The 57,671-nt window shown below is 42.4% G+C and carries 47 protein-coding genes and 3 pseudogenes (2 of these 50 cut by a window edge); 29 read left to right on the forward strand and 21 right to left on the reverse strand.

The window, feature by feature from the left end; all coding sequences use genetic code 11:
* The 4 genes and pseudogenes from AC1DOK_RS02910 to AC1DOK_RS02925 all read right to left on the reverse strand — a co-directional run.
* Positions 1-498: the 5' end (the start) of a sensor histidine kinase gene (locus tag AC1DOK_RS02910; RefSeq protein WP_477552736.1), read on the reverse strand. Its footprint begins 879 nt before the window's first position; the window shows 498 of its 1,377 coding nt (coding positions 1-498); the start codon lies at positions 496-498; its stop codon lies off the left edge, out of view.
* Between the two features lie 26 nt (positions 499-524).
* A complete protein-coding gene (locus tag AC1DOK_RS02915; RefSeq protein WP_477553087.1) occupies positions 525-827 on the reverse strand; it encodes a winged helix-turn-helix domain-containing protein in 303 nt (100 codons plus the stop codon).
* A gap of 26 nt (positions 828-853) precedes the next feature.
* Positions 854-956: pseudogene (locus AC1DOK_RS02920) on the reverse strand (DNA-binding response regulator); the annotation flags it as partial.
* Positions 933-1,214: pseudogene (locus tag AC1DOK_RS02925) on the reverse strand (response regulator); the annotation flags it as partial. The pseudogenes AC1DOK_RS02920 and AC1DOK_RS02925, both read right to left, overlap by 24 nt.
* A gap of 199 nt (positions 1,215-1,413) precedes the next feature.
* On the opposite strand from AC1DOK_RS02925, the pseudogene AC1DOK_RS02930 reads away from it, so the two are divergent.
* Positions 1,414-1,676 (forward strand): annotated as a pseudogene (locus AC1DOK_RS02930) (DJ-1/PfpI family protein); the annotation flags it as partial.
* A 190-nt stretch (positions 1,677-1,866) separates the two neighbouring features.
* Here AC1DOK_RS02930 and AC1DOK_RS02935 read toward each other — a convergent pair.
* Positions 1,867-2,625, reverse strand: a complete 759-nt coding sequence (locus tag AC1DOK_RS02935) for an SDR family NAD(P)-dependent oxidoreductase (protein ID WP_477552737.1) — start codon at positions 2,623-2,625, stop codon at positions 1,867-1,869.
* Positions 2,626-2,763: 138 nt separating this feature from the next.
* Here AC1DOK_RS02935 and AC1DOK_RS02940 point away from each other — a divergent pair, with 138 nt between their 5' ends.
* The 7 genes from AC1DOK_RS02940 (at position 2,764) to AC1DOK_RS02970 (ending at position 9,965) form a co-directional block, all read left to right on the forward strand.
* On the forward strand, positions 2,764-3,135 hold the full coding sequence (locus tag AC1DOK_RS02940; RefSeq protein ID WP_477552738.1) for a MerR family transcriptional regulator: 372 nt from the start codon (positions 2,764-2,766) through the stop codon (positions 3,133-3,135).
* A 356-nt stretch (positions 3,136-3,491) separates the two neighbouring features.
* Positions 3,492-3,998 carry a MerR family transcriptional regulator gene (locus AC1DOK_RS02945; RefSeq protein WP_477552739.1) on the forward strand — a complete coding sequence of 169 codons (507 nt, stop codon included), beginning with the start codon at positions 3,492-3,494 and terminating at the stop codon, positions 3,996-3,998.
* Positions 3,995-4,438, forward strand: a complete 444-nt coding sequence (locus AC1DOK_RS02950; protein WP_477552740.1) for an SRPBCC family protein — start codon at positions 3,995-3,997, stop codon at positions 4,436-4,438. Before AC1DOK_RS02945 ends, AC1DOK_RS02950 begins: the two co-directional genes overlap by 4 nt.
* Positions 4,439-4,440: 2 nt before the next feature.
* Positions 4,441-4,881, forward strand: coding sequence for an SRPBCC family protein (locus AC1DOK_RS02955; RefSeq protein ID WP_477552741.1), 441 nt, complete (start codon positions 4,441-4,443; stop codon positions 4,879-4,881).
* Positions 4,882-5,114: 233 nt separating this feature from the next.
* Positions 5,115-8,237, forward strand: a complete 3,123-nt coding sequence (locus AC1DOK_RS02960) for an S-layer homology domain-containing protein (protein ID WP_477552742.1) — start codon at positions 5,115-5,117, stop codon at positions 8,235-8,237.
* 377 nt (positions 8,238-8,614) lie between these two features.
* Positions 8,615-9,322, forward strand: a complete 708-nt coding sequence (locus AC1DOK_RS02965; protein ID WP_477552743.1) for a DNA alkylation repair protein — start codon at positions 8,615-8,617, stop codon at positions 9,320-9,322.
* Positions 9,323-9,371: 49 nt separating this feature from the next.
* Entirely contained in the window at positions 9,372-9,965 is a 594-nt protein-coding gene (locus AC1DOK_RS02970; protein ID WP_477552744.1) for a YdeI/OmpD-associated family protein, read from the forward strand.
* Between the two features lie 156 nt (positions 9,966-10,121).
* Here AC1DOK_RS02970 and AC1DOK_RS02975 read toward each other — a convergent pair whose 3' ends face one another.
* Complete coding sequence (locus AC1DOK_RS02975) at positions 10,122-10,997, reverse strand: LysR family transcriptional regulator (protein ID WP_477552745.1); 876 nt, start codon at positions 10,995-10,997, stop codon at positions 10,122-10,124.
* A gap of 118 nt (positions 10,998-11,115) precedes the next feature.
* Between AC1DOK_RS02975 and AC1DOK_RS02980 the strand changes: the two genes are divergently transcribed.
* Entirely contained in the window at positions 11,116-12,144 is a 1,029-nt protein-coding gene (locus AC1DOK_RS02980) for a YeiH family protein (protein ID WP_477552746.1), read from the forward strand.
* A gap of 129 nt (positions 12,145-12,273) precedes the next feature.
* Entirely contained in the window at positions 12,274-13,824 is a 1,551-nt protein-coding gene (locus tag AC1DOK_RS02985) for an SAM-dependent methyltransferase (RefSeq protein WP_477552747.1), read from the forward strand.
* A gap of 137 nt (positions 13,825-13,961) precedes the next feature.
* Here AC1DOK_RS02985 and AC1DOK_RS02990 read toward each other — a convergent pair whose 3' ends face one another.
* From AC1DOK_RS02990 to AC1DOK_RS03000, 3 genes are all read right to left on the reverse strand, one after another.
* On the reverse strand, positions 13,962-15,350 hold the full coding sequence (locus AC1DOK_RS02990; RefSeq protein ID WP_477552748.1) for an MFS transporter: 1,389 nt from the start codon (positions 15,348-15,350) through the stop codon (positions 13,962-13,964).
* Positions 15,351-15,588: 238 nt separating this feature from the next.
* Positions 15,589-16,329, reverse strand: a complete 741-nt coding sequence (locus AC1DOK_RS02995) for a GntR family transcriptional regulator (protein ID WP_477552749.1) — start codon at positions 16,327-16,329, stop codon at positions 15,589-15,591.
* Between the two features lie 171 nt (positions 16,330-16,500).
* The gene (locus AC1DOK_RS03000; RefSeq protein ID WP_477552750.1) at positions 16,501-17,010 is read right to left on the reverse strand and encodes a metallophosphoesterase; all 510 of its coding nucleotides are present in this window, start codon (positions 17,008-17,010) and stop codon (positions 16,501-16,503) included.
* A gap of 133 nt (positions 17,011-17,143) precedes the next feature.
* On the opposite strand from AC1DOK_RS03000, the gene mqo reads away from it, so the two are divergent.
* Both mqo and AC1DOK_RS03010 read left to right on the forward strand, forming a co-directional pair.
* Positions 17,144-18,640 (forward strand): malate dehydrogenase (quinone), encoded by a 1,497-nt coding sequence (gene mqo, locus AC1DOK_RS03005; RefSeq protein ID WP_477552751.1) that lies wholly within the window; start codon positions 17,144-17,146, stop codon positions 18,638-18,640.
* 95 nt (positions 18,641-18,735) lie between these two features.
* Positions 18,736-19,320: a Crp/Fnr family transcriptional regulator gene (locus AC1DOK_RS03010; protein WP_477552752.1), complete on the forward strand. Its 585-nt coding sequence runs from the start codon at positions 18,736-18,738 to the stop codon at positions 19,318-19,320.
* A gap of 7 nt (positions 19,321-19,327) precedes the next feature.
* Here the strand turns inward: AC1DOK_RS03010 and AC1DOK_RS03015 are convergent, their stop codons facing one another.
* Positions 19,328-20,047 carry a DUF4386 domain-containing protein gene (locus AC1DOK_RS03015; RefSeq protein WP_477552753.1) on the reverse strand — a complete coding sequence of 240 codons (720 nt, stop codon included), beginning with the start codon at positions 20,045-20,047 and terminating at the stop codon, positions 19,328-19,330.
* 153 nt (positions 20,048-20,200) lie between these two features.
* Positions 20,201-21,955: a copper amine oxidase N-terminal domain-containing protein gene (locus AC1DOK_RS03020; RefSeq protein WP_477552754.1), complete on the reverse strand. Its 1,755-nt coding sequence runs from the start codon at positions 21,953-21,955 to the stop codon at positions 20,201-20,203.
* 293 nt (positions 21,956-22,248) lie between these two features.
* Here AC1DOK_RS03020 and AC1DOK_RS03025 point away from each other — a divergent pair, with 293 nt between their 5' ends.
* The 5 genes from AC1DOK_RS03025 to AC1DOK_RS03045 all read left to right on the forward strand — a co-directional run bounded on the left by AC1DOK_RS03025 (position 22,249) and on the right by AC1DOK_RS03045 (position 30,881).
* Positions 22,249-24,198 (forward strand): FAD-dependent oxidoreductase, encoded by a 1,950-nt coding sequence (locus AC1DOK_RS03025; protein WP_477552755.1) that lies wholly within the window; start codon positions 22,249-22,251, stop codon positions 24,196-24,198.
* A gap of 215 nt (positions 24,199-24,413) precedes the next feature.
* On the forward strand, positions 24,414-25,214 hold the full coding sequence (locus AC1DOK_RS03030) for a MurR/RpiR family transcriptional regulator (RefSeq protein ID WP_477552756.1): 801 nt from the start codon (positions 24,414-24,416) through the stop codon (positions 25,212-25,214).
* Positions 25,215-25,494: 280 nt separating this feature from the next.
* Positions 25,495-26,583: an S-layer homology domain-containing protein gene (locus AC1DOK_RS03035; protein WP_477552757.1), complete on the forward strand. Its 1,089-nt coding sequence runs from the start codon at positions 25,495-25,497 to the stop codon at positions 26,581-26,583.
* Between the two features lie 92 nt (positions 26,584-26,675).
* Positions 26,676-27,140 carry an SRPBCC family protein gene (locus tag AC1DOK_RS03040; protein WP_477552758.1) on the forward strand — a complete coding sequence of 155 codons (465 nt, stop codon included), beginning with the start codon at positions 26,676-26,678 and terminating at the stop codon, positions 27,138-27,140.
* 555 nt (positions 27,141-27,695) lie between these two features.
* A complete protein-coding gene (locus tag AC1DOK_RS03045; RefSeq protein ID WP_477552759.1) occupies positions 27,696-30,881 on the forward strand; it encodes an S-layer homology domain-containing protein in 3,186 nt (1,061 codons plus the stop codon).
* Positions 30,882-31,095: 214 nt separating this feature from the next.
* Here AC1DOK_RS03045 and AC1DOK_RS03050 read toward each other — a convergent pair whose 3' ends face one another.
* Positions 31,096-32,556, reverse strand: coding sequence for an MFS transporter (locus tag AC1DOK_RS03050; RefSeq protein ID WP_477552760.1), 1,461 nt, complete (start codon positions 32,554-32,556; stop codon positions 31,096-31,098).
* A 51-nt stretch (positions 32,557-32,607) separates the two neighbouring features.
* Positions 32,608-32,751, reverse strand: a complete 144-nt coding sequence (locus AC1DOK_RS03055; protein ID WP_477552761.1) for a hypothetical protein — start codon at positions 32,749-32,751, stop codon at positions 32,608-32,610.
* Positions 32,752-32,840: 89 nt separating this feature from the next.
* On the opposite strand from AC1DOK_RS03055, the gene AC1DOK_RS03060 reads away from it, so the two are divergent.
* The 11 genes from AC1DOK_RS03060 to AC1DOK_RS03110 all read left to right on the forward strand — a co-directional run bounded on the left by AC1DOK_RS03060 (position 32,841) and on the right by AC1DOK_RS03110 (position 48,561).
* The gene (locus AC1DOK_RS03060; protein ID WP_477552762.1) at positions 32,841-33,680 is read left to right on the forward strand and encodes an amidohydrolase family protein; all 840 of its coding nucleotides are present in this window, start codon (positions 32,841-32,843) and stop codon (positions 33,678-33,680) included.
* Between the two features lie 9 nt (positions 33,681-33,689).
* Entirely contained in the window at positions 33,690-35,999 is a 2,310-nt protein-coding gene (locus AC1DOK_RS03065; protein ID WP_477552763.1) for a helix-turn-helix transcriptional regulator, read from the forward strand.
* A 225-nt stretch (positions 36,000-36,224) separates the two neighbouring features.
* Complete coding sequence (locus tag AC1DOK_RS03070; RefSeq protein WP_477552764.1) at positions 36,225-37,139, forward strand: ABC transporter permease; 915 nt, start codon at positions 36,225-36,227, stop codon at positions 37,137-37,139.
* 13 nt (positions 37,140-37,152) lie between these two features.
* On the forward strand, positions 37,153-38,085 hold the full coding sequence (locus AC1DOK_RS03075; RefSeq protein WP_477552765.1) for a carbohydrate ABC transporter permease: 933 nt from the start codon (positions 37,153-37,155) through the stop codon (positions 38,083-38,085).
* 117 nt (positions 38,086-38,202) lie between these two features.
* Complete coding sequence (locus AC1DOK_RS03080) at positions 38,203-39,693, forward strand: ABC transporter substrate-binding protein (protein ID WP_477552766.1); 1,491 nt, start codon at positions 38,203-38,205, stop codon at positions 39,691-39,693.
* 35 nt (positions 39,694-39,728) lie between these two features.
* Positions 39,729-41,651 carry a heparinase II/III family protein gene (locus AC1DOK_RS03085; RefSeq protein WP_477552767.1) on the forward strand — a complete coding sequence of 641 codons (1,923 nt, stop codon included), beginning with the start codon at positions 39,729-39,731 and terminating at the stop codon, positions 41,649-41,651.
* Positions 41,652-41,692: 41 nt separating this feature from the next.
* On the forward strand, positions 41,693-42,595 hold the full coding sequence (locus tag AC1DOK_RS03090) for an aldo/keto reductase (RefSeq protein ID WP_477552768.1): 903 nt from the start codon (positions 41,693-41,695) through the stop codon (positions 42,593-42,595).
* Between the two features lie 24 nt (positions 42,596-42,619).
* Entirely contained in the window at positions 42,620-44,551 is a 1,932-nt protein-coding gene (locus AC1DOK_RS03095; RefSeq protein WP_477552769.1) for a DUF8034 domain-containing protein, read from the forward strand.
* 44 nt (positions 44,552-44,595) lie between these two features.
* Positions 44,596-46,665 (forward strand): hypothetical protein, encoded by a 2,070-nt coding sequence (locus AC1DOK_RS03100; RefSeq protein WP_477552770.1) that lies wholly within the window; start codon positions 44,596-44,598, stop codon positions 46,663-46,665.
* Between the two features lie 57 nt (positions 46,666-46,722).
* Positions 46,723-47,862 carry a glycoside hydrolase family 88 protein gene (locus AC1DOK_RS03105; RefSeq protein ID WP_477552771.1) on the forward strand — a complete coding sequence of 380 codons (1,140 nt, stop codon included), beginning with the start codon at positions 46,723-46,725 and terminating at the stop codon, positions 47,860-47,862.
* Between the two features lie 24 nt (positions 47,863-47,886).
* The gene (locus AC1DOK_RS03110) at positions 47,887-48,561 is read left to right on the forward strand and encodes a hypothetical protein (protein WP_477552772.1); all 675 of its coding nucleotides are present in this window, start codon (positions 47,887-47,889) and stop codon (positions 48,559-48,561) included.
* A gap of 234 nt (positions 48,562-48,795) precedes the next feature.
* Here the strand turns inward: AC1DOK_RS03110 and AC1DOK_RS03115 are convergent, their stop codons facing one another.
* Positions 48,796-52,128, reverse strand: coding sequence for a tetratricopeptide repeat protein (locus AC1DOK_RS03115; RefSeq protein WP_477552773.1), 3,333 nt, complete (start codon positions 52,126-52,128; stop codon positions 48,796-48,798).
* Between the two features lie 170 nt (positions 52,129-52,298).
* Between AC1DOK_RS03115 and AC1DOK_RS03120 the strand changes: the two genes are divergently transcribed.
* The gene (locus AC1DOK_RS03120; RefSeq protein WP_477552774.1) at positions 52,299-53,183 is read left to right on the forward strand and encodes a helix-turn-helix transcriptional regulator; all 885 of its coding nucleotides are present in this window, start codon (positions 52,299-52,301) and stop codon (positions 53,181-53,183) included.
* Positions 53,184-53,211: 28 nt separating this feature from the next.
* On the opposite strand, the gene mnhG is transcribed toward AC1DOK_RS03120, so the two are convergent.
* The 7 genes in view from mnhG to AC1DOK_RS03155 are tightly spaced (at most 25 nt apart) and all read right to left on the reverse strand, a layout consistent with a single transcriptional unit that may run on beyond the window.
* Positions 53,212-53,583 carry a monovalent cation/H(+) antiporter subunit G gene (gene mnhG, locus AC1DOK_RS03125; protein ID WP_477552775.1) on the reverse strand — a complete coding sequence of 124 codons (372 nt, stop codon included), beginning with the start codon at positions 53,581-53,583 and terminating at the stop codon, positions 53,212-53,214.
* Positions 53,561-53,845 (reverse strand): Na(+)/H(+) antiporter subunit F1, encoded by a 285-nt coding sequence (locus AC1DOK_RS03130; RefSeq protein ID WP_477552776.1) that lies wholly within the window; start codon positions 53,843-53,845, stop codon positions 53,561-53,563. The genes mnhG and AC1DOK_RS03130 overlap by 23 nt, the downstream gene beginning before the upstream one ends.
* The gene (locus tag AC1DOK_RS03135) at positions 53,845-54,330 is read right to left on the reverse strand and encodes a Na+/H+ antiporter subunit E (protein ID WP_477552777.1); all 486 of its coding nucleotides are present in this window, start codon (positions 54,328-54,330) and stop codon (positions 53,845-53,847) included. The genes AC1DOK_RS03130 and AC1DOK_RS03135 overlap by 1 nt, the downstream gene beginning before the upstream one ends.
* 25 nt (positions 54,331-54,355) lie before the next feature.
* Entirely contained in the window at positions 54,356-55,840 is a 1,485-nt protein-coding gene (locus AC1DOK_RS03140) for a Na+/H+ antiporter subunit D (RefSeq protein ID WP_477552778.1), read from the reverse strand.
* On the reverse strand, positions 55,833-56,171 hold the full coding sequence (locus tag AC1DOK_RS03145) for a Na(+)/H(+) antiporter subunit C (RefSeq protein ID WP_477552779.1): 339 nt from the start codon (positions 56,169-56,171) through the stop codon (positions 55,833-55,835). The genes AC1DOK_RS03140 and AC1DOK_RS03145 overlap by 8 nt, the downstream gene beginning before the upstream one ends.
* Complete coding sequence (locus AC1DOK_RS03150) at positions 56,171-56,596, reverse strand: Na(+)/H(+) antiporter subunit B (protein ID WP_477552780.1); 426 nt, start codon at positions 56,594-56,596, stop codon at positions 56,171-56,173. Before AC1DOK_RS03150 ends, AC1DOK_RS03145 begins: the two co-directional genes overlap by 1 nt.
* Positions 56,593-57,671, reverse strand: partial view of a Na+/H+ antiporter subunit A gene (locus AC1DOK_RS03155; RefSeq protein WP_477553088.1) — the end only. The gene runs 1,315 nt beyond the window's last position; the window shows 1,079 of its 2,394 coding nt (coding positions 1,316-2,394); its start codon lies off the right edge, out of view; it ends in the stop codon at positions 56,593-56,595. The genes AC1DOK_RS03150 and AC1DOK_RS03155 overlap by 4 nt, the downstream gene beginning before the upstream one ends.

Below are 57,671 nucleotides of genomic sequence, written 5' to 3' on the forward strand. Positions count from 1 at the left end.
GGGCACAAAGAAAGATAACAGCAACGGCAGAGCCCAGGAATATAGTGCTTTAAATGTTCGCACAAAGAAGTACATCTGTCCTTGTTTCATTGCATCGCTAGATAAACTTAGTAATAAGTAATAAGGCTGTCCGTTCTTATTCGCTGAATAGGCAAGCGTAATCGGTTTATCTTCGCCCCAGAGGTTGTTTGGCATATTAATAATGCGATCCGCCAACTGCTCAAAGCTATAATTATGCGTCTCACCATAAGTATCATAGAGCGTTGTTCCGTCCGAAGAAATCCATTCAAATCGAAGAGCAGGATGGTGGATGTGAAACTGATCCATTATCGGTTGGACTTCATTCTTATCGTATGTGTTTTGTTGTTCAGTAGCACTCAGTATCTCTTGCGAGATGGCATTCAACTCATTTAAATCATAACCCTTATTCCATAATTTACCCGAAAGTGTCGAAAGCCAGACAAACAAACTCAAGCTGATAACGATGCTTATTAGCATGATGAGCCATATCCTAGTGAGATTCTTCATCGTCTATCTCCCGAAAAGCGATATCCGACGCCACGAACGGTATAAAGGTAATACTGAGAGCCAGAAGAGCTTTCGAGTACTTTGCGGAGCCGACTAATAAATACGCTCAAGTTGTTATCATCGTAGTTTTCATGCTGCCAAATGTGTTTGTAAATTTCCCTTTTGGTCAGGGCGTGATCGGGGTTTTGCATAAAGAATTTCAGAAGCTCGCATTCAACCGGAGTTAAATCACAGGGTTTCCCATCATTATGCAGAACTAAATTATCTACATCGAGAACCAGATGGTTTAATCGGATGATTTCAGATTGATGGGTTGCATGGCGACGTTGCCTTCTTAATTGAGCTTGAACCCGAGCAAGTAACTCCAATGGACTAAATGGCTTTGTCACATAATCAACGGCTCCTAGACTGAGGGTAGCAATCTTGTCCTGCACTTCTCTTCTAGCGCTAAGTGCAATAACGATAGTTTGCAAATTATTATCTTGTAAATAACGAAGTACCTTAATGCCATCCCCGTCATCCATCATCAAGTCCAATATCATGAGCTCGATATTATGCTCTTGTATCTGTTCAATCGCTTTCCGTCCCGATTCCGCTTCAATAACTTGGAAGCCTGCCCGTTCCATATGGATGCGAATTAACGTACGAATCTCGGGTTCGTCATCGATAATTAGGATATGACCCATACATGCACGACCACCATTCTTTCCAAAAATATGAATCTATTAAAAGAATACTATAAAATTTGAATATTTAATAATAATGATTCATGATGAGTGTGGATTTTGATCATCCATTAAGATTTCACTAAGATACGGTCAAAAAACGATAATATGCTGGCGATTCTATGGATGTTGATTTCGGGCACATTATGTGTTTGACACGATGACAGACTGGGATATAGGTTATTTAACTGGGAAGATATTATAAAAAGGGGTTGGCCCCATCAAAAGTAGTTACTGTGGGTATTGAAAAGACTCCAGTAACGACAATGGGCGGGTTGAAAATACTGCCCGACATCAAACTAGATGAGTGCAACATTGAATGATAGCTCCGATACATTGATTTTACCTGGTGGAAATACATGGACAGAAGCCATTCACCAACCTAACTTAAAAATCACTGAGCGGTATCCAGAGGAAGAGGTGAATGGACTTGATGAAAAAATGCCGTAGCTGATTACGATATGTCGGGAAAATAGGGGGGAGATTCGGTGGCTTGATCTTGCTAGACATGATCAGATTGGTTGGTGAACGCCCTACAGACCATATCATTGTCTATGCATGGCCATCCGTTGAAGGATGGCCATGTTTCGTAACTTGCCATTACGAGATGAGCCTATCGCGTGCTCGCCACATAATTATAAATTGTATCTCTCAACTCGAACTCGTACGTCAAACCATTCACAATCCCCACAACGCGATCGTTGTCATACAGGTCAAGCATGAATCCAGCCATTTCCTTCGCGGTATGGAACTTCGGCACAGTCCCGTGATATTCGAATTCGGAGACATCGAAAGAACGCTTCGCGAATTCTGTTTCTGTTGCGGCAGGTGCTAACACTTTAGCCTGCATAAGTGCACCCTGACTGTTCAACTCATGAGAGAGTCCTTCAGTAAAGGCACTCACATAGAACTTAGTTGCGCAGTACGTAATGGCATTTCCCACAATCGTATAGCCGCCACCGGATGATACGTTGATTAATTGTGTCCCTTCAACATTGGAGTAGTCACGAACGAAAAGAGAGGAAAGTATCGTCAACGATTCAATGTTCAGATGCAGCATTGCAGATACTTTATCTAAATCTTGCTGGGCCACTGAAGCAAAGTTGCCAAATCCCGCATTGTTGATCCAAGTTTCAATTTGGAACCCTTGTAGACCTTCATAAAGCTTATAAGCATTCTCGGAAACGGATAAGTCAGTCGCTCGAATGACGACATCTACATCGGGGTAGATACGAGTGATTTCAGACTTTAATTCCTCCAGCTGTTCTTTTCTGCGGGCTGCAACAATTAAGTTTTTGCCGCGAGCTGCAAAAGCTAGAGCAGTTTCATAACCTATACCTGAACTGGCGCCTGTAACTACAGTATATTTCATGTGACTTCCTCCCGTTTTCTACAAGAATGTATGGTGAACCAACAACGATTTAATTATACAGGTTAGAGTTTACTCTAAGTCAAATGTTTTTTATAATTATGGGGGACTCTTAAAATTAACATAGATTCGGGGGCTTGTATGTATACGATCAGCGATGTAGCCAAATTATTGGGGATAACCGCACATACACTGAGATATTATGAAAAGGAAGAGATTATTGCTCCGATACGTAATGCGAATGGAGAAAGAGTATATGATGACTCCAATCTTGCTTGGCTGCGATTTGTGATGAGGTTGAAACAAACCCAAATGCCGATCTCACAAATCAGAGAATATGCGCAGTTATATTTAGAAGGAGAGCATACGACCCAAGCCCGCTTGAACCTTCTCGAAGATCATAGAAACTCTGTTCAGAGTCAAATAAGAGACTTAACAGCCACAGAGAAGGTGCTGAAAGACAAAATTGCAGCCTACAAAAATTTCATTACTAAAGGGACAGGCATTCGCTAAGCAGACGACACAAAGAGTGATCCATGTAATCTTGATGCATTCGAGGTGATTCAGAACACGTGAGGAACGGAGGACGAGGAACTGTCGTATCTCATGGAATATTTGGAATTCAACGGCGAAATTTTCAAAAATACTCGAATATACGCTTGGAGATTCCAAGTGTATATTTCTTATAATATGGCATTAACGAGCGCCGTGGCGGAGTTTTCGCCGTTAGACACAATAGCTTGTGTTCAAAATCAGTGGCGTAAAAAAATTCCGGTAGAACGTCATGATTTCACTTGCACCTTACGTAACGTAATGTTTTACAATAGAGCTACCGGTACATAGCTAGCGCCAAAGAGTGGAGATGGTTAATGGAGAGACATTGGAAGGTCGGGGACCTCGCCAAGCTGACGGGGCTTACCGTAAGAACCCTACGCTTTTATGATCAAATCGGTTTGTTATCTCCATCCAGCCAGACGGAATCGGGTCACAGGCTATATAGTGAAGTCAACTTGTCACGCTTGCACCAGATTTTATCGCTTAAGGAGTTGGGCTTATCTCTCGAAGAGGTTAAGTCGGCCTTAAGTGGCGGGCAGATCAGTCCGCTTGAGATCGTAAACCTGCAGATAGACCAAATCAAAGAACAGATCAAACTGCAGCAGAAACTATTGGAGCAGCTCAGACATGTATCCAAGCTTATGCAAGGCAAGGCGGAATTAACGGTTGAAGATTTCACGAGCCTTCTGCAAGCGATGAAGATGGGATTTGAGAAACCGGTCATTGAGCGGCAAACGAGTTGGGAGCGACATTTGGACCTGTTAGGAGACTTTCTTGCCGAGGAGAGCGGAATTCCAAAACATAAGGAGGAAAATCAATGAACGAACGATTTGTGAAGCATGGAACCTTCGTTGTCGAGCGGACTTATGCCGCTTCGCCGGAGCGGGTTTATCACGCCTGGGCCGACCCGATTGCCAAAGCCAAGTGGTTTTCGAAGTCAGACCTCTTCGATTTCCAGGTTGGCGGGCGCGAGTACAGCAGCGGCGGGCCGCCGGATGGGCCGATCTTTACCTTCGACGCCAACTACCAAGAGCTTGTTCCAGAGCAGCGCATTGTTTATACGTACACCCTGGATTCGGGCGGCATACGCATCTCCGTCTCGATCACAACGGTCGAGCTTATCAAGGTGGAGGGCGGCACGAAGCTGATTTTCACGGAGCAAGGTGCGTTCTTTGACGGGCACGATACGCCGGAAGTACGGGAACACGGTACAAACGTCATGTTGGACGCACTGGGCAAGGTATTAGAAGGGGAGGTATGAACATGACAATAGGTGAAAATGAACTTATTGCTACGCGTGAGTACGATGTCCCGCGGGAGCTTGTGTTTAGGGCATGGACAACCCCTGAATTGTTAGCCCAATGGTGGGGACCTCAAGGCTTCATGAATACGTTTCATGAGTGCGATATGAGGCCGGGAGGCACGTGGAAGTTCACCATGCATGGACCGGATGGCGTGGATTATCCTAACCATAACGTCTTTGTTGAGATCGTGCCGCTGGAGCGGATCGTGCTTGATCATCTATCCTTCCACGAATTTCGGGTAACGGCTACCTTCGAGAGCTTCGAAGGCCGCTCTAGGGTCACCTTCCGTCAACTTTTCAAGGAAAAAGAGGAGTTTGAACAAGCTAAGCCGATCTGCATAGAAGCTAATGAACAGCAACTTGACCGGCTTGGCAAGGTGCTGGCGGATTTGGCCTACTAGCTTTGCAAAGTTATATCGGCTTTTACCTGAAAGAACTGTTACTTACGTGATGACTCTAAAATTGTCGCCGTTCACGATCCCTGTCGGGAATCGGACGGCGATTTTTATTTTGAAATATGATCAAAAATGTAATTTGAATTACAATTCGGACTCGTCCTTATGTTTATTATAGGAGATGGCATTGGAAATCAGACGATCTATTGCAATGAACATTTGAGGAAGAGGGGAATGAATTGTACAAGCAGATTAAGAATAAGTACGCCAATATGTTAGCTGTAATACTAAGCATTGCTATTGTATTCGGCTCATTTAGCTTTCCGTTAGTTCCGATAGCATCGGCAGCTAACCCTTTGCCAGCTCCGCAGAATGTACAGGTTACTGGTGCTACACATAAGTCAATAACGTTGGAATGGGACGCGGTAGAAGGAGTCGACCAGGATAGTGGATATCAGGTGTGGTATTCTAACGGAGTTTGGGCTGCTTGGGTTGGTAATCCGACAGCAACGATTGGAGGTCTGAATTCGAACACGACCTACTCGTTCTATGTAACGGCAATTACTGCAGCAAACGATAGAAGTGATGTTGTAACGGCAATAACGAATGATACATCGTATACGCCACCTATAGCAACGCTATCCAGTTCAGTCGTCAGTAATATCAACGCTGCATTTCCGATCACCATTACCTTTAACAAAGAGGTAAGTGGATTTGCGGATGTAGACCTTGTAGTAGACAATGGAACTGCATCCGATGTTAAGGCTCTGAGTGCAACGACTTTCACCGCTATCATTACTCCGACGACAAGCGGTCAGATTGTGACCGTTAAAGTTGCAGCTGGTGCAGTAACTGATACAGCAGGAAACAACAATGCCGTCTCAAACACGATTAGCTTTATGTTTGAAAAAAGTTCATCGAAGGAGTTTCTTTCTTTTTCCGTAGAAGGGAATCACGGCATCATCGATAACGGGGACCATACGATCAAAGTCGTCGTTCCTTTCCGTTCCGCAGTCTATAATATGCTTGAAACCTTTACGGTTTCCGAAGGTGCGTCCGTTCTTAATCATACCAGTGAGGTTACGTGCACTAATTATACGAGTCCCGTACCATTAACCATCGTTGCCGAGGACGGCAGTACGCAAGTTTATACGGTTACGGTAACTATCGGGCCTAGCAGCTTAAAGTCTATTCTATCATTTAACTTGTCCACTCCAGTAGTGACGGGTTTTATCGACGACGAGGCATTTGCGATCTTTCTCACCGTTCCGCAAGGTACGGATGTGACTGCGTTGAAGCCTACGTTTACAACAGATAAAATCGCACCAGATGAAATCCCGGCTAAAGTTAAGGTGAATGATGTTGTTCAAGTCAGCGGAACCAGCGTCCAGGATTTTACGAAGCCATTGATATACACGGTTGAAGCCTTGGATGGCAGCACACGAAACTATACGGTTACCGTTAGTTTCCAAAGAGAGCTCAGTACGGCCAAAGAAATCACTTATTTCGGGCTGGCTTCGCTTTCTTCCATCGGAATCATCGATGAGACGAACCATAAGATAGCTCTTACAGTTCCCTTCGGTACGAACTTGACCTCCTTAGTGCCGGCGTTTACGTCTACGGGTACCAGGGTCTATGCAAATGGAGCTCAGCAAATTAGCGGTGAAGCCGTCATAGATTTCACAGCGCCTGTTGAATATGTCGTTCATGATGAAGCCGGCGACACTCAAGCCTATACCGTGACCGTACATGTTGCAGCTGAAGAGGCAAGCTCAACGAAAGAAATGCTGACATTTGCCGTTGCGGGTGTAAAGGGTACCGTGAATGAAGCTGCGCATACGATATCCGTTGTGTTGCCTACTGGAGGTTCACGGCTCAAACAAATCGCTACGTTCACGACAAATGGTCAAACTGTAAAAATAGGAAATCAGGCCCAATATTCCGGGCAGACGGTTAACGATTATACAAGTCCATTGACGTACACTGTAATTGCAGAGAACGGGTTGACGCAAAATTATATGGTCACAGTGGTCATGGCTAATCAACTAATTACTTACGACCTTATCTCTCCCGTACATGCAACAGGAGTGATTGATTCAGTCCAACATACGATTACGCTTGATGTCCCGTATGGAACGGATCTAAGCGCAGCTAAGGCTAACTTCGTGACGACGGGAGATCATCTAGAAATCAATGGTATTGTTCAACAATTGGGCATTACGGAATCGGATTTAAGATTGTCTCCAACCATTCATGCGGTAGACTCTGAGAATTCGGTTGTCCCGTATACGCTGATTGTTAATACGGGCTTGAATCCTGCAAAGGAGCTTACCTCTTTCAAATTAACGAGCCCGGAAAGTATTGGAATCGTGGATCAGACGAACTATACGGTATCGATAACGGTACCTTACGGTACTAACGTGACCCAGTTAGCTCCTGCTTTTACGAGTACAGGCGTAGATGTGAAGGTTGGACTTCAGGATCAAGTTAGCGGCGTTACGACGCAAGACTTTACGAATCCGGTAACGTATTCGGTTTACGCTGCCGATGGTACCAAGCAAGACCACTTAGTGACGGTTACGGTAGCGGGAAGAACGCCTGACGGTGGGGGTAATCCGTCTCCTTCGCCAACCCCTTCTCCGTCCCCGTCCCCGACTACGCCAACCGAACCGATGACAACTTCACCGACGCCTTCGCCGTCTCCTTCACCGCTTCCGGCTTCTTTTTTCAAGTCGGCAGTAGATCAAGCTAGAATCGAAGCGTATTTGAAAGGCAAAGTGGAGCAAGCGCAGACGGGGCCGGTTAGCGGCGTATTCCCTGATGTTAACGAGCATTGGAGTAAACCGAATATCGATCTTTTCGTCAAATTGGGTTTTATTACTGGATATCAAGACGGAACCTTCCGTCCAGATGAGTCTATTACACATGCCGAGCTAGCTGCAATAATAGCTAGAGTGTTCCACATCGAACCTGCGGGCAGCTCCGGGGAACTGAAAGACGTGAAGGATCATTGGGCGAGTCATGCAATTGAAGCGCTAATATCGAGCGGAATTATCACGGGTTATGGGGACGATACGTTCAGACCGAATCGAGCTATTTCCCGTGCTGAAATCATTGCCATCATAAGTCGTATCGTAGATTTGAAGGCTGTTGACAAGCGTCAAACGGCGTCCTTCAACGACATTGCCGGTGTTTGGAATTCTGGTGAGATTCAGATAGCGGCATCTGCTGGCATTATTGAAGGCCGTGATGAGGGCATCTTCGCTCCGAACGAGCCTTTGACTAGAGCGGAAGCTGTTAGCATTATTCTGCGCGTGCTGAATTTAAATCCGGAGATAAAAGCTTTGCTTGATCAGCTATAATCCTAGTATTTGAAGGAAACTATTAGAAGAGATCATTCCTTGCGAAAATGCGGTTCACACCTCCATTTTCCAAAGAATGATCTTTTTTTGAAGGGCTTGGCACTCGGTCACAAATATGGATTATGTCCGAAAGGTTGCTTAGCCTAACACGCTAAATGTAGGGGGGAGGGTAGACATGGGGTAATATAGTAGACATAGGGTAATATATATGCCGTGTGGAAAAGTAGGGAGCGGCAAAAGCACCTATGCCACGAATTTAAAAAAACTCCATCGATCTACTCTTGGTCCTGATTTCATTGGATTAAGGCCATTTTATGATATATTCAATTAAAGACGGCTTATCTCTAAGGACAAACCATCCAAAAGGAGTGCAAATAATGAATCTAGAATCGGTCATGCAAGAACTTGAAGCTCTCGGTAAGGAACGGACCAAGAAGATATACCAATCGAATGGCGCGCAGGAACCGCTTTTTGGTGTGGCCACAGGCGAGATGAAGCCTATGTTCAGGAAAATCAAGCTCAATCAACCATTGGCCGAGCAGCTTTATGCCACAGGGAATTATGACGCCATGTACTTTGCAGGGATGATCGCCGATCCGAAAGCAATGTCTGAGGCGGATTTTGAACGATGGATGGATGGAGCTTATTTTTATATGCTATCGGATTTTGTGGTAGCAGTAACTTTGGCAGAAACGGATATTGCGCAAGAAGTGTCCGATAAATGGATAGCAAGCGGGGAAGAGCTGAAAATGTCGGCGGGCTGGAGCTGTTATTGCTGGCTGCTCGGTAATCGTCCGGACAGTGAATTTTCCGAAGAGAAAATCGCTGATATGTTTGAACTTATCAAAAGTACAATTCATGATGCCCCCGAACGCACGAAATACGCGATGAACTATTTCATATATACTGTGGCGGTATCCTATCTGCCACTTCATGATAAGGCGGTCGAAGTCGCCACGGAAGTAGGTCCGGTAGAAGTTAATCCGGGTACTGCAAAAAGCAAGCTCTTGAACGCTTCCGTTAATATAAAAAAGATGGTAGAAAAAGGGAAGGTCGGTTTCAAACGCAAACATGTAAGGTGTTGAACGGCTTATTTTGAAAAGACAATATGATGTTGAAGAGGGGTGTTCCTTAATGTCAGATAGTAAAATGAATCCTAAGGTTGATGAATATTTAAGTAAGTCCAAAAAGTGGAAGAAAGAATATGAGAAGTTGAGAGATATCGTCCTTGACTGTGAACTGACCGAAGAATTTAAATGGATGCATCCTTGTTACACGTTTGAGAATAAGAACATCGTTTTAATACATGGATTTAAAGAATATTGTGCGCTTCTGTTTCACAAAGGTGCCTTGTTACAGGATACCCATGGAATTCTAATCCAACAAACGGAGAATGTACAGGCGGCACGCCAGATTCGGTTCACCAATCTTCAAGAAATCGTTGAAATGGAAAGCATCTTGAAAGACTATATCTATGAAGCCATTGAAGTTGAAAAAGCTGGTTTGGAAGTGAATTATAAAGAGCATACAGAATATGTAATTCCTGAAGAATTCCAAAATAAACTCGATGAGAATCCTGCCTTGAAAACTGCTTTTGAAGCATTGACGCCTGGACGGCAAAGAGCGTACATACTCTATTTTTCTGAACCTAAACAATCCAAAACCCGAGAGTCAAGGGTTGAAAAATATATGCAACAAATCCTGGATGGAAAGGGATTAAAGGATTAGGACGCGAATGTCGGCCGAGAAAATTTAACGACAAGATACTCAAGAATGCCCTATGACTATGTAATCTAGTTATAGGGCATTTTTCCGGTGTCACACAGGTCAGCTCGCAGCAAAAGATGCTATACGGAACGCTGGCCACCCAGCATTCTAATTAGGCTATTTAGAACGAATTAAATTAATGAAAGCCTCAACACTTCTTTTATTTTTCATGACGGGAGAAAATATATAGGAAAAAGCTCGAGTAAAAGATTGGTTCTCTAACCGAACGATTGATAGGTCTCCATGGTTTAATTCCCTCTTTATAGCACTACGGGAGAGGAGAGATATTCCCATCCCTTGCATAACACTTTCCTTTATCCCTTGATTACTGCTTATAGTGAGAAGTGATTTTACTTTTAATCCATTCGAACGAATAATGTGATTTAAATATTCACGTGTACCAGACCCTTCCTCTCTTGTTATCCACGTATGATTCTGAAGGTCATTCCATGTAATGTCTCCCTTTAAACTTGAGTTACTAGGAGAAGAAATAATAAACAGTTCATCTTGCATAAAAGAATGGATAGACAATTCCTTTTCATTCGTTTGACCTTCAATTAAACCAATGTCTACCTGAAACAAACGAACATTTTGAACAATTTCTTCTGTATTCCCAATTACTACTTTAAGTTCAAGTTCTGGAAAATCTCTTTGAAGTTTAAATAGAAAGGATGGCAATATATACTCGCCAATTGTAAAACTTGTTCCAATTATTAATTCTCCTTGTACGGAATTATGATGTTCTAGAATATCTTCTCTTGTATTTTCGTAAATGGAGATCATTTGTTTTGCGCGATTGTACAAGATACTTCCGGTAGGCGTAATTTGAACATGTCTGGGAGAACGAATAAATAATTCCGTTTGAAATTCCTTTTCTAAATTCTTAATATGTAAACTTACACTGGGCTGCGAAATATGAAGTACTTCAGAAGCCTTAGTGAAATTTTTCAATTCTGCAAGTGTAACAAAAGTTTTTAAAGCATCATAGTACAACAAGATCGCCACCTTATCATTAATAATACTAATAGTAATAATTATTTATATATATTTTACTAATGATTACATTATTTATAAAGTATGAATAACAGCAAAAGATAAGGAAGTGACATCAATGATTACAGCAATTGAAAGTCAGTCAAAAAAACTACTAACAAAACCCTTTATGAAAGGGATTGGTATTACATTACTTATAGCAATAGTTGCAAAATACTTATCTGGATTTCCATTCTTGTCAATTATGGGGCAGCTAGTTATAGCCATTGTAATAGGAATGATTTGGAGATTCGTATTTGGTCTTCGGGAGAATACCCATCTTGGTGTGTCCTTTTCGAGTAAAAAACTGCTTAGAGCAGGAATTATCCTTTTGGGTATGAGGCTAAATTTAGCAGATATTTATCACGCTGGATCAAGTGTATTTATAATTGCTGTCATTAATATTGTATTTGCACTTATAGTAGTCTATGGATTGACTCGTTTGTTTGGTGTAGAGAAGAAACTTGGTATCCTTACTGCATGTGGTACAGCAATTTGTGGGGCTGCTGCCGTAGTTGCAATTGCTCCTCAAATAAAGGCGAAAGAAGAAGAAACAGCTGTAGGGGCGGCAACGGTTGCTATATTAGGAACGATATTCACATTGGTCTATACAGGATTATATCCTATTATGAACTTAACTGAAAAAGGATATGGTGTATTTGCTGGTGGAACATTACATGAAATAGCACATGTAATAGCTGCAGCTGCGGCTGGTGGGAATACCGCAGTTGATATAGCAGTTATAGTTAAACTAACACGTGTTGCCCTATTGGTACCAGTAGCCCTTATTATTGGATATATAGCCCAAAGACAAGACAAAGAAAGCAATGAGAAGAAAATATCCTTATCTATTATTCCTTGGTTCATTTTAGGGTTCATTGCAATGAGTGGATTTAATACTTTAGGTATTGTTTCTGAAACAGTGGCTAACGCTATTGTAAATATTGCATATCTATTAATTGCAATGGCTATGGCTGGGCTTGGGTTAAGTGTCGAAATCAAGACCTTTAGAAAACTTGGGATGAAAGCATTTGCTGCAGGATTTATTGGCTCGGTGCTCTTATCAATTTTGGGCTATTTTTTAGTCATAATATTTCATCTTAATTAGGGGCATCTTTCAGTCCCATTCTGGCAGAATAGAATTAGGGATTGAACGTAAAATAGGTTATGATTGCAGGCAAGAAGACTAATGTGATTTACATGTAGTCAATAACTAGCAGAAGCAGGATAAGAGTGAATGAGAGATAATAAAGAACAACGTTACCGCTTTAGCGAAGCGCCAATTTGGGATCTGCAGCGGACTTATTATGAAGAAGAAGGAATGAAGGCTTGGAATAATGGCCAAGTTCCTCAATATATAACGAGTAATCCGATGATCGCGACTTCCTATGCAGAAATGATATTTGGATTTCTTCAAGATCGGGCTAGTCAGGAATATCGATCAGAGCCTGTTTGGATTGTGGAGCTTGGAGCAGGAGCGGGACGTCTGGCTTACCACGTGTTACTTGAGTTGTGTCGGTTGAGAGATTATGTGGGGATAGCACTACCTCCGTTCCGTTACATTATGACCGATTTGGCAATGAACAATGTGTTAGCTTGGAAGGAGCATCCCGCTTTACAGTCTTTTATTGCCGAAGGATTACTTGATTTTGCGCGATTTGATGCTCTTCATGATACAGCTCTGGACCTGGTTATAGCTGACACAACCATTAGTGAAGGGGATTTAAAACAGCCCTTAATCATTGTTGCGAATTACTTCTTTGATAGTATTCCACAAGAGTTGATTTATGTCGGGAATGGTCAAATTTACGAAGTGGATGTTATTGTCGATAGTCCTGAGCAAATGGATTCACTTCAACCGTCAGAAGCATTAAATCAAATATCTTTACATTATGAGCATCGACGGGCACCTGAGTATGAACAAGAGAACTATCCTTATCGTGATGTCATTGCCATGTATCAGGAAGAATTAGAAGACTCGCATATTTTATTTCCTGTCGCGGGATTGATTTGTTTGGAACGTTTGAATCGGTTGTCTCAGACGGGATTTCTATTAATAACAGCTGATAAAGGGGATCACTTGCTTGATAATTGGAGATTCTCAGAACCGCCAGAGTTGGTTCTACACGGAAGTTTTTCTTTAACAGCAAACTACCATGCCATTCAGTATTATTATGAACAAAGAGGAGCTACGGCTTTATTTCCCCCGCATCACTATAAGAACATAAATGTGGGTTGTGTTCTCAATTTGGATATGCCGAAGGATTATGCGAATACAAGATTAGCTTATCGTCGATTTATTGAACGCTTTGGGCCGGACGATTTTTTTAGTATGAAGGAATGGGTAGATCGCAATATAGATAGCATGCAACTACAGCAAATATTAAGTTTTTGGCGTTTAGGTGGATATGATGCGGAATTTTTGATTCAGAGTAAGAAGCAGATCTATAGTCTGCTGCCAGATGCAAACGATGAAGAAATGTTGGATATATTAAGAGGCATTCAGATCATGTGGTCATCGTATTACGTCATGGAGCAGCGCTATGACTTAGCACTTGATGCTGGATTGATCCTGTTTGAGATGGAAAAGTACGAAGATTCTAAGCGGTTTTTAGAAATATCGATGCATTCGGACCAGGATCAGATCGCATCAACCGTATTTTATTGTCTGGCCATTTGTTGTATCGAGTTACAATTAGACGAAGAGGCATTGCAGTACACGCGAAAGTTATTAGAACTTGAGCCTGACCATGAAGAGGCACTGGCGTTGATAAGCCAATTTGAATAAATTGTGGATCAAAAAAGCGAACACTCTTAGGAAAGAGCGTTCGCTTTTTAGGTTTATTATTTTAGCTGAGCAGCTCGATCATGGCTTCTTCTTCCCTTGCTCTTGCAATATCCAGTGGGGTTTGTCCGAAACGTAATCTATTTAGTCGCTTTTCGTCCTACGAATACCCAGTACAGAGCTAAACTCAAAAGGGTAATGAGTGCGAGAATGAATAGGGTATTACTAAACATGGAAGCATCCGAATTGCTCGTAATCCCTAGGAAGCTTGTTCGCATTGCGGAATGGTCCATCATGGCTGCTGTATAGGCAATTCCGATTGACATCGCGACATTAAGTGTTAAATTATAAAATCCGACTGCTGTTCCTGTTTTTTCTTTATCAATCGTCCGAATGCAAGAATCAATTAATGGTGCATACATGAATGCAAATGAGCTAGAGAATAACACCATGGATATCACGAATACAACAACAGAACTTTGTACAAAGAATGCGCCTAATAGTAAGCTGACTATAATACTGGACATAGCAATTGTAATACATTGCTTGCTTCCCAGAGACTTCGCAATTTTTCCAGAAAGAGCCCCGACGATCGTAGCTCCTACAAAGCCTGGAATCATTAATAGTGAAATAGTATCGAGCTTCATACCATATATCTTTTCAAGTAAGAAAGGAAATAAGAAAATATACGCTAACTGCACAGAGTAAATGACAAAAGCAACTCCAAGCAATGAGATAAACTGTTTATTTTTAAAGAATGATATTCCAATAAACGCTTTTGAGTTCTTAGTAATATAAATAAGGAACAATGTAATTGCAACAATAAACAAGAGTAGGTAAATCCAATTGAAATCGGTAATATAGAGTAGTAGGGCTGCTGAAATGGTTCCCACTAGAAATAATCCCAATACATCTAAATTACTGTTTTTCGTTTTTTCCTTAGGAAGATATTTCATAATAAAAGGAAGAGTGAAAAGGGTTACCAAAGAAATTAAAAACAGAGTTGTCCAATGGAAATACGTAGAAACGTAAGCTCCAGTTAATGTACCTATAAGCTGCGAAAGAGCGAAACTGCTTGTACTTAATCCTAAAAATTTCTTTTGTTCATTTGCTGGTAAATGTTTGGTTACAAATATCACATACAATGTTTCGGCAGATGCTAAACCTGCAGTTTGGATAATGCGTGAGATAACAACGAGTAAAAACGACTGTTGAAAAATGTAACCCATGACTGAACCGACACATATCAAAATGATACCTACGATAAAAAGTTTTCTGATACTAATGGAATCCGCCAAAGCTGCGTAAACCACCGCACCAATTCCAATTACAAGGCCAGCTAGGGTGGCTTGCAGGCTAACTGTTGTCGCTGATATGTTAAAATCCTTTGCCATATCAACAGAAATAATCTTAAACGAATTGTCAATGATCAAACATAATAGAAATAATAGCAGGGTAATAGGCACTGCTTTCTTAATATTAAATTCCTGAGTTTTCTTCATGCTCATATCTGTAGTTGTGGTAGACATAGCGATATTCCTCTCCTTTGTTGTTTCCTTCTATGATGTTTAAAAAGGTAGCGCTTGCATGAATACCACAAAACATTTTTGGTTACGATTTCATGATCATGCATGATGATTTTCGAAATATACAACATTGTTTAGTTGTCTAAAAACTTGTATACGTTATAACAATGAGAATAGTAACACAGCTATATCTCGCAGACAACCCAGACGCCGCTTCCAAATTAATGAATTGTTCATTCGGTTACTTAGATGTTTTAATCTTAATTTGACTAAATTCTATAGGTATATAGTATTTATTATAAGCAACAGGGTATTTATCGCTGATATATACACTTTCTAGAATCAAATCACATTCCTCTCCGTGAAAAATTTGGTATTTTAATGACGGAGTATTGACGGAATTCGAACGTTTAATTTCAATGTTAGAGGAATTAGCGAGTTCATATACTTTGTCTTCCAACATTTCTAATACTTGCTTATTGTTTTGTAAGTCAAGATTTAATTCGGAAACGGCTTCGATTGGCATCATCGTAAAAGCAAAAGCTACGATCTTATTGTTACTTTTATACCAGCGTTCCAATGCAACAACTGCAGTCGTTTGTTGATTTAATACTTGCATGGCATAGTCCGTTAATAGGTCAACTCGAAAATTAAGTTCGATATCATCTATTTTTCCCGTATAGCATTTATATAAAGGATTCCCCAACTTCTCCAAACCATCCATATGATTATTTTGATGAAATTTTGTAATGAAATTTCCTTTTCCATGGATATTTTTAACCAATCCATCTTCCTGCAAAAGTGCCAGAGCATGTCTCAATGTCATTCTGCTCACACCAAATTTTTTGGCCAATTCGGGTTCTGTTGGAAGCTGGCTGTCTTGAGGAAATGTTCCATCCATGATTAATTTATACAATTGGTCATACACAATGACGAATAGCGGTTTTTTTTGTTTATTGAGTTCATGAAGTTTATTGATCATTTTCTTATGCCCCTCGTTCTTCTTTCATGAATCTATTGTAACGTACTTTTCTACTGAAATTAATACGCTTTCAAAAATCTAAATCTTTAAAGACCCTCCCCGAAAAATCATTGAGAAATAGACCAATCAGTTCATGCAGAGTAACTTCACTGCGAATTAGGAATCGAGCATTTATACCGGCCTGACCGATCCCTTTAGAGATGTAGAACTTGCCATGGGTCCCTGAATGCATTTTCCAAAATCATCGATGCCAACAATTTGAAAGTTATCAACAAGTGTGGACCGATTGATAAGGACTTTTATACCCGCGCTTTCGAGAATGCGGATAAGCTGATTAAAAGCAGTGAAGTTTAGGCGATGATCATGATTCCCCAATACGGCAAAAACAGGAAAACCGGGGTTAACAATCGCTTGAGCATACCGCTGCACCTTGGATAAATGTCGGGATTTTTGAGTAAAATCTCCAGTGAGAAAAATATAATCTGGCACTTCTTTTTGAATCAAACGGGTCAATCTTTCCGGACTGATACGGAGTTTCTCCACATGTAGGTCGCTAATTTGAAGAACTCGGATTCCAATCCCACAAGAGTAGCGGACACGTTCCACCTTAAGCCATTGGGTCGGAAAGATCAAAAGGAAATAGATGACGGCAGCGATAAACAGGATAATAAAAAAGTTCATTGAGTAACTCCTTTATGCAACAATATGTCATCATTGAAAATTACGTCTTTTTAATAGCCTATAACTATCATATAATAGAAATATCTGAATCTATAAATAATATTTTAAATACTAGCGTATAAGGACGGTAAAAATGAGCGACAGACAAACCGAAACAGACGTTATCTTAATTGGTGCCGGAATCATGAGTGCGACTTTGGGGGCAATGCTGAAAGAATTAGTACCGGACTGGAAAATTACAGTGTTTGAGAAGCTAGCAAGTGCAGGAGAGGAAAGCTCTAACGAATGGAATAATGCGGGGACGGGGCATGCTGCACTGTGCGAGCTTAACTACACATCCGAAAATCCGGATGGATCCATAGATATTAGCAAAGCAATAAAAGTGAATGAACAGTTTCAAGATTCAATGCAGTTTTGGTCTTATCTTGTAAACAACAATCTGATTTGTAATCCGCAAGATTTTATTATGCCATTATCACATATGAGTTTAGTACAAGGGGAAGAAAATGTAGCGTTTTTGAAAAAACGTTATGAAGTGATGTCAAACAATCCTCTGTTTCAAGGGATGGAATTTTCCGATGATCCGAAAAAACTGATGGAATGGATTCCGCTTATTATGGAAGACCGTACACCTAATGAACCTTTAGCAGCAACAAAAATTGACTCTGGCACGGATGTTAACTTTGGTGCTTTAACGCGCATGTTGTTCGACCACTTAAAGAATAAAAACGTCGATATCCATTACAAACATAGTGTTGATGATATTAAACGTGCTAGCGATGGCTCGTGGAAATTGAAAGTACGGAATGATACTGGTAAAGTAGAACGCCATACTGCAAAATTTGTCTTTATCGGCGGAGGGGGAGGAAGTCTTCCTTTACTTCAAAAATCTGGTATTTCTGAAGGGAAATATATTGGCGGATTCCCGATAAGTGGACTATTTATGGTGTGTAATAATCCGGAAGTTGTAGCGCAGCATCATGCCAAAGTATACGGCAAAGCTAAGGTTGGTGCACCTCCAATGTCTGTTCCGCATCTTGATACAAGATTTATCGATAATAAAAAATCGTTGCTCTTTGGACCGTTTGCCGGCTTCTCACCAAAGTTCTTAAAAACCGGTTCAATGTTTGATTTGTTAGGTTCTGTAAAAGCGAATAATATTACAACGATGTTGGCGGCAGGTGCCAAAAACCTTTCATTGACAAAATACCTAATCCAGCAAGTTATGTTATCGAAAGAAAAACGGATGGAAGAGTTACGAGAGTTTATTCCGAACGCCAAAAGCGAGGATTGGGATTTGTTGGTAGCTGGCCAACGTGTGCAAGTTATTAAAGATACTGTTAGTGGTAAAGGAACGCTTCAATTTGGTACGGAAGTTGTGAATAGCGCTGATGGATCGATAGCCGCATTGCTCGGCGCTTCTCCGGGTGCTTCTACCGCCGTTTCCGTCATGCTTGAGGTAATAAATAAATGCTTCCCGCAATATATAAAAGAGTGGGAACCGAAAATAAAAGAAATGATTCCTTCTTATGGCGTGTCACTATTGACAAACCCAGAGCTTATCCATGAAATTCATACTTCTACAGCGCAGACGCTTGGTCTAAACCGTGAATTGCAACCCGTCATGTAGATAGTATAAAAATAAAAATGAGTTAAGCGGCGTTCGTCCTGAATTCCATGGGACTGAGGCCGTTTAGCTTTGTTACGAGATGAAAGGAAATAAAAATGAAAGAAATATTGTTCAAGTACATGACTAGATTTACATCCCTTAACGAAGAAGAACAACAGGCGATCGCCCAAGATATCCTTATCGAGGAATATAAAAAAGGAACAGTTCTCCTTAGACAAGGAGATGTTCCCACTAAATGTTATTTCGTGTTAAAGGGATGCGTAAGGCAGTATTCGATTAATGAAGCGGGAAAAGAGGTCACATCCAATTTTTACACAGAAGAGCAAGCAATCTCGATTTTCAATTCTCATAAACAAGATAAGTCATCCGAGTACACCTTTACGTGTCTTGAAGACTCAGTGTTGGTCGTTGGCGACCTAGCTATTGAAAAGGACATGTATAACAAATTCGGTCAATTGGAATCCATGACACGCAAGATGATCGAGGAAAATTTTGGTCAAGTACAAGATGAATACGCTGCTTTTATCGCTTCTACACCTGAAGAACGCCTCAAGTCACTATTACTGAAACGACCTCATTTAATCGATCGCGTACCCCAACATCAATTGGCAAGTTATCTCGGAATTACCCCAGAGTCATTAAGCAGAATCAAGAAACGAGTCCATAAAGACAATAATTAAGCAGATGTCAGGCCATTATAGAGACTTTCCCGCCTTTGAACAGCATCCATACCCCAAAGCCTAATTCTCCTACAATCATTGGCACAGTAAACACAAATTTAAGTATTGTAATGATCCCATCGTATTGTGGAATAAACGTGTTACATAGGTGAATGAGAATATAGCCTACAGCAGCAATCAACAATAAGATACTAATGATTTTAGGTATGCCGTCTGATTTGAAAGCCACACAGCCCACAATCAGCAAATGCCCGCCAAAAATAATTAAACCAATAGACCAAATAGATTCGAATGCTTCAAAAAATAGCATCATAAGTGATTGAGTTTGTTCGATTTTAAATGAGGATAAATTGTTTGTATGTCTCGAGAGAAGCAGCACAAATATCAAGTTCAGTATGGCTATTCCCAATATAGCCGCATAGGTAATACGGAACCACGCACTGAGCAATGAAAGGCTTTTATTAATTGGCTTCAGGAAAATATAGAAAGCCCAAGCGACCACGATGTCACAAATCAGGATGATGACAAAGCCAAAGATTTCAGCTTTGAAAAGCATACTTGATGACATGATGTTATGAAATGTGGTGCTGGCATCTCCTTGTACCACAAGGCTTGCATGGGCAAAGCCATATGAAAAAAATGAAGCAAGTGTCATGATGATAAGCGATATGCCCGCAGTCAGAGCAGTTTTTCGCTGATCCGTTAGTTGTATTCTTGTGGCAACCATCAAATAACCCCCTAGTGTTCTGTATTAATTTCATTGTAATAGGAGGGTTATGACGGTTCATTGACTTAAATCAAGAGAAGGGTGCGGGTCCAGGAAGAGTTTCGCCCCAGAAAAAAAGAAGGGCTATCGTTTCGATAGCTCCTTCTCTTCTAGTTACTCATAGTCGGCCAGGCCCAGATAATGAAGAGCAAGAATGTTCATAAAGCCACACTCGAAGTTGGCTCCAAACATTTCATCCTTCTGCGGGTCCCTGTGCTTCAGCAGCTCCTGCGCGTACAGAACATTGGCTTCGTGCATGCTTTGCAGGCGCGTCTTGCCCTGGTCAAGCCCTTCGAAATAGTGGTAGACGAAATAGTGAGGGTTGTTTTCTTTCAATTCCTCATACTTAATATCGCGGTACTTATATGTGTCCGCTTTCTCGTCCCAGTATTCGCTGTAATTCTTCGATCCGTTGTTGGCCACAAATGAAACTGCCGAGATGGGGTTGATCATCTTCCCTTTTGACAGCGCTTCGTGGACGAAATTATCAGCATTTAGTCTCTCGACAGCCATGCAGGACCAGAAGAACGCAGTGTAGTAGTTGGAGTTAAGAACTTCGTTGATGTTTTCCATCGTCATGAAAGGAAGGTTCTTCTGTTCGAATTGTTCTTTAGCGCCTTTAGGTGTGACGGTCTGTAAGATGCCCAGTGGGCCTCCGTGTCCGCTTACCAAGAGGTCCATGACTCCGACCTTGTTCTCCTTCTTGAGATTGTCGATGTTCATATCCCCTGCTGTCGGGTTGGAGACGACTGCTCCCAGCTTATTGGTATAAAGACGGTACTCGCTGTTCTTGAAAAGGCCGAACCTCTCCCCGAGCTGTTTGATGAAATAAGTAATGTCGTCTTCTTGGCTGTTCTCCCAATCCCTGAAGAAAGTCGGGCTGGCGAACGCGACGGTCGGGACAGATTTGTCGTCTGTCTGCTCTCGGTAATTGTAGTAGCGGTCGATATACCCGGCGATCTCGCCCTTGGTCAATAACAGTCGGGACACGGGCCACTCCGGAAGCAGGCTGACGGGCGTCTTCTCGTCGAAAATTTTGTAGATACTCAGATCTGTAGTGAAATACATGCTATTATTCTCAAACGTGGAGTAGATGAAGTCGGTCACGAATTTCTCGTTCTTGTTTTCTTCAATATGAGAATACTTCCCCTGTGGATCGACGAAATTGATCTTATGCGTGTAGCTAAAGGACGGCACGTCCTGTGCGATGCCGAAAATCTGGACACCAGCCACTGTCCCTCCTTGCTTGGCATGGTCGGCCTTCAAGGCGTCGTACAGCTGAGGGGCCGTCTGGTACTTCGAGGAGTCGAACAGGATGTTGCGAGTATCCTCGAACTTATTGACATATAGATTAATTGCGGCCAAGTCCTCGGTAGTCACCCGTTGGCTGTTATAGACGAAATAGTAGTTTCTTTCTGGCGCTGCCGCTCCCGTGCTGATGATCACCTGTTGACGATTCTCATCCCACTTGACATCGGCTCCGAAGCTCTCGGCGATGAAACGGGCAGGGACGAAGGTTCTACCGTCGATGCTTGTTGCAGCGGCGCTTAGTTTAACAGGCTTGCCGTTGACCTCCGCATTCTCGTCGTTTACGCGAAGAACGACCTTCGTCTGATCTTTGGTACCGGTGATCGTTTGGGTGGATCCGTCCCATCCGACAGTCGCTCCGAGGCTTTCGAAGATGGCACGGAGAGGTACCATGACACGACCATCGACACTCTGAGGAGCTACGTCGAAATAGACGGGGCGACTGTCGATCGTCACGGAAATTTCCGAGCTTGCTTTGGCTACGTTCGTGAAGCTGGCAAATGGAAGAACCACCATTGCAATTAGTACGAGGATTATAGATTTCCATTTAAAAGTTCTCATTTATCATTACCTCCTGAGTTATCCCATAAGTGCCTATTTTCACATTTTTCCGCGGGTACTAAGAATCCAGATGATCACCACGGCAGTTATGAAATGCATGAAAACTGTCGGAAAATGTTGGATATTCTTATTATCTATAATTGTTTATTTTTGGTCAAGTAACATCCTTAAACTTACTTCTCCCACTCGTCTGAATCAGCCGAGTAAACGTCTCTTGCAGACGTCTGAAGTTGATGTTACCTGTGTTAAAGTAAGATTGTTCAAAATTTCACAAAGTGGGAGATGCAATTTTCATGAAGAAATGTAGAATGATCTTGAGCTTGTTTTTATGTTTTTCTTTATTACTTTCTGTTGTAGGTTGTACGGGTAACACAGATAGTTCAAAGAATTCATCATCTGAAAAAGCTAGCTATAAAACTGGGACTTATACAGGGGTCGGCAAAGGCAACAATGGACCCGTAAAGGTTGAAGTTGTATTTGCGGAAGATGGCATTACATCCGTTAAAGTGAAGGAACATAGTGAAACACCTGGAATTTTTGAAAAAGCAGCAGAACGTATTCCGACGGATATTGTAGCTCATCAATCGTTAGCTGTGGATGCGGTAACGGGTGCGACAGTTGTAAGTAAAGCCATTATTGAAGCAGTTGCAGATGCTGTACAACAAGCGGGCGGAAATGCTGAAGCACTCAAAGCGGTTGCCGTTACCAAGCAAGAAGGTAAGGCAGAAGGAATAACAGTTGATGTTGTTGTTGTTGGAGCAGGAGCTTCTGGTACTGCAGCTGCATTAGAAGCTGTCGAGCAAGGGGCGAACACGCTGCTGATCGAGAAAACGGCAGTAGCTAGTGGTGCGGGAACGCTGGCAGGCGGGATGTTTGCGTTAGATAGCCAGCAGCAAAAAGTTCAGAACAAAGTAGTCGATAAAGAATGGTTATTTAAAAAGTACATGGAAATGAGCAACTATCATGCGAATGCAAGATTGGTTCGTGCCATCATGGATAACGCAGGAGCGACTGTCGATTGGATGAACGAAAATGGAGCAAAATTAGTGCTTACGGATCCCGGACAAAGTGGTCAAAAAGCGTTAGTAGGTACTCCAGCAACTATTCATGGATATGTGGAAGGCGGTTCCGTTGCCTTAGAAAAGCTTCGGAATCAGATTGAAAGCAAGGGCGGCAAAATCATGTTCGAGACGCCTGCAGTACAATTGATAAAGGATGACAAAGGAAGCGTTACTGGCGTTATTGCCAAAAAAGCTGATGGTGGAGAATTAAAAATACATGCTAAATCCGTAATCCTCGCAACTGGAGGATACGGCGGTAATGCTGAAATGATGAAAGAACATTTCGGGGAAAAAGCAGGAACAGGATTGATATCTTCTGCTACAGGAGATGGATTAAAAATGGCTTGGGATGCTGGAGCAGCTGAGCTTGGTACAGATTTGGCACAGTGGTACCATTACATGCCAAATCCAGCTTTGACAGAAAAAATGAAAGATCCTTATGTACTTTGGGATTTGACTGCTTTGCCACTTTTATGGGTGAACAAAAGTGGAGAACGTTATATCAACGAAGACATTGCGTTTGACTTTGCATACGGCTCATCGGTCATTTATGAACAACCAGATGCTGTGCACTGGGCTATTTTCGACAAGCAACTTATTGAGACTGTAAAGACCAAAGGTCTTATTGAATATGCTGACTTATATAGTTCGTTTAAAGGTAAAAACCAAGGCTTCATGGAGTTTAATGAACCATTTGATACGGATACCAACTATCAGTCCACAGTTACTCCTTTTGATTATACGCCGGTGATTGAAGAGGCGATTGAATCCGGGGTTATTGTAAAAGGAGATACGCTGGCAGAGCTGGCAAGTAAAATGGGTGTAGATGAAAAGACATTTACTGCTAATGTTGATCGTTATAATGGATTTTCCAAAAAGGGCGTTGATGAGGATTTCTTTAAAGATGCGGAATATCTTCATCCCGTAGAGAAGGGCCCATTCTATGCACTCAGTACTAAAGCGCGTTGTCTAGGAACACTGGGTGGAGTGAAGATCAATGAGCACATTCAGGCTGTTAATGACCAGAATAAACCTATTCCTGGACTATGGGTGGCTGGAAATGACGCAGGCGGGATGTATGGCAATAGTTATATTACAATAGAGGGCGGTACGCTCGGCTTCGCTTATACATCTGGAAAAATGGCTGGAAAAAATGCAGCTGCATACGTAAAAAAACAATAACTATTCAAGCAAGAAGAAACGGCTCGCCGTCTTTAAAAGACGGAGCGTTTCTTAAGGTGATACTTAGAATTTATTAGACGAATGTTATAAATTCTATATCACTAAAAAGGAAAAGTCATCTTATTGTCAATGATAAGATGACTTTTCTTTCTATATTAGAAGGTATAAACTTTGGAAGATATCTGATTCCGTTGATGCTAAAGGGGGAATAGGGGATGCAGAGTATCTTGGCATTGTTGCAATTCTATAATACTTATGATCACGATGATATATACTTTAGCGTTGCTGAGAATTTCATCTATCAATTTGATCAGATCGGTAACATGAGTCTCGTTGAAATAGCTGAAAAAACCTATTGTTCTCCTTCTACTATTACAAGGTTTTGCCGCCATTTGTATTATTCCAGTTATCCTGAATTACGATTAGAATTATCGAGATTAAGACAGCAGTATGTTCTTAATGTGCTTTCTACCAAGCAAAAAATCTCCACGATGGAGAATAAAGCTGTAGGTGGAAAAAATATTCTTACACAATCTATTGATAATTCACTAGAACAATTTGATTCATTACTTATTAATTTGTTCGTAACAACGCTGATGTCAAAGACTAAGATTGGCTTCTATGGATATAGTGTTCCTCAAGCAGTATGGCTGCTGCAAATTGATTTACTCATGGATGGCAAAAAGTCAACTGCATTCTTAGACCCTAGGTATCAAATAGAAGATGTTCAATCTTTGGATGGGGATAGCTTCGCCATATTTTTTCACTATACAAATGACGAAATATTTTCCATAGAACAAATGATGCAAGAAGCCTCACAAAGGGGAGCTAAGGTGGCACTCATTACGAATACATCGAAGCTATTCCTAAATCAGAATGTTGATTTTATATTTGAGTTCTCTTATCATTCACTAGCTCTAAGTTTTATAATTGTAAATGCACTGATTACTCACATGTCGCTAGAATACCAGCAAAAAAATGTTCGTTTAGCAATAGATGCAACAGGCTTGAACTAGATAGCTAAAAAACATTGTACTCCCTTGAACTCTAACAAAATCCATTAACTGTTTTGCATATCCTTTTCCCCCGTTATTAGTTGGCTATCGAGAAGAGGTCGAAGCGTATATCGATCTACGCTTGCGTTATGATCTAGAGTCCCGCGTCCTTTATGAACGGGGACTCTATTTATTTTTGTATTTTTTTATGATAAATACCATATTTTTATAGATAGACTTTAATTTTACATTTGATAGAATGTATCTTTGGAAGAAAGACATCTGAGAGGGGAAATTGATGATGAAGAAATGGATAGCAGGCGCAGTTGCTGCAGCTGCAATTGTGACAAGTATACCAGCGGCGGCAATTGCGGCAGAAGACACAGAGGCTAAGCTGGTAGGATACTATGCGGAGGATAGCCTGAACCACTGGGCAACAGCGGATTTGCATGATTTCATGCAAGGCGATATATTGGCTGGTTATGATGACAACGGAGTCGTATCCGTGAAGCCGAACGGTGATATCACGAGAGCGGAGTTCGTGTCGATCGTACTACGTGCGGCGGACGTGAAGACCGAAGTAAGTGACGAGAAGTTTACCGATGTTAAGAAAGGCGACTGGTTCTACGATTCTGTAATGACGGCAAGCGCGCAAGGGCTTATTTTTGGTGTAGGCGATGACCGATTTGCTCCAAACGAGAACATTACTCGCGCTGAGATTTCAGCCATCTTGAATCGTTTCTTTAGCAAGACGATCGACTTCACGGGTGAAGCCAAAGAGTTCAAGGACATCAAAGGCCACTGGGCACAACCTGATATTGAGAATATTAGCAAAGCGGGCATCGTTGCAGGTTACGAGGACGGCTTTAAACCGAACAACAATGCAACGCGAGCAGAAGCAAGCAGCATGATTCACCGTGCGCTACATAAAGAAGTCAAGGCGGCTCCATCAGAAAAGGCTCTAACTGAGGTTACACAAAATTTCTATAAGTCAATGAGTGAACTACTGCCAAACCTAAAGCTCGATGAGATGACTGCACTGATCGATTCGAAATTAATAGGCTTTGCTCATGAAATGGAAATATACTCAAACGATCTTATGGAGCAATTCGTGAATGAATTGACAGCGGCTGATGGAAAGCTTGAAATGAATATTTCTGGTGATGCAGCTTACAAAGTTGTGTTCGCATCTGATCGATATGCAGCCGTTGAGGTTAGCGGTCAGATCATAGAAACGAAAGTATTGACAGGTGATAGATGGACTGCGAATTCCGCACCCATGAACGAAACGTACTTGTTGCGTAACATTAACGGTGAATGGAAAATTTATGGTGGAAGCAACATGTACGAGCTGTTTATTAAGCTCATGTCTGCTCCAGTAGAAGAATAGTTTATAATAAGCCTAGGAGACACTATACTTATCGTATAGTGTCTCTTGGCATTTAAGACAGTTTATTGATGGATATAAAGGAGGTAAATATATTGAAGCAGTGGTCAAGAGAAATTGAGATAAATAGTTCAATAGAACATGTATGGGCGTATCTAGATGGTTCTTTAGAACAGATGCAGAAGATTATGCCTCAAGTGTTGGAGAATAAGCCAGTCAAGATTACGGAAGAAGTTGTCGGCAGTATATACCGTCAAAAGTATAAAGAAGGCAAGCGCATCGAGGAATATGATGTTCATACGCTAGAATATTCAAATAATGTGGACGATAAGAAAGTGAAAATTGGATTCACGTTGGCAAACATCTTTGAGATCACAGCTCTATATGAATTGCATCGAGTAAATGATCAGCAAACAAAGCTTAGATACACAGCAACCAATAAAGCATTGAAGTGGTATGTAAAGCTGTTTATGATATTTGCAAATGATAAGGTTGTTGTTAAATTTTTGGAGAATGTAAAAAGAGTCGCTGAGTCAGAAACAAATAACAATCATAACTAAACGAGCCTTTAGAATCGCTTCTAAGGCTCGTTTTTTTGTAGAGGAAATCAGATCAACCATACACGCTTAATCTTTACCATGCATTGCTACCTAGCTTGTTGATGATCCCACTGATAAATGGAATTGCTGATGAGATCAAGGCCGCGGGCGGAGAGTTTATCGATAAGGAAGTTGTTGTTGACCGCAATTTGATAACATGAAGCAATTGAAATAACTTATTCTATTTTAGAGAGAAGCTAGGGTCAATATGATTAGGATTCCTACATATGTCCATTTGAAGACAATTGATTATTCAAAATCAGTATGAGAAGGTGCAATCATAATGATTAAATAGACCGTCTATTAGACGGTCTGTTTTTGTACAAGACTCGTGATTTGACGCTAGCGAGAGGATTTAAAAGAATTACGTCAAAATTAATATTTATTGTAATAATTTGGGCGAATTAGCCGATAAAAGGAGTAGAGGTAAGGTACGATCGGTGGTTATTTTATAACCGATTATGGCTGTATGTCTGGATTATTATATTAATTTGTTTTAAAGATAGGGGAAAAGTGATGAACAAAAGAGCAGCGTTATTGGTTATCGTCATGTTATTTTCAATTATTGCACCAAGTACAGCTACAGCAGCAGGTGGCACAGTTACAAAGTCCTATACAGCCACCCAGGATACGATGGATCTCCGAGGTCATCAGAATTCTGACGGTATATATAATAATGTGGATAATGGTTTATTGTATATTGGCATGGGGAATAAAGATGGATCTGTTAATGTGCGGAATAAAATGGGCGTAGTATTTGATCTAGGAGTACCGGAAGGAAATATTGTCTCCGCAGAGTTGGTATTGACTATGGCTACTGTCATCAGAAATCCAGGTCATACTTTATATATGGAAGTTAGGGGATCTGCTGCGAATGAATTAGACCATGATCGCAATGGTACTTTTCCTTCTGTAGATACGAATAGCCCTTATGCAGACAAATTCACCGCGATGGGTACTTATCTTGAGAATCAATCGATTACACTCAATGTGAAGAGTGCTGTAGATGCGTTCACGGATACTTCGGATCGTAAAATAACCTTTACACTCAATGGGAATGAGGCCGATGCGGATAGCGGGAGGTTCGAAATTCACTCCCTAGAAACCTCGGGAAAAGCTGAATTCAAGCCGAAGCTGGTCGTTACTTATGAGACAGGACCTGTAAATACTCCTCCGACGGGTTCTTTCGCGATTAATGAAGGAGCAGTAACAGGCTACAGCACGGTCAACCTATCCGTAACAGGATCAGATCCTGATGCAGGTGATAGTGTTACCCATATGAGATTTGCGAATAGTGCTGCGGATTTGTCAGCGGCATCTTGGTTGCCATTTAGCAATACAGCAACATTCAATCTCACTGGAGGAGATGGAGCGAAGACGATCTATATGCAGTTGAGGGATTCCAATAATGCGATCTCGGCCAATTCTTCTCAGACCATTCTATTAGATCAGACGGCACCTACCGTGACGGGAGTGACGAACGATGGAATATACAAAACGAGTGTAACTGTCACCTTTAACGAAGGAACAGCGACCTTAAACGGAGCTGCTTTTGTTAGTGGTGCACAGGTTGCACTAGATGGTGTGTATACCTTAGTCGTAACGGATGCGGCAGGTAATGTAAAAACGGTTAGTTTCCAGATTGATAAGGTAGCACCTACAGTGACAGGGGTGGCGAACAATGGGAATTACAAAGAAGCTGTTACGGTTACCTTCGACGAAGGAACAGCAACGTTGAATAGTGCGCCTTATTCCAGCGGTACGAAGGTTGTACTAGATGGTAGTTATACTCTAGTAGTAACGGACGCAGCAGGCAACGAAACAACGGTAAGCTTCAAGATTGATACAGAAGCTCCAACTGTTACGGGTGTAACCGCTGGGGAGATATACAAAGCGAAAGTTACGCCTAGCTTTAACGAAGGAACGGCAACGTTGAACGGAGCTGCTTTTACCAGTGGTACGGAGGTTGTACTAGATGGTAGTTATACTCTAGTAGTAACGGATGCTGCAGGCAATGTAGCAACGGTTAGTTTTGTGATTGATAAAACAGCGCCTGTAGTAACAGGAGTAAGTAATGGTGGATTTTATAAATCTGGGACAACAGTCGGCTTTAACGAAGGAACAGCAACGCTGAATGGAGCGGCATTTATTAAGGATACAGAGATTGATCAAGATGGAGCCTACGCGCTTGTTGTCACAGATGCGGCAGGCAATGTAACAACGATAAACTTTACTATCGATTCATTAGCTCCAGTTGTGACAGGAGTAACGGATGGTGGAGTTTACAAAGAGAAGAAGAAGGTTGAATTCAACGAAGGAACAGCGACATTGAATGGAGCTGCTTTTACTAGCGGTACAGAGATTGAGCAGGATGACGTATACACGCTTGTTGTAACAGATCAGGCAGGCAATGTCACAACGGTAGGTTTCGAGATTGATAAGATAGCGCCTACTATTACGGGAGTAATAGATGGTGAGATGTATAACACAAAAGTAACGCCTAGCTTTAACGAAGGAACGGCGACGCTGAATGGAGCTCCTTATACTACTGGCACAGCGATTGAACACGATGGCAGTTATACCCTTCGCGTAACTGACGAAGCCGGTAATGTAACCACCATTGAATTCGAGATTAAGATCAAAGGTAGCAACAATGCTTCGTTAAGCTCATTGGCATTAGGAGGAATTAAGTTAGACCAAGCGGTAACTAGTAGCGTATATACTTATACAGCAACTGTACCTAATAGTACTACTGTCACCCAAGCAACGTATACAACAGCAGATAGTAATGCGACTGTTGAATTACAGTTGAATGGGAGGTCTGTGATTAACCCTATATATCTTCGTGAGGGTACTAACAACATTAGTGTGATTGTGACCGCACAGGATGGCACAAAGCAAACCTATACGATCTATGTTACACGTCTTACCGATGGCGGTACATCAGGAGGCTCCTCGGGAGGCTCATCAAGCGGAACAACAATACCAGGTGCCAATGTGCCTACGAAACCAGAATCCAAACCTGTACCAGAAACATCAAAACCAAAGACAACTATTTTCAATAAAAGTGTATCCTATTTAGAGTTGCTTTCATTTTTGGAAGATAGAATAGCACAATCGAAGTCGAATCCAGCTACTCCTGAGCTGACTGATACTTCAAATCACTGGAGTAAGGATACCATTAGTTTACTTGCACAACTTGGATTCATTTCAGGCTACGAAGACGCAAGCTTCAAGCCAGATGCTAGCATCACTCGTGCCGAATTTGCTAAAATTATTACAAATATATTTAAATTTAATCCTAACTCTAAACCATCTTCTACTATTTCAGATATAGATAACCATTGGGCTAGGGAACCAATCTACACCCTTGTTTCACTGGGAATTATAGCTGGCTACACGGATAATACCTTCCAACCTGACAAGCCGATCACACGTGCTGAAATCATTGCGATCATCAGTAGAATCGTAGATTTAAATGCAGTGAGCAAGGGTACTCTTAATCTCACTTTTACTGATATTGAGGGATCTTGGAATGCAGATCAAATTCTAGCAGCTGTGGAAGCGGGGATCGTTCAAGGCCGTAATTCCACGACCTTTGTCCCTAACGATAAAGCAACAAGAGCAGAAGCATGTGCAATTATTTTAAGAACTCTTGAATTGGATCCAGTTATCCAAGCACTATTCGATCAGCTTAAGTAATCTAATTTTCCAGAATACTACTGTCGAGGATACGCCCCCTCTAGTGACAGGGAGTGATGCCCTTACTTCGTTAAAGGTAATCTTAGGGATTCTAGAAGCAGCAGAAACCAATCAAGTAATTACAATCTAGTACGCCAGAAGACACAAAACCGCTAAAACACCAGATTGCCGAGTGTTTAGCGGTTTTATGTTTGCTAATATGAATAGCGCTTCACTAGTGATTCAGACTACGAACTCTCGTCTTCTTGAAAGCGACAAAAGTAGCATAGAGAAGTAGGATCGTTCCGGTGAGTATAAACTTTAGCGTGATGTTGAATGGCAACCAGCCTAATATGAAAGAGCTGGCAACAACACCTAGTGAGAAGAAGGCATAAAAGTAGCCATATGCTTTGCCACGCATCTCTATTGGTGTAGCTTTGATGAGCAACGTATTAATAGAGGGGAACAAGAAGGCAAAGCCGACTCCATACAGACCTAATACGAAGTAAAGTGCGAGTGTCGTCGTTGATTGGCTAATAAGCACTTGGCTTAATCCCATTAAAGCTATTCCGATTGCCATCGTTTTGGATGGGGCAACACGATCAAAAATACGACTAGTCGGCAGTGCAAATATCAGAATCGCAACGATCCCGAACGTGCTCATTAATGTACCACTAATCCTAGAATCAAATCCAAGCGCTTGAACATGTAGTGGTAGTAAATAAGCAATCACACCTTGTGAGAACATTAATACAAAGGCGCCCAAATAGGCCTGTATGACATCTGCATTAAAGATGGAACCTGAAGCGGCAACGCCAGCATCGTTATGCTCTTTCTTCGCTGGCTTGTACTTACTGAGAAAAATAGCAGATAGGATAGCAAGTATGAACCCTAATATAGCAACGTAAGTAAAGACGGAGGGTACAGAGGTTTTGCTTGCCATAATGCCACTAAAAGCAGGGCCGATAACGGCGGCAAGTCCTACAAATGTACCGACGAAGGCTACTTTTTGTCCTTGCTTGTTGCTCAGCGTCGTATTTGCTGAGAATGTAAACGCAGCTGGAACAATTAATCCGGCGACAAAACCATGGATAATTCGAACGACTATTAAAAAGATGGGTTCTTCTACGAAATGATAGAGTAGTAGAGCGCCGCTTGATAAAAGCAATCCGACCATTAACATTTTGAATGGCCCGACCTTATCCGTCAGAATACCAGAAATAATATTGCCTAGCGTATTGGATAACGAATAGAGTCCTATAACAAAGCCTGCTACAAACGCGCTTGCACCGACGGATGTCGCGAATGTACTCATGACCGGCAGCTGTGCGAATAAATCAAAGAAAGAGAAGAACACGATACTGTACACGAGCAGGGCGTAGTTGAAGGGCTTAATAGGATATTTGACCTGTGCCTTCTTTAGTTTGCGGTCTAGCACAAAGTTGCCCAGCGGTATAAAAGCTACGCTTAGTGCTGCTACAGACCACAGTAGGCTCCACTTCACTCGTAGTGCAGCGTAAAGTATGGCAAGTACATATAGGATGAAAATCCCACCGTGAATACTTCCCACAATTGTTACGAGTTCGCCTATCCCCCATATATATTTTAAAGGCATTGCGATACAAAGTAAGACTAATAATGAAATACCATCTAAGATACCTGTGATACGTAAAATGCGGATTGGATGTGACTTCACTTGTTATGCTCCTAATCATTAAGATGAACGCACTTTCTCTACTGTAACATTTTATTGAGCAAGATTCATAGATGGAATGGGCTGAGGGAGTGGCAATTGCAGGAACATTGCAATCCACTGATAACTCTCCAGGTCAACACCTGGATATGGGGTAGCAAGGAGACATCCAGCAGGCATAAAAACTAAAGTTTTCATTATTTTCTTGTAAAAATGTACAAGTGAGAATAATCTATTCATTAGAGAAGAATACAGACCTACAGGAAAATAGGAAGGGGATTAACACAATGTTAATTGACTCGCACCTGCACTACTGGAAACTTAAACGAGGGGATTATGGTTGGTTGACTCCATCCGTTGGACCTAAACTATATCAGGATTACATGCCGGAACTATTAAAATCTGAATTGCAACGTAACGGTATGACAGGGACTGTTGTTGTCCAAGCTGCTCCGACGATGGAAGAGACCGAATTTCTTCTTGATTTGTGTGAAAAAGAGGAGACGTTGATTGGAGTTGTCGGTTGGCTCGAAATCAACGCAGCAGACTTTGAGAAGCATTATGTTCGTTTTCGCAGCAATCCTCGTTTTGTGGGAATTCGTCCACACTTTCCTGATACGCCAGACGGGGATTGGGGGCGTCATACGCAGCTTATTAAGAATTTATCAATACTAGCTGAGGACAGCTTTCCTGTCGATTTGCTGGTTCGTCCGCCTGGGCTTGACGGGATGGCAAGGCTATTGGCACACGTGCCTAACCTAGCAGCAGTTGTCAATCACCTTGGCAAGCCCGACTTGTCAGGGAATAACTTTGACCTCTGGTCCAAGGGAATGCGTGCCATTGCGGGGTTTGAACTTACTTCCTGTAAAGTGTCCGGTCTTGCAACAGAAGGTGCAATCGGACAAGAAGATCGTCCGCAAATGATCAAGCCTTTTATTCAGCATGTAATCAATGAGTTCGGTTCGTCACGACTGATGTTCGGCAGTGACTGGCCAATCTGTTTACAAGCGGGTAGTTTCTCAGAAATGAAGGCTATGATCGAAGCAGCGCTGTCCTCTAGCTTGTCTTCTGACCAAATTGCAAACGTTTTCGGCTGGAATGCAGTACGGATTTATGCTTTGAAATAGGAGGGCAACATGTACATTCTACGTAAGTATAAATCAAGAAAATATTTGTTTCAGCTTCTCCTCTCCATTTCTGTTCTTATGGTCATTTTTTTGACGGTAAGTTCGACGCTGCTATATTACAATTCTGAAAAAAAAATGCTTCAAATGCAGCAACAAGCCGATTTGAAAGTGTTGTCTCAAATTAAATATAACATCGACAATTTGAATGAAACGGTCAAAAATATTGCGGTTTCGACGTATTTGGACCCGGATGTTGTCTATTTATCGAATGCATCTTCGATAGCTAAAGGTGAACTTGCCATGAAGTTGAATAGACTGGAAAAAATGGTCTCAACCTCTATGTTTTTGCAGAGTATTACGATTTATAACGCGAATATGGGCTGCTACTATTCCACGATTAGCAGCTTGGATTGCAAGGATGACGGTATGAATGGGGCGCTTAATGACTATATAAATAAGCAAAAAGAAATACCGCTTCTAACCTTTATTCCAATTTCAAGCGAAGAAATGGCTGCACCGGTTTTTTCTATGTTTATTTATGAACAAATGACAGGCAGTAAGCTGATTGTTACGCTAAAACCGTCTTGGTTATTTGATAATATTAATCATATGAATAAGGTATCAAGCGAGCAGCAGGGGACGATTTTGGTGACGGATAAATGGGGAGCACCACTTTTTACGAAGCCAATGGGGGATTCCCTACCTTCAGAAGATTTGCAAGAGGTTATTCGAAATAAAGTTAGCGCTGGTGTAAAGCAGGATTATATTGTACATGGGAGCGGAAGCAATAAATTCATTCTCAGCTTTACATCACTAAGTCAGAGTGATTGGATCATCGCAAGCGTACAGCCTTATGATGTTGTTCTGGGAAAGCTGCACGAAATGAAAACCGTTTCATTATTCATTATCGGCGGATTTTTGATTCTATCCATTATGGTTTCTTTGGTTATCGCTTATCGACTCTATCGGCCCATTGAAAATATGCTGCAGCAGATGTTTGGAAAGCGCTTAAATACAAGTGAAGTACGCACGGATCTGGATGAATTGAAATTCATATCAAATGAATATCAAGACGCTATGCACAAACTTGTTCAGCTGGAAAAAGAAGAACATACACAAAGGGATAATCATAAAACTTATGCGCTCCGAAAACTTATCTCGGATTCCAGTCTTATAACGGAGCAAGAGCTCCAGCAAGTAGAGTGGGACATCGATCTCAGCCAAAAGCTGCGTCTTTGTGTACTTTTAATCGATGATTTGGAAGAGTTTGAAAAAATGTCAAGCGATTCTGATAAGCGATTATATAAATTTGCGATTGCGAATATTGCTAAAGAAATTTTAACGAAAAGTTTGCGTTGTGAAATCGTACCGATTCGAAATGATCATTTTGTGTTACTGCTCGAGGAAGGTTTGGATGATTCTCGTAATGGTTTAGAAAGCCTGCACTCTATTCTGAAGGAGCTACAACAAACTATTCTCACCTACTACCGAATCTCGCTTTCGATTGCGATCGGTGATGAGGTGAAAGAATACCAGCAAGTGTCTCAGCAGTACGGTCAAGTGATGGAAACAGCAGCCTATCGGATGATTTTTGGAAAATGCAGTGTTATCACGCCAGTGCTTGTTAAGCGTAACAAAGAAAATAACGGGCCATTTCAATTCCCTGCTGATGTGGAGAAAAAAATTACGGAATCCGTTAAGTCTGGTCAAAGCAAGGAGTTTCAGCAGCAATTAGAGATGCTGTTCCAACAATTAGAAGGCTTGAACTACAACAATATGATGTATTCCGTATTTCATCTATTAGCTATTATGAGTCATGCAGTGGGGGAAATGAACAGTCGTTCTGTTAGACAAATCAGTCTGGATTTTAAATACCAGTATCAGCAGGTTCTCAAACAAGAAACATTACAGGCCATCTTCCATATTTTCTTAGATCTATTCGAGGAAACTGAGCAGCAACGATCGCAGGATTACAAAGAGCAATCGAATCAGATCTTGATCGATACGATCAAAGAAATGATTGAGGAGCAATATGAGGATGTGAATTTGAGCCTTCAAAGTATTGCTAGCGCAATGAAGCTGTCTTCTGCACATGTGAGTAAACAATTTAGGCAGCATGAGTCGATTGCCATTAGTGAGTACATCAATGATGTACGTTTACGTAATGCGATCACTTTGCTTGAGAATAAAGATTATAGTATTACACGCATCATGGAGATGGTTGGCTATAATAACGAGAGTTATTTCTTCAAGCTTTTTAAGAAGAAGTTTGGAACGACGCCGAAGGAATACCGATTTAAAAAAGTAATTGATGAATAGGCAAAATGAGTAGATACTGTCCCGAGTCATTTCAGTATGAAGTTGCATACTGAATCGTCACTTGTGGGGCAGTATTTTGTATTTCCTCCCAATATACAGTGTTTTCACATATTTGCAGAGCAAAAGTAGAGTGTTTTTGATTTATTACAGTAGTCAATCTCCTCGATTTCACCTGATAATAAGGGCACAGAAAGCGTATGCAGCAATAGAGAAGGAGGAGTGAGAATGCTCAAAAAGGAATGGCGACATTTTAAGCGTAATCGAAGTTTATTTGCGATGTCCTTACCAGCGATTGTGTATAAATTGATTTTTAATTATTTACCAATGATTGGTTTAATCCTTGCTTTTAAACAATATCGATACGATCTTGGATTTTTCGGAAGCGAGTGGGTGGGCCTTAAAAATTTCGAGTTTTTCTTTAGCTCTGACAAGGCATTCACCGTTACACGCAACACGATTCTATACAATATTTCCTTTATTGTATTGACCATGATTATTGCGATTGCACTTGCAATCATGCTAAATGAAATTTCGAGAAAATGGATTAAAGCACACCAAACAATTTTATTTCTACCTTACTTTCTATCATGGGTTGTTGTCAGCTACATCGTACTCGCATTTCTCGATCATCAGAACGGATTTATAAATGTAATCCTGGAAGCGTTTGGACAAGATCCGATTAAATGGTACGAAAAATCCCAATACTGGCCGATCGTCATTGTCATTACGCAACTATGGAAAGCAATTGGATTTTCAACACTGATTTATTACGCAGGGCTTCTCTCCATTGACACCAGTTATTATGAAGCTGCCAAGATTGATGGCGCTAGTAGGTGGCAAATGATTCGACGTATTACGGTCCCATTACTGACACCACTGATCGTGATCTTATTTATTGTCGATATAGGGAAAATATTCCGGGCAGACTTTGGCTTGTTCTATTTTATTCCGAACGATTCGAGTTTCCTGTACAGCACGACAGATGTTATTGATACCTATGTATATCGATCCTTGCAGAATGTAGGCGATATCGGGATGTCAACAGCAATTGGACTGTATCAGTCTATCGTTGGCTTCATTCTCGTCTTGCTGGCGAATTGGATTGTCAAAAAAATAAACGCGGATAACGCGCTCTGGTAAGGAGCGGATATGGATGGCTACTTCGCAAATCCCAATTAACCCAAAGAATGTACAAAAATATGTAACGAGCAAGGAGTCCAAATGGGTTCCTAGAGTGATTAATCTTTTCTTCTGTATGCTGTCACTCGCCTTTATCGTACCCTTATTATTAGTTATTTCGATCTCATTAACGGATGAGAAGTCTCTTTTGACTAATGGCTATCATCTGATTCCTGAAAAATTTGATTTTACAGCATATAAACTGATTTTAGAATCTCCTGGTGTTTTGCTGAATGCCTATGGCGTTACGATTTTGGTTACCGTAATTGGGACCATAGTAGGTTTGCTTTTAACCAGCTTGACTGCCTATACGATTTCGAGAAAAGATTATCGATATCGTAAAATAATGACTTTTTATGTGTTCTTTACAACGTTGTTTAGTGGTGGACTTGTCCCCTCCTATATTATGATCACACAGTACTTACATCTGAAGGATACGCTCGGGGCATTAATTATCCCTTATTTGCTAAGTCCATTTTTCATCCTTGTGATGAAAGGCTTTATGGATAAAATACCGAATGAAGTCATCGAGTCTGCGAAAATCGACGGTGCAAGTGAATGGCGCATTTTCTTCAAGATGGTGCTTCCACTCTCACTGCCAGCACTCGTAACGATCGGGCTGTTCATCGCTTTCCAATATTGGAATGATTGGTGGCTGGGCCTCTTGTACATCGACAGTCAAAAGCTGATTCCGCTGCAATTGATGCTGTATCGGGTGATGAACACGATCGAATATTTATCGAACAACATATCATCCGTTAACGTGAGCATCGATATGTCGAATTTCCCAAGTTTATCAACAAGAATGGCGATGGCAGTACTTGCTGCTGGTCCGATGATGGTGATTTTCCCTATGTTCCAAAGATATTTCATTAGTGGGCTTACTGTAGGCTCGATTAAAGGTTAGGTTAAGGGATGTTATCAATCTGCAGCCGGGAAATGGGTGAAAAGAAGCTGCATTCGCCCATTAACAACTAAGAAGTTGATATAAAAGCAAGCTAAATTATTTTAGGGGGTAATCGAAATGAAGAAGCAAAAGTTCAAAGTTATTGCTTGCGCGATGAGTTTGGCAATGATTTTAACGGCATGCGGCGGTGCAAAGGATGCACAACCAAATACAGATGGCCAAAAGAAAGATGAAAAGCCTTTAGTTGAATTGACTTGGAATTTTCCGCTAAGTGCAATTCCGCAAGATTTAAAAACGGTTGAAGAAGCAGTTAACAAAATTACCAAAGAAAAGATCAATGCAACAGTGAAATTCCAAGTGCAAACATTTGCAGACTACAAGCAAAAAATGAACACAGTGGTTGCTTCCGGCGAACCTTACGACATTGCTTGGGTGTCCAATTGGAACTGGGATTACTTGCAAAACCAATCCAAAGGCGCATTTTTAGAGCTAGATGATCTGCTAAGCAAGCAAGCACCTACCCTGCTCAAATCGATGCCGGATTTCGTTTGGGATGCGACTAAGATTCAAGGTAAAATTTATGCAGTTCCAAACTATCAAACCGTAACGAAAAAAGAAGGCTTTGTGATTCAAAAACGTTTTGTAGACAAATATAAATTAGATGTTAACTCCATCAAGAAATTTGAAGATATCGAGCCGTTCCTGAAGCAAATTAAAGAAGGCGAATCGAAGGATGTCATTCCATTCTTGAACGATAAAACCGGTAGATTCACGGTTATGTATGAAACGCTTGGACTGGAATTCCTTTCAAATGTAGTGGGTGTAGATCTTCAAAAACCGGATAAAGCGCTCAACCTGTTTGAGACTCCGCAATATAAGCACTATCTAGATGTGATGAAAGACTGGTATACCAAAGGTTATATCAATGAAAATGCAGCAACTTTAAAAAACAAGAACGATATTATTAAAACAGGTAAAGCTGCCGTTCAGTTCCATAATGTACTTAAACCAGGTGGTGAAGCGGAAGCGAAAACAGCAAATGGTGGAAATGACGTAATCTACGTTCCGCTGACAAATGCTTACGCTTCAACTGGAACGGTCATCACCACATTGCAGGCAATTAATAAAAATTCCAAAAACTCTGAGCGCGCGATGATGTTTATCAATCTCTTGAATACAGATAAAGAGCTCTATAACACAATCAGCTTTGGGGTAGAAGGCAAGCACTACACGAAAGTATCCGATAACGTAGTGAAAGTAAATAAAGAAGCTGGATATGCACCAAATGCAGGTTGGGTATTTGGGAACACATTCAATGGCTATTTAGTTGAAGGCATGAATCCTAGTGTAATGGAGCAAACGAAGAAAGACAATGAAACTGCAAAGCAATCTCCACTAATGGGCTTCAAATTTGACAACACGCCTGTATTGGCGGAAATTGCAAATCTAACGACGGTTATTGATCAATATCAACCAGCACTCGATACAGGTACTGTCGATCCGAATACGATGCTCAAAGAATTCCAAGACAAGCTGAAGCAAGCTGGCAGTGAGAAGGTTATAGCTGAAGTTCAGAAGCAAATTGATGCTTGGAAAAAAACGAAGTAATCAATATTTAAAGGGAGTATGTGCGTACGGCGACAATGACTTATAAAGTCGCTGTGCGCCCTTTCCTATCTATTTCTCCAAACTGGAGGCTGATTTCGTTGTTGAATCAACTGACATTAAAGCAGCTTAAAAATACATTAGAAGAAACGCAAACTCAATCGTACACACTTTTTAAGGAAGCAAGTTCCTCCAATCATTGGCAACGAATCAAAGGAGAATCCAGCTATAAAGGCTTTTGGGACAATCTTGAGAAGCAGGCTATGCAACTTATTGACAAGCCAGCAGCCCCACCTCAATTCTCGGATTTCATTTTATTCGGGACTACCGGTGATCGAAGTATTTATCAGAACAAGCGAGAGCAGCTATACGCCGGGCTTCATACGTTCAGCATGCTTGCCATGACGGATAATCGCTCCGAGTGGATGATCGGACTGGAGAATGCCATTTGGAACGTATGCAATGAATTTACTTGGGTATTGCCTGCGCATGTAGGGCTCTATCATAACGATTACCCGAATAACATTTGGGATCAGCCGAGTATGCCACGCGAAACAGTCGATTTGGCGGCTGCGGGAATTGGATTTACGCTTGCCGAAATCGTTCATTTGATGGGGGATCATTTGCATCCATGGGTAGTTGAACGTGTAAAGGCGGAAATAAATCGTCGAATTTTTCAAGTTTATTTTCATGATCCGGTTCCGCAGAATTGGGAATTGAAGACGAATAATTGGCCGGCTGTATGCTCCGCTTCAATCGGCGCTGCAGCAATCTATTTGGTGCAGGACAGCGAGGAGCTGGCTGGCATGCTCTGGCGAGTTATTAACGTGCTGCGTGGCTACATGTCGGGTTTCGATGAGCAAGGAGCAACATCGGAAGGACCGGCTTACTGGCAGTATGGATTTTCCCATTTCGTTTATTTTGCTGAATTGTTGAAGGAACGTACAAATGGTCAAATTTCGCTATTATCCGATGAGAAAATAGAGCAAATCTCTCTGTTTCCGCAATTTTGCATGCTGGCTGGAGGTAAAGTCGTTAATTTCTCAGATTCGCTGGAGGAAGTGAAGTTCAATTCAGGACTCATTCATCGATTGCAAAGTTATGCGCCATCACTTCAGATGCCACCTGAAATCAGTCAATTGCTGCCGGACCCGAACATTTGGTTGGACGCATCCAGACTGATGCTTTGGTCAGATGCACAGGTTACGCCTAAGACAAGTTCCGTGGCTGATCCAGGACGAGCCCAGGAACGGATTTTCACAGGCAATCAGTGGGCAATATCGAAGGTTACAGATGCGAAAGGACGAATGATCGCTTTTGCAGCCAAAGGCGGTTTTAACGAAGAACCTCACAATCATAATGATTTAGGTCACTTTATTTTGCATGTCGATGGGGAAAATTTACTTGCTGATATGGGTATAGGCGTTTATAGCAAGCAGTATTTCCAACCTCAATATCGCTATGAGCTGATTAATGCAGGTTCACATGGCCATTCTGTGCCAATCGTTGACGGATGCAGACAAGGGTTTGGCAAACAGTATCGAGCAGAAATTGTACAGTATCATCAGACAGAAGAAGAAATGGCCATTGAGCTGGATTTGACGAAAGCTTATGTATGCAACTCGTTGAAACGTCTCACGCGACATTTTGTATGGAGACGACCTGAGCATGAAGTGCCGCAGCTCGTCATTTTGGATAAAGTTTCATTTTCTAAACAGCCTACATCCTTTCAGGAGGTATTCATCAGCAGCGTAATGCCGAATGAAGCGGTCCCGGGATGTGTGCAAATGAGTACTGTATCACTCTTCTATGATGAGAAGAATTGGAAAGTTGAAGTAGAACCTGTATCGATAGTTTCCCATTTGGGAGCAGACAAGCAGTTCTATCGTGTAGTGCTTCATTGTCTGTACCCGAAACCAGAAATGGAAATGTCATTCCAGTTCACGATTACGGAAAATTAGCAATCACTATTCAATAAAGACATAAAGGAGTGGGAGTAGCTGTGGAATATGCCATTTTAGGGAAAACAGGCTTTAAAGTATCTAAGATCGGTCTTGGCGGCGCACCGCTTGGCGGTGATTTCGGTGAAACGTCGGATGCGGAAGTGTCACGTGTTATTGATAGTGCATTGGATTTGGGCATCAACTTTATCGATACAGCCCCTCTATATGGCCGGGGGGAAAGCGAACGAAGAATCGGTCAAGCATTGAAAGGCAAACGAAGCGATGTAATCATCGCCTCAAAGGCAGTAATGCGGGGGGACCCGTATACGTATGACAACACGATAAAGTCTGTCGAGGAGAGCTTGAGCAGACTGCAAACCGATTATATTGATTTGATTCAATTGCATGAACTAGAACAAACGACTTATGAGCAGGCGGTAAATGAAACGCTACCTGCTTTCCGCAAGCTGAAGGAGCAAGGGAAAGTAAGAGCGATAGGTGTGAATGCGGGCAGACTTGAACTGTTGATGCCCTTCCTCAAAGAGGATTTGGTCGATACGATTCAAACATATGCTAAATATACATTGGTAGATTATACAGCCAAAGATGAGTTGCTGCCTCTGGCAAAGGAGAGAAACATCGGTGTTATTCATGGAAGCCCGCTTGCTATGGGGATATTAGCGGATCGCCCGGCGCCTTTTTTGCTGAAAAATACGGTATTGCTTGAAGAAGCAGATCGAAGAATGGCACAGCTGCAGTTTTTGCGCAAAAACGATCCGAAAGGGTTGGTCGAACCAGCACTTCGGTTCAGCTTAACTTGTCCCGAAATCGCCATTACGCTGGTGGGGACGACCTCGATTCGTTCCTTGCAGTTAAATGCTGGTTATTGCGATGGTAGTGGATTATCTGATGAGGAGCTGGCAAAGGTATTTGCTTTGTTTCCAGGTCAGCGGTTGTTTTAAATCTGACAATAAGGAGATTTCATGATGAATCATTCTGAAATTCGGCCATTGATTCCACAAATTTCAGCAAACCGTAAAGTAGTTCCACCACAGTGGGCATTAACGCAGCGTCTATTATTTGATCAATTAAATAAGTCGGCTGCTGAGTTTGTTGAGCGCTATACACGAGCTGACGGTACGCTGATCTGGCGTCAGGATTGGCCAGGTATGGATGGATCGGATGATCCCTATGAAGGCTTTATGAATTTGGCACTGTTATATATGCTGGGCGGTAGCAGCGAGCTGCATGAGCTGTCTCGAAAAATATGGGATGGCATCACATGGCAGTGGACGGAATATGGTCAAATTCACCGGGAGTTCGACGCTTATTACGACTGGATGCATCATGGAGAAGGTTACCTGTATGTTTATTTCCTTGGACTTGCAGGGCCTACAACTTTAAAGGATCGCCAGCGTGCAGCAAGATTTGCCGGGATGTATATGGGCGAAGACGAAGAAGCAGCTAATTACGATGCCGAGCATAAACTGATCCGTTCACCGATTACAGGCAGCCGAGGTCCGCAATTTGAATTGACGGCAGAGGATTGGAGTACACACCGAGGTATTCTCGATGATTATTTGGCACCTTATGAGGATATACCGGGAGTTGATTTTGCAAGCGGTGAGTGTGCTTGGTCAAACGATGAAGTGTATGCCCAGATTATCGCGATGATGAATGAGCGCATGACACGAGGTGATGTGCCGCTTAATCTGAATGCAACAGGACTTGTGACAAATGCTTATCTACATTTTGGCGAAGAAAAATACTACAAATGGGTGTTAGACTATTTAGCCGTTTGGGAAGAGAGAACGAAGCAAAACGGTGGAATAATTCCGGATAATGTTGGCTTATCAGGTGAAATCGGTCAGTATAACGACGGTAAATGGTGGGGCGGTTATTACGGCTGGCGCTGGCCGCATGGATTCATGACGATCATTGAGCCACTGACGAATGCATGTATGAACGCGGTTCTTCTATCAGGAGATATGAGTAAGCTCGACTTGGCGCGTAAACAATTGGATGCGAACTGGGCGCTGCGCAAGGAACAAGACGGAAAGTGGCTAGTTCCGTATAAACGTTTTGATGCAGGATGGGCAGATTACCGTGAAGCTGCACCGAAATATCCGGTCTACTTATGGACGATGTCGATGGCAGATGAAGATTTGGAACGAATTGAACGAATCCCGAAGGATCACGATTGGAATGAGGTCATCGTTCCCTATTTATCTGGTACTGACAAAAAGACAGGACGAAACACTAAGCACTACATTGGCAATACACAGCCGTGGTTCCAATTTATTCGAGGACTCAATCCCGATTATCCGCAGCAAATCCTAGACGCAAATTGTAAACTAGTTGATCAGCAGCTGTTGAAGATGCGCTCTGAATCGGGAGATCCTCATACTTGGACGGATCAATACAGTGAGGATGATTTCTCCAGTATCCATATTTGGCAGGAAATGTGTCCGGTATATATGGAAAGCCTTGTTCAATTAACTTTAGGCGGTCCGATGCATATTTCTCATGGCGGATTGCAGCATGCACGAGTTCGTTATTTTGATGCGATTGCCCAAAGACCTGGGCTGCCAGAATCCATTGCGGCGCTTGTTAAGGAGCTGACAGCTACCTCGGTAACGTTGGAACTGGTAAATATCAGTTTATTTGACAGTCGTTCTGTCATTATTCAAGCCGGTTCATTTGGCGAACACGAATTTAAAGAAGCCAGCCTGTTAAATGAGGAGGGTGCTGTTATTCAAACATTCCCTGTAAACAGTAAGTGGTTATGCGTGGATCTCCCTGCAGGGAAAAGCGCTGAACTTCGAATAGCGATGGATCGATATGTAAACTCACCTTCTTATGAGATGCCATGGCCAGATAAAGAAAAGAACGAATTGCTTTATGGTAGAGCGCTTTAGAAATGTGTGGGGCAAGGAACTGCAACTTGAAGGGAGAGCAAGTGATGGATACACATACGTCTTACTTAAATCATCTAGCAACGGCTGATCCGTTAACTGAGCAGATCGAAATGTTCAAGTCAAGGCAGCCTCACGTGTTAGTCAAGACAACGGACATAAGAAAAGAGCATTATTTGGATTTTGCCGAAGGCCGGTTACGTGCTTTTGTGCCTTTCTTGAATGAACAAGGTGGCGTTGTTGATCCGGTGGATGGCAAAGAGCATGAATATGCGACGGCTTCATTCGTTAAGGCTGGCGCTGTGCTTCTTCAAGCGGGAAGATGTGCGGATCTTCAAGAGGCGATTTTGAAAGCGATGGACTGGGCTAGCTTCTGTTTGGGCGAAAATCAGGTTCCGGATGACCATGCAGATTTTACATCACACATGCTGGTTAAGGCATATGAGCTGTTATCCGGTATAGCCGATCCTTCGCGAGTTGAAAGCTGGCGCAACCATTTGCAGCGTGTCGAGCCTGAGCAAACCTATTCGCAAACGCAGCGAAACTTTCCAGACCTTCGGCAAGTCCGCAACTGGGCCACTTATGCGATGCACGGTGAGATGATGCGAGTTCGCGCTGGACTAACGGATTCCACTGCCTTTATCGATAAATATTTGCCTTATCAGCTGCCACGTTTTACACCGGAGGGGCTGTACCGGGATCCTAATTTACCAGCTGCATATGATTTGGCTGCAAGAGATCAGTTAAGCGGCGTGCTCGAGGCAGGCTACCAAGGACCTGGGGCTGATCTGCTGCAGAATCTTCTCCATCGCGGGGCACGTACGATGCTGTTTATGCAATCCGTAACTGGTGCAACGAGCTGTGGCGGTAGAAGCAGTCAGTTGGTGTGGAACGAGTTGACCTTTATTCATATCTGCGAAAGAGAAGCTGCTTACTCTAAGCGTAATGGAGATTTAGTCTGGGCAAGTACATTTAAACGTGCAGCTCATCTAGCCTTACAATCGATTCTTGGATGGGTTAACGATCCAACCCAATTCCGATTATTTAAAAATCGATTTCCGACTGGAGATCGTGTGGGCTATGAGTTTTACGCCTACCATTCGACTTATAGCTTGTATGCGGCACAAATCGCGGTATCGTGTTATTTGGACGCGGATGATTCTATCGAGGAAGTCGCAGCACCCTGTGATGTTGGAGGTTATGTACTCAATTTGACTTCCTTTAATCGCATTTATGCCACAACGGGCATGAAGCAGGGCAGCTACCATATGATCATTGATACGGCAGCGCAGATGGGCCAAGACGCTACGGGTTTTGTGCGGCTGCATCGGGCAGGTGTCCCGGAAGAAACCGCATTGTCTACAGGGATTGCAGGGCTCGATGGGGAGATACCTTGGATATTTTATCGTTCTAAGCAGACGATTCCGGCTCCGCTCTTTCCAGCTGCGATTGGTCCTATGTGGCGAGATGAGCACGGAGCTTGGCATCGATTAGCTAATTACGGTCGCAGAAAGCATGAGGTGTTCCATGCTCTGAATGCTGCTGGTCTACCTTTAGATGCTGAGAAGTTACACTGGAAATCTGACCTTATGGTTGCAAATACAGGCGACGGTGAGGATGAGCTATGCTTTACGATCAAGCATACCGCCAATCCGCAGCCCAAATATTATGAACTTGATCCGAATACTCCTGGCGCAAACGTATTGGAAGTTTATGCTCGTGCCGTAAACGACGTTCTTCCTAGACCAGGTAATGGCAGTGTGGAAAGCATTGAGGAGTGCTATAGACTGGGTCAGGATGGCGTAACGGCCAGTTGGACAATGATTCCCGCCGATTCAGCGGAGCTGACTGCCGTTGGCGTAACGGTTCCGCTACTGGTGACGAACGGGACGGATCACTCGACGATCGTTTGTGTTGGTAACAAGGTAACCGTGAAATATGGTCATGTGACCTATATCGTATGGGCAGACGAAGCAGAGGGTCACGTAGAAATGGAACTGCTGCCCGGCCGAATGCCGAATCGAAATGGTCATTATCAGATTGCACAATGGACACGCAAGGATAAGCATGAAATCAAACTGCATTTTGCTTTAATAACAGACAAAGAAAGCTCTTAAATTTGCTGGATCTAGTTCTGCGGCAAGGGCTTCACGGAGACAAGGAGGAGTTTGAGCATGTCTAACTTACATTTGCAAGATGAAGCTGCAAGTCTTCGTTGGCCCGATGAGACTTGGGAAAAAATTATTGGCAAGGTTGAGACCATGTGTGATTCGATTGGTGCTGATTTTCCCTACGCTTCATACAACGGTAAATATAATCGAGAAGAAGCGGATTGGTGGACGAACGGTTTCTTGCCGGGTCTACTGTGGCTTGTCTATCGCGAAACGAAGAATGATCGCTTGAAAGAAGTCGCAGCACTTATAGAAGCGAAAATGGACCCTGTTCTCCATGACTATTACCCGCTTCATCATGACGTAGGCTTCATGTGGAGCTTGTCATCTGTCGCGCAGTTTAAGGTGCTTGGCAGTGAAGATTCCAAGCGACGGGCCATGACGGCAGCGAGTCATCTAGCGGGTCGCTACAACGCAAAAGGCCAGTTCATTCGTGCCTGGAATCAGCCAGAACGGATCGGTTGGGCGATTATCGATTGCATGATGAATTTGCCGTTGTTGTACTGGGCTAGCGAGGAGTCAGATGACCCTCGGTTTCGTCATATCGCCACGCTGCATGCAGATACAACATTGCATGAGTTTCTTCGTCCCGATGGATCGACACACCATATTGTGTGCTTTGATCCAGAGACCGGTGAGCGTCTGGAAGCGCTTGGTGGACAAGGTTATTCACCGGATTCAGCCTGGTCTCGTGGTACCGCATGGGCCATCTATGGTATGGCGATGAGTGCTCGATATACCGGAGATGCAAGATATATCGATGCTGCCAAGCGCGCAGCTCATTTCTTTCTTGCAAATGTGCCGGAGGATGGATTGCCGCCATGGGATTTCCGAGCACCTTGGGAAGAAGGAATGGCCATGGACTCGTCGGCGTCAGCTTGTGCAGCGAGCGGCATGCTGGAGCTCAGTCTTTTGGTTTCAGACAGTGAAGCGCAATTGTATCGCGGTGCGGCCGAAAAGCTGCTTCGCAAGCTGGACGAAAGATGTGCGACTTGGGATGATCCGAATGAAGAAGCGATTTTACTGTTTGGTACAGCGAATAGCCCCAAAAAAACGCATGTGAACGTCCCGATCATTTACGGTGACTTTTTCTATGCAGAAGCGATTCTAAAACTTCGCGGGATACAGGATACATTCTGGTAAGGAGATGTCCATCTAATGAAACGATTGTTGTATTACTCCCAGCTTCGTTGTGAGTCAGGAAGCGAGTTCCGCCTAGCCGTGGATGCGGACATGGATACGCTTCGCGGAGGATGGACAGAGCAAGGGTTATCGGAGGTCTCAATTTTTGTTTTGGATTTGTTTGTGTTTGTTTACGCGGAAGCGATTAGCAATTCAGAACAAATACAGTGGAACTGGCCACAACACTACAGCCTTATGCTTGAGATATGGCCTCCTGATCCACTAAACAATGATAACCAAGCAGAAGCAATATGCCGGTTGGCGGTACCCTTAATCGATGTTTTTCACGATGGGGTGCCGTCTAACCCGGCTTCTTGGCGTGGCGACCGCCAAATAGATGAGCGGATTGGCTCAATTGCGCGTTTAAAGACAGAAAAAGTATCGAGTTATATTTTTTATCATTATCAGAAGCAGGAAGAATCAACAACCAGCTTTAATCAAACCTATATGATCGGAGCACTCGGTACCTGGTTATTTTCTTATCATGAGTTGCCAGGTTTACTCAGTGAGCAGAAGCCTCAAGGACTTCTAAATACGCAGCAGTCTCCGGTAAATTGGCATGAAGTCATGCTACCGCATTTTGAACCGTGGGAAGATGCTGCCGAAGGGCCGGTTTTATGGAGGCGTATGGAGAGAATAAATGGAAGTTGCATGCAATAGTTTGAACGTACAAAAGAAACCTCTCCTAATGGTTGGTGTTTGTTCGTGATATAGAATTTATAACTTTCATTATATAAATTCTAAGTATCACCTTAAGAAACGCGCCTCCTTTAAGGACGGCGAAGCCGTTTCTTCTTGACACTTACACTTTATCAAGGATTGGTTTCTTTTGTTTTGGATTAAGCTTAAGAAGGACTTCCTAAGAAGTCCTTCTCGTATTTATCAAGCCAATAGTTAACAACACATGTGAAGATGTAATCTTGCACCTTGATGATTAATATCCATCAATAGCACTTTTTCTAACTGCTCCTTTGCTTGCGCCAATTTACCTAAACCTAACAGCCCTAGTCCCATCATAAAGTAGCAATGAATCTGATTCCGTTTATTCATATCATCTTCAAATACGAGGAATTCCGGCAGAGATACCGCAAAATAATCGATTTTCACATCTTCGAACAGGAGCTTCTCAGCATAATCGATCAACTTGTTAAAGCGACGTTTGGCTTCCTTGTCCTGATTCAATTTGAGCCATGACATCCCTTGATAGAAGATCATTTCGGGCGGCTGATCGTTATAGTACATCGCACTCGTTGGTTCGTCTAGACCTAAGGATGCTATCTTAAAGCACTCCTGTGCCTCCTCTAATCGGTTCAAACCCTCTAAAGCACAGCCTAAGTAGTAGAAAATATGATTTTCTTGCGCGCCAGATAGCTTTCCTTCCCCTAGATTCTCGGGATAAACCAAGGTTTTATTCAAGAGCTCGATGGCTTGCTCATATGCGTGATTCTTTAATGCTTGTTTAGCTAACTCTACATGGGCGAATACATATTGCCCCGTCACTTTGCCTTCTCCTCCCTCCCATGGGTGGAATTTCCGGGAGTTCAGAGCTTGCACTGCCTGCTCAAAATTGCCTAATGAATTTAGCAATGTGACATACTCCATGTACAAGTCATCACGTTTGGATACCAAGGATCTGTTATCCTCTAGAATCTTAAATCGTCTAATCGATTCATATCCCAGCTTTGTATAAAGCTGATCAAGTTCGAATAGGATTCTAGCATCATTCGGCTGACAAGCAAATGCTTTCTCTAGTGATACTCGTGCTGCCTCAGCATCATTCTTCTTATTGTAATATGCCAGCGCGAGATTACGATGAACTGTAGCTAAATCATCTTGAATGGAGCGGGATTGTTCCCAGTGGCAGATAGCTTCCTCATGTCTTTTCTTATCATACATCCAGTTACCTAAATAATAGTGCGCTTTATAGTCTTCTGGATGCGCAGTAACTGCATGTTCGAGAACGATTAATTCAAATAATCGATTAGGGAAGCAATAATCAGCTGATGCGACTTTTCCGGCCTGATTATATTGAATCGCCAGCTCATGATGACCTGCTTTGTGATGAACATATCCTAAGGTGTACAGCAATATCGGATACACATCTGTAGTTGCATCAGTAACAATTCGATTCAGAACCTCTATCGCCTCATCCCTAAGACCGCATTCAGCATAATCCGTAGCAAGATTCAAGTAATTATGCACATCACCACGCATGAAATTAGTCAAAGTCGCAAGCGCTTCTGTTCCACGATCTGCATCTCCTTGTGCTAAAGAGATTAAATAACTTTCGTTATAAGCACCAAAATCAGCAATATCAAGCTTTAATGTTTCTTGAACCCAAGATTGTGCTTCATCCAAACGGCCTAATTTGCGAAGGAGAACTGCTTTTAGGTGGCGAGCTTTGTAGTTATGACTGTTGCGAATGAGAGACCGATCAATCAAATCAAGGGCATCTACCAAGTTTCCTTGCTCACAGGCGATTTGCGATAGTGAGAAATATCCACTGTCTTGCCAAGCAGCAGACCATACACTCTTATAAAATGCAGCATAAGCCTCTTCTAGACGATTTTGAAGCTTCAAAGATAAGCCTAGCTGATAGTAAGCTTCACTGTCATAAGGATTGGGGTTGCGCGAGATCAAAGACTTCACAGCAGTTCGGAAATACGCTTCGGCTCTGCTAAATAAACCACGGCGCAGTAATAGTGTTCCATAGGCTACGTTAATTCGTATATCAGCTGGATCACGCTTCAATCCTTCTAAATAGTAGTTATCCGGTTCGAATGTAGCATGACGGTATTGCTCGAGGTGTAACCCCGCCAAGTACAGTTGTTCATTTGTTTTAAGTTCCTGCGGCTCCGGCAATGGCTTGGCTGCATCAGGCAACTCCTCAATCGATGGTTTAGATGGACTATAGGATACTAGCAATCTGCCATCAGCAGAACGAATGGATATCTTTAAATCATGTGGCTGATCTTCTTCATCCAGTTGAATAAGGGTTTGGAATGTATCTACTGGAGACAAAGCAATCGTTTCTTGTAAATAAATCCGCTGTTTTCCCTTTAGCTCAATACTCGCATTCGTAAATAAGGCTGTTGCATAGGCCATAACTACTGCTTCATTCTTTAGCTCGTCTATCTCTAAGCTGACAGCTGCATCAATGGTGGCATTTTTCACTACCCCTATGTTCTTATAAGGCATAAAATACTGCTTAAATTTCTTTTCCTCATAAGGTTGAAGCCAGGAAAAGTCAGGTTGATTATCCGTGTAAACGCCAGTCATCAATTCAATGTAAGGGCCATCCTCGTCAGTTAGATTCCGATCCCATGCTTGACCGAAATCCCCGTTGCCCCAAGTCCACTGCTTTTTGCCCGGTGATATATGATGGTTAGCCACATGCAATATCCCTGCTTGAACGGAATGATCGTAACCGCCTACAAAGTCGTAATCCGATTTATAAGCCATGTAGGACGTCGGAACTGGGATGTTTTTATACCTAGAAATATCAACGCCAGCAGAATAATCCATTTTGTAATAAGTGCCTGTAGCAATCGGGAATTTGGAAACATCACGCTTCCCATGATCAAAAACAGCGGTTACATCTGGTGGAAACACAGACTGTGTATAATCATTAACTGCTACTGCCGGATTAGCCCACCATAAGAACGTCTGTGGTTCTGGTGTGCGATTATAAAGTTGACCTGACACTTCCAAATATGCCTTGCCGGGATATAAAGTAAAACCAGCCGTCACTTTGGTGCCATACATGCGATCAATCTCGCTGACCCATACGGTTGCACTTCCATCTGAATTTTGCTTGCACCTATATTCAACCGGACCATATGTATTTGGACGATGGTGCTGTGGCCAGTTGAATTCAATTCCACCTGAGATCCAGGGCCCAGTAAGACCTACGAGCGCGGGTTTAATTACTTTATTATAGTAAACAAAATCATAGTTATTGGTTTTATCCAGTGCTCGATAGATTCTTCCACCAAGCTCTGGCATGATCTCAATTCGAACATATTCATTCTCAAGAATGACGATTTGATAGCTTTGGGTTATTTTATCATCGCCTATTTTATCAATCACTGGGTAAGGATACACCCGACCTGAACTGCCTTGATAGACGCGTTTTTCCAGAAACATTGGATTTTTCTCGGGCTCTCCCACACTATAGGTAGGGATCTCAACTTGTTCTTCCCATACTTGAACAGTTTGTAGTTTCATATTACATTCCTCCTTTACTGATACTGTACCGTTACTTTCATGACATGCCAATTGACAAAATGCTGAAGTTAATGGACTATATTCTTAATTGTTATTTTAATTTTATATTAATAAATGGTAGAGTTTTAATTGTGTATAGATTATATTCTTTTATGTTATGGGAGATGCATATGGAAAATCAACTGAAAAAAGACGGCTTTTATGAACAAAAGCTATATGTTATACCTGAATACAGAATGAAAGAGCTTGCACAGGATGAACTGACAAAATATTTATTTATTAGCGATATCGGCATTTTCCCCAAAGCACAATTTCATTTCAGGGAACGGCTTGATGGCAGCGAAGCTCATATTTTTATTTATTGCACAGAAGGTGAAGGCTGGGCCCAGCTTTGTGACCAGGAGCGTATCCCTATAACCCCTCATCAATTAATTGTCATACCAGCAGGAACTCCTCACCGATATGGTGCTAGCGCCCATGCTCCATGGAGTATTTATTGGTTTCATTTGCATGGTGAGCATGTAGTTCCCTTGATTCAGATGTATAGACTCGATGAAGGTCCTATTCATATATCGAGCAACACCAAGTTCATGGATGATTTCAAGCTATGCTATGACCTTATTTCAAATAAAACCTATTCAAAGCCCATTCAAGTTCATGTTTCTCATATCATTCAACATCTCATTAGCCGTATAGGTATGTATCATGCGGGTGCTTCCCAAGACCCAAAAAAGGAGCGCTATATGGAAAGCGCTATACAATACATGAATGATTGCATAAGCGATTCCCTTAAGCTCTCCGATCTAGCTAAGCATACTGGATTATCTAGACAACATTTAATCTATCTGTTTAACAAAGAAACTGGACATCCCCCAGTTGACTTCTTTCTGAGGCTAAAAATGCAGAAGGCAGGACAAATGCTCATCCTAACAGATCTCACGATTAAGGAAATCAGCCTGACGCTCGGGATTCTTGATCCCTATTATTTCTCAAGATTGTTCAAAAAAATGATGGGAGCATCTCCAGCAGAATATCGAAAGCTGCCTAAGGGATAGAGGCCAGATCTCGACTTAAAGACTTATGTCATTTAGATTCTACATTCTTCTGACTGTCCAAATAGTTCTGGAGATCGTCCTGAACGCTTATATCGGCAAGGACGACCTTCGAACGATGGGCGGAACGAATTATGATATGTCCAGCGACAGGGCCAGTTAGGAAGACGAATACGATTCCGAGTAATAAGCGGATACTGGATACTCCGTGCGTATAGATAAAATAAAAGAACGCGCCTAATAAAATACATAGGATACCTAGCGTTGCGCTTTTCGTTGAAGCGTGCGCCCGATTATACACATCCGGAAGGCGGATAATACCTAGCGAGCTAATTAGACTCAGTACAGTGCCGGTAATGACTAAGATCCCGACCACAATTTCAATCATCGCTTTTGCGTGCATCAACAACCCCTCCTTCCATGTACTTGCTTAAAGCAATCGTGCTTAGAAAAGCCAATATACCAATCAGCAGTATCGTTTCAAGATAGGCATGAGAATCCAGCATAATGGAGTGTACTGCAACAATTCCAATAACGATGTATCCGATTGAATCGAGTGCCAGTATGCGGTCGTGTATAGAAGGTCCCCTGATCACGCGGTACAGAGCGATCACAACTGAGATCGACAGCAGGAACATGGCCAGGAGCATAATTTTATCGAACATTATCGCATCACCTCCATAATTGCCTTTTCAAACTTATGCTGTGTTTGGGTAATCCCATTGCGAAATGCCGTTACATCCATAGCATGGATGAAGATGACACCTGCCTCTGGATCAATTTCCATCACCACGGAGCCTGGGGTCAGGTTCAATAAAGTAGAAAGCAGCGTAATTTCCAAGTCGGTTTTCAGTGCGGTTTCGGAACGAAAAATTCCCGGCTGAATGTTGAGCTTTGGCCGGGTAACTTGCATAATGACCACGACGCTAGATTTAAGAAGCTCAAAGGTGAAGAGCAGGAATAATTTAATAATGAAATTAATTTTCCTGCCGTAGAATTGTTCAGGGAAGAACCGACGCATCAAGAATATAACGAAGAATCCGATTGCGTAACCTATTCCAAAGACGACGATATTCCATGATTCGTTGAGAAGCATCCACACGAAGGCAATCAACAAATTTAATAAGATTTGAGTTGTTATTTCCGTCACATCCTTTACTTCTTAGGTTGAATCATTAACCGATTCTTTTGAAGACGGCGTCGATGTAGATGGATGGGTTGATCATAACCTCAGCAGCTTGCTTAACATAGGTGAGCACCCACTCCGCTCCGAGTCCCATTGCAATAATTAATGTAACCAGAATAGAGCCTGGCAATAAGGCACTGGTGCCGGTCGCTTTCTGATCCCCTTCGCTTAGGAGTGTCTCCCCCCAGAAGCTGTGAATAAAGATTTTCATAACGGAGTAGAGCACCAAGAGGCTCGTTATAATCCCAATCACCGACATGATCAAATGGCCTTCATCAATGCCCTCCTTGAGGATGATCACTTTGCCTACGAAACCACTGAGCGGTGGGACTCCGGCAAGAGCGAGCGCAGCTATGAAAAACAACCATCCAAGCGATGGGCGAAATAGTAGCAAGCCGCTAAAGTTCTTAAGCTTGTCCGATCCAAAGATCGAAATAATCGCTCCGCCTAGAATGAAAATAAGCGCTTTTGCCAGCATATCGTGAATCAAGTAAAACAGGGCGCCTGTCAATGAATCGAAGGTCGCCATTCCAACGCCGAACAAGATAAATCCAACGGCAATGATTACGTTGTAAGCCAGAATTTTTTTGATTCCCCAATAAGAGATAGCACCTAGCGCGCCTAGTATCATTGTGATGGTCGCCATATAGAGGATGACGGTGTGCGTAATTTCTGGATGATGATAGAAAATCAATGTAAATGTTCGAATAATCGCATAAATTCCGACCTTGGTTAGTAGAGCTGCAAACAAGGCTGCGATCGCAGGAGGGGGCGCACTGTAGGAGCTAGGCAGCCAGAAGAACAGGAATAACCCTGATTTAAGACCGAATACAGTCAGGAATAAGAAGCTAACTGTCGTAAGCAGGCTGTCTTGGCCGATTATTGCGATTCGTTCAGAAAGATGAGCCATATTGAGGGTTCCGGTAATCGAATACAAGTAGGCAATCGCGATAACGAACAATGTGGATGAAAGGATGTTGATGATGACATACTTAATCGATTCACGGAGCTGAAGCTTTTTTCCGCCGAGAGCGAGCAATACATAGGAGGAGATCAGCATGACTTCAAAAAAGACGAATAGGTTAAAAATGTCGCCTGTCAGGAAGGAACCGTTCACACCGCAAAGCAGCAACAGAATGTAGGGATAAACGAAGTGAACCTTATGTTCGTTGTTCGTGGAACCGAAAGCGAACAGGGTACACATTAGGCAGACGAACGTTGCAACCAGCACGAGCAAGGCCGAAAGCATATCCCCGACTAACGTGATGCCATAAGGAGCCTGCCAGCCGCCGACATCGAGAACAAGGATGCCTTGGCGTGAAATTTGATGAATGATAGAGGCGGAAATTCCAATGGTCAGCAGCATGCTTATGACGGATAGCCACTGCTGCAGACGTACGCGGCGACGATAGAAGATCATGACCATTCCCGTTAGAAGGGGAATGATGATCGGCAGAATTAGAACATTATTCATGCGGGTTACCTCTTGATCGTTTCATATAGTCGGTACCTACCTCTACATAAGTGCGATAACCAAGCACAAGAAGAAATGCGGTTAATGCGAAACTGATGACGATTGAGGTCAGAATCAGTGCCTGTGGCACGGGATCGGTATAGCTGGCGGCATTTTCTCCGAGAAGGGGAGCAGCTCCTTTTTTCAATCCATTAATGGCAATTAACATCAGATGAGTAGCGTGAGAGAATAGGGTTATCCCTAGAATGATCCGCAGCAGGCTTTTGCTCAGGATGAGATAGGTTCCGACTGTATACAGGATGCCAGCGATAACTGTTATGAATGTCTCCATTATTGTTGGTCCTCACTTATACTCGTAATGATCGTCATTGTCGTTCCGATAACAGCCATGTATACGCCTAAATCAAAAATGACGGCTGATGCAAGCTCCGTTTTGCCGAGCAGAGGTAGATTTACATAGGTGAATGTCTGTGTCAGGAAAGGAACATCGAATAAGAAGGATGCTGTTCCCGTAAGTATAGAGACGATAACGCCGACAGCGGCCAATTGATTGAAATCGACAGGAATGATATCACGCACCGATTGCAGATCGAATGTAATGTACAGAAGGACGAGGGCAGAAGATATAATCAGCCCGCCAATAAACCCGCCTCCTGGATTGTGATGCCCTGCGAACAGAATATAGATGGAGAAGGTCATGATAATGAATACTAAAATTTTGATAGCAGTCTGCAAAAAGACATCGGTGAATTTCATTGATCTTTCCTCTCTGCATGGCGAAGCTTAATTAACGTATAAATGCCTACGCCTGCGGCGAAGAGAACGACAATTTCCAGCATCGTATCGAAGGCTCGGAAGTCAACCAAAATAGCATTCACCATATTTTTTGCTCCAGCAAGGGTATAAGAATCCTTATAGTATTCCGCAATTGAATCGAATAAATGATGCTCTTGCGTCGATAGACCGATTAAAGTCAGGGTCAATCCGACTCCAATGGCAATGATGGCATGACTAATGCGAAATTTCATGGATGTCACATACTTGCTAACCTTAGGTAAGAAGTAGAAGCAAAGTAGGAAAAGCGCAGTGGAAATCGTTTCAACTACAAGCTGCGTTAGTGCTAAATCTGGTGCACGGAAGATAACGAAAAACAATGAAATGATATAGCCAATTACGCTAACGGCAATAATCGATATCAATCTAGATTTCGTGAATACCATGTATATGGCTGCCGCGACCATGGTGAAGCCTAACATATACTCATATAACTCGGTGGGAGCATTGTTCGAAAGATCAAGGATGAAAGGACCCTGAAGAAATAGCGAGCCTCCGACGATGACAATCAAAAATACGAAGAGATAGGACAAGTAATGGGTTATCGAGCCGGTCATATAGAATCTTATTATCATCCCTGAAATGCGTTCCATTGCTAGTAGTCCATTATCATAGGCTTGATTCAAACTGAATCTAAGCGGAACGCTTTCGTAAATATTGCGAAACTCGGTTAAATATTTATAAAGCACCGATCCTAGAATGACAATTCCTATGGTCATAAAGAGCTCTGTACTGAAGCCGTGCCATGCGGAAATATGAACATGCCACTCTGCGCCGCTTGCGAATGCCTGCGGTAGAATCGCTTTGACAGCTGGTTCCAATAGGGAAGATGCGATTATATTTGGGAAGAAGAACAAGAAGATGACAAGAGCAGCTAAGATCATCGGTGAGATAAGCATGCCCATTGGTGCCTCATGTGGCCTGCGCTCCATTGGCTTAGGTTGATAAGGGCCTATGAATACCTTGAAAATCAGAATCATGCAGTATATAAAGGTAA

Source organism: Paenibacillus sp. P5_B5 (assembly GCF_056400365.1).

Excerpts from the sequence above, each read along its gene's own strand:
- AC1DOK_RS03105 (WP_477552771.1), top strand. The coding sequence starts at position 46,723 with ATGTCTAACTTACATTTGCAAGATGAAGCTGCAAGTCTTCGTTGGCCC.
- AC1DOK_RS02970 (WP_477552744.1), top strand. The coding sequence starts at position 9,372 with ATGTCAGATAGTAAAATGAATCCTAAGGTTGATGAATATTTAAGTAAG.
- AC1DOK_RS03020 (WP_477552754.1), bottom strand. The coding sequence starts at position 21,955 with ATGAGAACTTTTAAATGGAAATCTATAATCCTCGTACTAATTGCAATG.
- AC1DOK_RS03030 (WP_477552756.1), top strand. The coding sequence starts at position 24,414 with ATGCAGAGTATCTTGGCATTGTTGCAATTCTATAATACTTATGATCAC.
- AC1DOK_RS03145 (WP_477552779.1), bottom strand. The coding sequence starts at position 56,171 with ATGGAGACATTCATAACAGTTATCGCTGGCATCCTGTATACAGTCGGA.
- AC1DOK_RS03000 (WP_477552750.1), bottom strand. The coding sequence starts at position 17,010 with ATGAACTTTTTTATTATCCTGTTTATCGCTGCCGTCATCTATTTCCTT.
- AC1DOK_RS03075 (WP_477552765.1), top strand. The coding sequence starts at position 37,153 with ATGGCTACTTCGCAAATCCCAATTAACCCAAAGAATGTACAAAAATAT.
- AC1DOK_RS03080 (WP_477552766.1), top strand. The coding sequence starts at position 38,203 with ATGAAGAAGCAAAAGTTCAAAGTTATTGCTTGCGCGATGAGTTTGGCA.
- AC1DOK_RS03065 (WP_477552763.1), top strand. The coding sequence starts at position 33,690 with ATGTACATTCTACGTAAGTATAAATCAAGAAAATATTTGTTTCAGCTT.
- AC1DOK_RS03045 (WP_477552759.1), top strand. The coding sequence starts at position 27,696 with ATGAACAAAAGAGCAGCGTTATTGGTTATCGTCATGTTATTTTCAATT.
- AC1DOK_RS02950 (WP_477552740.1), top strand. The coding sequence starts at position 3,995 with ATGAACGAACGATTTGTGAAGCATGGAACCTTCGTTGTCGAGCGGACT.
- AC1DOK_RS03055 (WP_477552761.1), bottom strand. The coding sequence starts at position 32,751 with ATGAAAACTTTAGTTTTTATGCCTGCTGGATGTCTCCTTGCTACCCCA.
- AC1DOK_RS02935 (WP_477552737.1), bottom strand. The coding sequence starts at position 2,625 with ATGAAATATACTGTAGTTACAGGCGCCAGTTCAGGTATAGGTTATGAA.
- AC1DOK_RS03060 (WP_477552762.1), top strand. The coding sequence starts at position 32,841 with ATGTTAATTGACTCGCACCTGCACTACTGGAAACTTAAACGAGGGGAT.
- AC1DOK_RS03130 (WP_477552776.1), bottom strand. The coding sequence starts at position 53,845 with ATGTTCGATAAAATTATGCTCCTGGCCATGTTCCTGCTGTCGATCTCA.
- AC1DOK_RS03025 (WP_477552755.1), top strand. The coding sequence starts at position 22,249 with ATGAAGAAATGTAGAATGATCTTGAGCTTGTTTTTATGTTTTTCTTTA.
- AC1DOK_RS02995 (WP_477552749.1), bottom strand. The coding sequence starts at position 16,329 with ATGATCAATAAACTTCATGAACTCAATAAACAAAAAAAACCGCTATTC.
- AC1DOK_RS03095 (WP_477552769.1), top strand. The coding sequence starts at position 42,620 with ATGAATCATTCTGAAATTCGGCCATTGATTCCACAAATTTCAGCAAAC.
- AC1DOK_RS02940 (WP_477552738.1), top strand. The coding sequence starts at position 2,764 with ATGTATACGATCAGCGATGTAGCCAAATTATTGGGGATAACCGCACAT.
- AC1DOK_RS03070 (WP_477552764.1), top strand. The coding sequence starts at position 36,225 with ATGCTCAAAAAGGAATGGCGACATTTTAAGCGTAATCGAAGTTTATTT.
- AC1DOK_RS03140 (WP_477552778.1), bottom strand. The coding sequence starts at position 55,840 with ATGAATAATGTTCTAATTCTGCCGATCATCATTCCCCTTCTAACGGGA.
- AC1DOK_RS03035 (WP_477552757.1), top strand. The coding sequence starts at position 25,495 with ATGAAGAAATGGATAGCAGGCGCAGTTGCTGCAGCTGCAATTGTGACA.
- AC1DOK_RS02985 (WP_477552747.1), top strand. The coding sequence starts at position 12,274 with ATGAGAGATAATAAAGAACAACGTTACCGCTTTAGCGAAGCGCCAATT.
- AC1DOK_RS03015 (WP_477552753.1), bottom strand. The coding sequence starts at position 20,047 with ATGGTTGCCACAAGAATACAACTAACGGATCAGCGAAAAACTGCTCTG.
- mnhG (WP_477552775.1), bottom strand. The coding sequence starts at position 53,583 with ATGCACGCAAAAGCGATGATTGAAATTGTGGTCGGGATCTTAGTCATT.
- AC1DOK_RS02965 (WP_477552743.1), top strand. The coding sequence starts at position 8,615 with ATGAATCTAGAATCGGTCATGCAAGAACTTGAAGCTCTCGGTAAGGAA.
- AC1DOK_RS02990 (WP_477552748.1), bottom strand. The coding sequence starts at position 15,350 with ATGTCTACCACAACTACAGATATGAGCATGAAGAAAACTCAGGAATTT.
- AC1DOK_RS03115 (WP_477552773.1), bottom strand. The coding sequence starts at position 52,128 with ATGAAACTACAAACTGTTCAAGTATGGGAAGAACAAGTTGAGATCCCT.
- AC1DOK_RS02980 (WP_477552746.1), top strand. The coding sequence starts at position 11,116 with ATGATTACAGCAATTGAAAGTCAGTCAAAAAAACTACTAACAAAACCC.
- AC1DOK_RS03150 (WP_477552780.1), bottom strand. The coding sequence starts at position 56,596 with ATGAAATTCACCGATGTCTTTTTGCAGACTGCTATCAAAATTTTAGTA.
- AC1DOK_RS03120 (WP_477552774.1), top strand. The coding sequence starts at position 52,299 with ATGGAAAATCAACTGAAAAAAGACGGCTTTTATGAACAAAAGCTATAT.
- AC1DOK_RS03085 (WP_477552767.1), top strand. The coding sequence starts at position 39,729 with ATGACTTATAAAGTCGCTGTGCGCCCTTTCCTATCTATTTCTCCAAAC.
- AC1DOK_RS02945 (WP_477552739.1), top strand. The coding sequence starts at position 3,492 with ATGGAGAGACATTGGAAGGTCGGGGACCTCGCCAAGCTGACGGGGCTT.
- AC1DOK_RS03010 (WP_477552752.1), top strand. The coding sequence starts at position 18,736 with ATGAAAGAAATATTGTTCAAGTACATGACTAGATTTACATCCCTTAAC.
- AC1DOK_RS02955 (WP_477552741.1), top strand. The coding sequence starts at position 4,441 with ATGACAATAGGTGAAAATGAACTTATTGCTACGCGTGAGTACGATGTC.
- AC1DOK_RS03100 (WP_477552770.1), top strand. The coding sequence starts at position 44,596 with ATGGATACACATACGTCTTACTTAAATCATCTAGCAACGGCTGATCCG.
- mqo (WP_477552751.1), top strand. The coding sequence starts at position 17,144 with ATGAGCGACAGACAAACCGAAACAGACGTTATCTTAATTGGTGCCGGA.